This window comes from Pseudomonas fluorescens (assembly GCF_902497855.1).
Taxonomy (GTDB): Bacteria; Pseudomonadota; Gammaproteobacteria; order Pseudomonadales; family Pseudomonadaceae; genus Aquipseudomonas; species Aquipseudomonas fluorescens_BI.
Genome location: NZ_CABVHU010000008.1, coordinates 115,344 through 173,014, shown reverse-complemented (window position 1 = coordinate 173,014; position 57,671 = coordinate 115,344). Strand labels below are relative to the sequence as shown.

The window sequence follows — 57,671 nt, the reverse complement described above, 5'->3', positions numbered from 1 at the left end:
CTCTTGTCACCGGTTTTGACTTTTTCAATCGGCGCGAAATAACCCTGGGGTGGACGCAGGGGCGCGGCGGCCTGAGTCGCCCCGGCAAACATGGCCAGGGTCAACAGGGACGGTGCGATCAATCTTTTCAAAGTTCGAGTTTGCATGCATGTCATAAGAGGTTGCCTCATTGCCCGGCTTGAGCGGTACGCTGCCCCAAGCCAGGGAACACGTTGCGTTTGCATATCTTCGCTTCGACTTTCTGCGGCGCGGCACCTGCTTCAGGGCCCTGGACTTCGACGGCCAGCAGGTTCTGCGAGCCCCAGTCTTCGTCCGTGCGCAACTCAAAGGCGAAACGCCCGTCGGTGTCGGAGGTTTCCGGTTTTTCGATCTTGATGTCCTCGTGGCGACCGTTCATGTACCAGAGGGTGGCTTGCAGGGTTTTCACCGACGGATCGGCGAAACGGATATCAACCTGGTGACTGCTGTTCTGCAGGTTCAGGTTCTTGCTGTTGACCATCAATTCGTTCTTGCCCGGTTTCAACGTGGTGCTGCCGGTCATCTGTGCATCCTTTCCTTCGCAACCGTTGTCCAGCAGCGCCATCATCTGGCGGTAGGTGGTTTCCTGGTCGAGGCGATAAAGCGGCGAAAATTCCCAGATCAGGATCTTCGGCGGCTTGGTCTGAAACTCTTCGCTGCCCAGGTACTGCAGCATCGAACCTTCCAGGCCACCGCCGGGGAACGCCACGTTGAGGATGTCGGCGCCGATGGCCTCCTGGAGGAAACCGGCGAAGTTATAGTTCTTGCCACTGTGGCTGGTGCCGACCAGGGTGATCTCCGGATTGCCGGAGTCACTGAACAGATCGCCATCGCCGGCTTCGCCTTTTGGCTCGGTGGTGAACTGATCCATGTACTGGATCGCGTAGCTGGTGCCACAGAGTTGACCGGCCATGTTGTGTAATGTTCCGGTCTTACCCATGCGACCCGACTTATGGGTCTCGAATTCCCGCTTGGGAATGTCGGCGAAGCCCGGAATCTGCTTGACCTTCTCGGCCACGATCTTCGCCGTGCGCTGGGCGCCATACGGTGTCCAGTGCTGGTCGCCGCGGAAGTAGAAGTCGTGGGCCGGCAGGGTGTCGGGCAGCGATTCGTTGGTCAGTGGCGACAGGTCCGGAACCACATAACCCATCTGCGCGAAACGGCCGAGCATGGTCTTGTAGTTCTTCAGCGCCTTGTCGAAATCGAATTGCGCTTTCTCTTGCGGGTTCAGCTTGTTGCGGTTCACCAGGCCACGGGTCGGCTGGTAAACCACGACCAGCTCCACGCCTTTGCTCTTGAACGCATCGTGCAGCTCTTTCATGCGCTTGTAGCCGGCGGGGGTGGTATCGAATTCGGTGCGCAAGTCTTCCTGGGTCCGGAACAGCCAGTCACCCTGGGCCTGTACCAGCGTGGTGAAGTTCTGCTGGTAGCGCGTGGTGTAGTTCTTGGCGTCGTGGGCTTCCGGGCACAGGTTGCAGCACGGCTCGGCGCTGAAAGCGGGCGCCTTGGCTTCGTCCGCGCGAACGCCGCCGCTGGCCGCGAGAATGCCGGCGGCCAGGGCCGACAGGCTGAGTAATTTGATCAAGTGTGGGCGCATAAAATTATCCTCAGTCCTGCATTTCGGTCTGGCGTTCGACAGGGTCGATCAGCACGGCTTTCTGCTGGCGCACCAGCAGGTCGAGAATTTCATCCTGGCGCTCGCCAAGAATCCCGTTGAAGCTGATGCCGCTGGATTTGGTCGGCGCGAGCATGGACACGCGATACAACTCGACGCTCAGCGGCGAGTCGATGGACAGCGGTCCGCTGCCGTTGCCGGCCAGTTCGCCACCGACGATGATCAGGGACACCTGGGCGTCGAACGGATCGAGGTCGATGTCCCGGTCGGTGTCGGTCAGGTCCTTGATGTGGCCGTAGACACCGGTCAGGCCGTTGGCCATGGCCAGGTTTTCGTACAGGCGGATGTTCACGCTGTTACGAATCCGGATGCCGTGGCGGCGGTTGCTGATCACCTTGTTGCCCCACAGCAGGTTGTTGCCACTCTCGTAGAGGGTGATGCCGTCGGTGTGGTTCTTGTAGATCTCGTTGTAGGCGACCAGGTTGTTCACGCTGTTACGGTCGATCACCAGGCCCGAGAGCTTGTTGTCGTAGCTGCGGTTGTTGAAGATGAAGCTGTCGTTGACCTCACGGGAAATGATGATCCCGTGCTTCTTCTTGGTCCCGAACACCGTGTTGTCGGCAATGATCAGACCGTGGGAACGGTCATGGGGGTCGATGCCGTAGACGATGTTGTCTTTGTAGGTGTTGCCCTTGACGACGAAGTTTTCGGCTTCGTAGCAGTAGAAGCCGTACCACATGTCCGAGAACTCGGAGCCGACGATCCAGCCAGTCGGTTCCGGGCGCTTGAGCACCTTGGCCATGTTCGGCGTGTACTGCGAGATACTCACGCCGTAGGACTTACTGTTGGCGTAGCCGAAACTGGCCATCTTGCTGTTGGCGATGTAGGTCTGGGTGCCGCCCCAGGCCAGCAGGAACGGACGGAATTCCTTCGGCGACTTGAACGTCGCCGGGCCGTTTTCCTTCTCGCGCCAGCCGGTGATCTTGGTATCGCGCACAAACAGCTGGCCGTCGTTGACCAGGAACGAACCGGCCTCCTGGGACAGGCGCAACTCCTGGGTCTGCTTGTCGATTTCCAGGATGCCCTTGTTCCCGACCACGATCGGCAACTTCGCCAGGAACACACCCGGCGAGGTTTCGCTGAAGTACTGCTTGGGTACCTTTTTGACCAGGTCCTTGAGGTTCATGTAGCCGTCGTCGATGAAGATCGCCTGCGGGATGCCGTGCTGACGCACCACCCATTCGGCCATCTTGTTGTCGCCGCCGATGAAGTCCTTCAGGGCGTCTTCCTGCATCATCCGACGCACACTGATTTTGCCGGGCTTGGTGCGCACGATTTTCGCGGCGATGGCTTCGGCGGTGTAGCCGGAGGTGTCCGGCAGTTTCGGCTTTTCCATCTCCAGCGGCGCGGTCGGTGCGCTGCTGACGGTATAGGTCTTGGCCTGTTGCAGCTCCTTGGCCACGGTGGCCGGCTTCCCTGGTTGAGGGGTTGCCGGCTCCACGCTGGCGAAGGCCGCCGAGCTTGCCAGCAGCATCGCGCCGGCCAGCAAGGTGATCGAGCCTCTCTTCGGACTGTTCATGTGAGGAACTCCCTTCGCTGTTCGCATCAGAAGCGCCAGATCACGTCGACAAACGCACGGTGCATGTACGAGTCGACGCCTTTGCCGTAGGCATCGCCCGGCTTGAATACACCGCCACGCAAACGCACCAGGGCCGAAGGCTCATCGATCGATTGACTCAAGGCGGCGGGCAGCAGGCCCTGCTTGAAGTACTTGGTGACGACCACGTCCATTTCCTGGCCGAGGTCCTTGTTGCCATCTTCCAGCGGCAGCGAGGTGCTGGAGAGTACGGCGCCGGTCACGTCATCGGTGTCGTTCTGCACGGCGTTGATGCCGTTGCTGCCGACCGGCTTGTTGCCGTCGACGCGCCAGAACTTGTGGTAGATCACGCTGGCGTCGTATTCGTCGTTGAGCATCCACGAACCGAACAGGGTAGCGCTCTGCATGTTGTTCATCTCTCCACGGAAAGCCTCGCCGTAACGATGAACCCGCGAGCGGGTACCGGTGTAGTTCGAGCGGTTGCTTTGCAGGCCGTTCTGTTCGTAATCGGCGCTGGCGCGGGCATAGGCTGCACCGACTTGCCATTGCGGATCGAGGCGCAGACGCACGCCCAGGTCGGTGGCCCAGCCATCGACATCGCCACTGTTCTTGGCTTGTGCCGGCGCGGTGCCGTCGGCGTTCAGCGGGTTGACCCTGTCGCGGTCGCCGCTCATGCCGGTGATGCTGCCCCAGTAATTGACGGTGTTGGTGTTGCGCCAGTTATAGGCATCGCTGTCGGCGGTGAGGCCGATCCAGCTGATGTCGCCGTTCTCTTTCTTGTCCAGGGAATCGGCGGCCACACCCGGCTGCGCGTAGTCCAGCTTGCCGTCATCGTGGGTGTGATGACCGCGAATGCCGACCCAGTTGCCCGGGTTCCACTGGTACGCCGCATCGGCGTAAGCGTGCAGGCGATCCTTGTCCTTGGGCGCGAGTTCGGTGAGGTCGGTGCGGTATTCGCTGAAGCGTTCGGCCACACCGGCGTTGGCGCGCAACAGGGTGGTGTCGAAGGTCCAGTTCAGGGCTTCGATGTTGGTGTCGCGCCATTGGCCATCGTCATTGCGCAGGCGTTGACGACCGAGCTTGAGGATCTCGCCGGGGTAGGGCGTCAGGCCGCTGTAGCCGACCCAGAACTCACGCATCGCCAGGTAGTTTTTCTTGCTCTTGCGATCACCGCTGTCGGTGGCCTGGGTGCCGTCGCTGTCGGACTGTTGCAGGGTGTCCGTCTCGATGATGTCGGTCGACGTCACGGCTTGACCCATGGCGTAACCGCTCCACGCGCCGCTCTCGCCATAGATCCATGGACGCAGGTCGAGGCCGACGCCATTAACGTCGCCGCCGCTCGCCGTACCCAGGTCGGTATCGTCTTCGGACTGGGCGGTGACTTTCACGTCAAGGCCGTAGTTCTTGCTTTCGGTCAAGGCTGCCAGGGTCGGGCACGACCACAACAGGGCGAATGACAGGCCGATGCCGGCCTTAACGAATGGATTCAACTTCATAGGGATTCCTCGCCGTCTTCTTCTTCCAGGGCATGCAGTTCCAGGGTGTTCTGGCTCGAGGCACCACGAACGGCCTGTTCTTGTTTCAACAGGCGTTGGGCCTCGGCAAGCTGGGCAGGCGGCAGCTGGGCTTCGAGTGTTTGCGCAAGCTCGGTGGCTTGCGGGGTGTTCTGGGCCTTGGCCAATTGGCTGAAGACGTAAGCGTTAAGCGGGTCGGGCTTGGTGCCCTTGCCTTGGGAGAACAATTGGGCGATGGCGAAGTCGGCACTGTTCTGGCCGTTGCGCGCAGCGGTCAGCAAGTGATCCAGGGCCTTTTGCGAGTAGACCTGGCCCAGGTAGCCACGGCGGTAGATCTGGCCGAGGTAGTAGTCGGCGGCCACTTCCCGGCCGACGGCTTTCTTGAAGTGCTCTTCGGCGACCTTGGCGTCGGCCGGGACCATTTTGCCTTCGTAGTAAAGCTTGCCCAGCAACAGTTCGGCGCGGGGCTGGTCGGCGGCGCGGCCGTTGTCCAGGTACTTCATCATGGTGTCGACGTCGCCGAGTTCCGGGAAGTCGTAGAGCAGTTGCGCCAGGCTGACCCAGGAAGCGGGGTAGCCCGGTGCGATGCCTTCGAGCAGCGACTGCGCGGTTTTCTCGTCGGTCGTGCCCAGGGTTGCATCACCCAGTACGCGAGCGACGCTGTCCACGCGCTGAGCGGAGACCGCACCGCGCGCCTGGGCGGCTTGCATCTGCTTGATCAGCTCGGCCTGTTTCTCCGGCGCAGCTTTCTTCTGATAGACCGTGGCCAGCTCGACGTAGCAGATGTCGGTGGTGTTCAACGCGGCCTTGCAGATGGTTTCCACTTCGTCCAGATGCTGGTCGTAAGAGCCTTGGGTGCGATACAGCAACACCTGGGCCAGGCCCGCTTCCGGCTTGCCTTCGGCGCGCCATTGGCTGATCTGCTGCTGTGGGTTGACGTTGGGGAAACTGTGGGGGTATTGCAGGTACAGCATTGCCAACGGGATCAGGGTATTGCCTTCACCGGCGGCGGACGCTTTCTTCAACAGGCCTTCGGCTTCTTGCTGTTCGGCTTCGGTGGAACCGGGTTTGGCCACCAGCAGACGACCCAGGCGCGCCTGGGCCCGCGGCGAGACGCTGGCCGCGGCGCGGTAAGTCGCCTCGGCCTGTTTCATCTGCGCCGGGTCACGGCTGTCGACCTGGATATCGGCCATACCGACCTGAGCTTCGCTGTAACCCAGGTCTGCCAGTTGCTTGTAGTTCTGCGCCGCCAGCGCGGTATCGCCGCGCTTGAGGGCTTCGTTGGCCAGGCGCTGGTCGGGCAGGCCGGCGCAACCGGCCAGGCTTACCGCGAGTGCAACTGCACACAGTGAGCCCATGTGGGAGCGAGCCTGCTCGCGAAGGCTACGGCTCGGTGCATCAGACAAACCGAGGCGACCCCTTCGCGAGCAGGCTCGCTCCCACAGGGTTTGCGGTGTTGTGAGGATAGTTGGAGTCGTCACGGGCATGTCCTCTGTTTAAAGACCGGCGGCCATGGCTTTGTCGATCAGCCAGTTCAGGTTCGGACCACGGGTGCTGTTCACTTCAACCGGGCGACCGGCGAACTTGCTGTCCAGCGGCTCGTCAGGCTTGATCTGGACGCGGATGTCGGACGACAGGTCGGCGCTGTTCAGGCTGGTGCTGCTGACGATCTTGCCGCTGCGAACCTTGTCTTCGCCGGCGATCTGGAAGCTGACCGTGCTGCCTGGCAACACGTCGCCGAACTGGCGATAGGAGAAGCGCGCTTCAACGTTGGCTTCGCTGTTATGCGGCACCAGTTGGAAGATCACGTCACCCTTGCTGGCGTACTGACCGTCGGCAACCAGTTGCTGCGCCACGGTGCAATCGCATGGCGAGGTCAGGGTGCCGGTCATCTGCTTGCCGAACAGCTCTTCAACCTTGGCCGGCTGCAGCTGATTGTCGTCCAGGTGGCCCTTGAGCACGTCGAGCATGCTGGTGCTGAAGGTCGCCAGCGGGGCGCCTTTTGCAGCAACGCCGTCGTCTTTGATCAGGCTCTGCACGGTGCCGTCGCGCGGCATGGTGATGTTCATCGCCGGTACGCTGACCAGGCCGGCCTGGGCGTGGCTGACGAAGTACATGCCGTACACCGACTTGAAGATGAAACCGAAGGCCACCAGGCCGACGAGGAAAATCGCCAGGCTGAAGGTCACTGCGCGCAGACGGCCGAACGGGGTCATGCCGTGGCCGCCATCCTTGACCTTGCGCGCCTTGGTGAAGTTGTCGCGCTGCAGGGTCGCCAGCATCTCGCCGACGCTGACGATGTCGCCGGCCAGGTGCGAAGTGATCAGGTGGCGCAGGGTGGAAATGTCCCGCGGCTCCAGGTTCTGGAACTGGCAACCGGCGCGGCCGGTCTCGCGATCGAAGGAGCGTACTTGCAGCTCCACGTCCATGGCCAGGCCGAGGTTGTCGATGACGAACTGCAGGCGAGCCTTGTAAACCTCGCCGACCTTGAGTGGCAACTGACCGGCGTTGAAGGCCAGGCCGCCAGCGGAGAGGTCGATGACCCGGGCTTCAACCGGAGTCCGGTCAGGACCGAAGAAGCGCAGCTTGGCCGGGATTTTCACTCGGGCGTGTTGGCGCTGGGCTTCTGATTCATGCACTACGTTGGCGTTGACGGCGGTATTCATATAGACGTTTTCCTAGTTAATTCAGGCGAGTTCGGTCAGACCATCATCAGCAGCACGGCAACAAAAATGCTGCCGGCGGAGAAGGTCATGGTCCGAGACGACCAAGTGTTGAACCAACCTTGAAAGCTGGCGAGATCACGGGTCAGGGATGTGGGCTGGCGACTCCAGGACTGTCGGTCGAGGCGGAAGAACACGTAGATCTTCACCAGCGCGCCGACGATCTGGTTGTAATAGAGAATCGCCGGGTAGGCCGGGCCGATCGTGTGACCGGACAACGACAGCAGCACGGTCAGGATCAGGCGGGTAATGCCGATCCACAGCAGGTAAACCAGGATGAACGCGGCGCCGTACTTGAAGGTCGCGATGAGCGCGACGGTCAGGCCGAGCAGCGACGTCCACATCGACACACGCTGGTCGAACAGCACCACCGAGGTGAACAGGCCAAGACGTTTCATCCCCAGGCCCAGGGCGCGGGAGTTCTGGCGCAGGTTGTTGCCGTACCAGCGGAACATCAGTTTGCGGCTGGCCTTGATGAAGCTTTTTTCCGGCGGGTGTTCCACGGTGTGGATCGCGGCATCCGGCACGTAGAACGTGTCGTAGCCCAGGCGCATCAGGCTGAACCAGCTCGACTTGTCATCACCGGTGAGGAACTTGAAGCGACCCAGGCGCCAGTGTTGCAGCGAGTCGCTTTCGACGTCGGCGATGAAGTCCGGGTTGGTGACCACGGAGGCGCGGAATACCGACATCCGGCCGGTCATGGTCAGTACGCGCTTGGACAAGGCCATCGAGCACATGTTGATGTGGCGCTGGGCGAAGCGCAGTTTGTGCCATTCGCTCATGATGTAGCCGCCGCGCACTTCGCAGAACTCGTTTGTGGTCAGGCCGCCGACATTGCCGAACAGCTGGAACCACGGCACGGTCTTGAGCACGACGCCTTCGGCCAGCACGGTGTCGCCATCGATCACTGCAACCACGGCGCGGTCGTCCGGCAAGTGGCGGGAGATGGCGCGGAAACCGTAGGCCAGGCCGTCGCGCTTGCCGGTGCCGGGAATACGCACGAAGTCGAGCTTGACGCGATCCGGTGGGTTCATCCGCGACCACAGGCTTTTCACCAGCTTCTCATCGGACATTTCCACGATGGAGCAGACCATGGTGGTCGGCAGGCCGCAGTCGATCGCTTCGCGAATCACCGAGGCGTAGACCTGGGCGGTGGTCAGCGCGTCAATACGGAAACTGGTGACCATCAGGAACACATGGGACGGGTCTGCCGCTTTACCCAGCTTGCGCACTTTGCGCCGCAGGTGCGGATAGACCACGTACAGAAACAGCATGCCGCGCAGAAAGTGCGTGGCGCCCATCGAGTAGCGCCAGATACCGACGATACCGATCAGGAAGATAAAGTCCTTCGACTCGGAGTCGAACGTGGACGCAGGCAACGCCATGGCGATGCCCATCAATAAACTTAGGTAAAACAGCCAACCGGCGGCCTGAAGTAGGCCGTGCTTTAGCCTGTGCATAATCTGCATCCGTCTCGATCTCGGGCGAGCCTGTGGGGTGGCCCGATGGGGTTAAGGCAGGCATAAAAACCGTAGGAGCGAGGCTTGCCCGCGAAGGCTGCGTGCCTGACAGACCGCGTTGCCTGGTTCGCCGGCAAGCCTGGCTCCTACAGGAGCGAAGGCTGCGTGCCTGACAGACCGCGTTGCCTGGTTCGCCGGCAAGCCTGGCTCCTACAGGAGCGAAGGCGGCGTACCTGACACATCACCTCGTCTGGTTCGCCGGCAAGCCTGGCTCCTACGGGAAGGTGTTACCAGCAGATGCCTTCGGTGCGGCCAGCTACGCTGGTGGCCTGGGACATGAAGCCGACCAGGTCGATCACTTGTTTGCCGTGTGGAGCGTTCTGCGCCAGGGCGCGGAATTTCTCGTCACGGTTGCCAAGGATGATCACGTCGGAGTTGTTGATCACGTCGTCGAAATCGGCGTTGAGCAAGGACGAGACGTGAGGGATCTTCGACTCGATGTAATCCTTGTTCGCACCGTGGACACGGGCGTATTCGACGTTGGTGTCGTAGATGCTCAGGTCGTAGCCCTTGCCGATCAGCATTTCCGCCAGGTCAACCAGCGGGCTTTCGCGCAGGTCGTCGGTGCCGGCCTTGAAGCTCAGGCCCAGCAGGGCGACTTTGCGTTTGCCGTGGCTGGAGACGATGTCGAAGGCGTTTTGCACCTGGGACACGTTGCTGCGCATCAGCGAGTTGAGCAGCGGCGCTTCCACGTCCAGGGAACCGGCGCGGTAGGTCAGGGCTCGCACGTCTTTGGGCAGGCAAGAGCCGCCGAACGCGAAACCAGGGCGCATGTAGTACTGGGACAGGTTCAGCGTCTTGTCCTGGCAGACCACTTCCATCACTTCACGACCATCGACGCCGACAGCCTTGGCGATGTTGCCGATTTCGTTGGCGAAGGTCACCTTGGTGGCGTGCCACACGTTGCAGGTGTACTTGATCATCTCGGCAACGGCGATGTCCTTGCGGATGATCGGTGCGTCGAGTTCTTCGTACAGCGATTGCAGAACGTCGCCGGAAGCCTTGTCGAACTCGCCGATGACGGTCATCGGCGGCAGGTCGTAGTCGGCGATCGCGGTGCTTTCACGCAGGAACTCAGGGTTCACCGCGACACCGAAATCAACGCCGGCTTTCTTGCCGGAGCAATCTTCGAGGATCGGGATCACGACGTTGGCCACGGTACCCGGCAGCACGGTGCTGCGAACCACGATGGTGTGGCGGGTGGTCTTGTCACGCAGGACAAAACCGATCTCGCGGCACACGGCTTCGATGTAGTTCAGTTCCAGGTCGCCGTTCTTCTTGCTCGGCGTGCCGACGCAGATCATCGACAGGTCGGTGTCGCGAATCGCTTCGGCGAAGTTGGTCGTACCGCGCAGGCGGCCAGTCTCGATGCCCTTCTGCAGAAGTTCGCCCAGACCCGGTTCAACGATCGGCGATTTGCCGGCATTGATCATATCGATCTTGTCTTTGGCGACATCGACGCCAACGACGTCATGGCCCCGTGCAGACAGGCAACCGGCACATACTGCACCGACGTAACCCAAACCAAATATGCTGATGCGCATCGCATTTACCTCTCAGTTAATCAAGTCTGTTTCATCAAGCCATTACATGGCCGGAATTAATGGTGTTATGCGGTCGTAATGCACTCGCAAGTGCGGCCTTGCAGACGCCATAATGCAGCGCGCAGGCATAATAAGTTCCGAGTGTCTATATAAGTGCACTCAGGATGTGCGCAACTAGGCCTTGTTATTATGATTTGCCCTGTCTTGCAGCCGAGCTTCTCTGTGGAAGTCACGGGTGCAAGGGTCTTGCGCGCTCAATGCCAGGCAAAAAGCCCGTAAATCAAGCGGTTGGGTGCTCAGGCGAGCACGTTTATAGGGGCGCGGCCTTGGCCTGGCAGGGGATAGTGTTGATGCGTTATCTCCTGTCCTTCAGGTGTTGCCCAAATCAGGGATTAGTAGCGCAAGTTCATGTGACAACTTCGCTACGTGAACCACCTTCTCTGCGTAAGTTATCTCGTACATGCACCGTGAGAATCGTTACCGGTGGTATGAACTACGCATTTGGACATAGTTCCGGTCCGCTCATCGCGATTTCTGAAATTTCTTGAAATATTGGCAGAGATGGCACTGCTTTCATATTGATAGCAACGTCTGTTTCACCCTTGATACATAGGGTTATGAGCGCAATAGATAGGAATGTGCCACTACCGCCGAAAATTTTCGGTGCCACTACGGAAAAAAAACAGCGAAGTCGAGTGAAACTAAAGTTAGAGAATTGGGTGCTTGATTTTTGGCGCCAATAAAGCGGCGAATCAGGTGGGGATTGTTCGACGATCAGACGTCGGCGCATGACGGATCATAAGTGTCGTGCGCCGACCGGGTGACTACTCTGGCGCGTGATCGCGCAGAAAGACCAGATTGTCCGCCGAGGACTGCTCGGCGCTGTAACGATAGCCCTGCACGTCGAACTGTTTGAGGGCAGCCGGGTCGTTGACCCGCTCTTCAATAACGAACCGACTCATCATGCCCCGGGCTTTTTTGGCGTAGAAGCTGATGATCTTGTACTGGCCGTTCTTCAGGTCCTTGAACTCGGTATTGATGATGCGCGCGTTCAGGGCGTTGCGCTTGACCGCCGAGAAGTACTCGTTGGAGGCCAGGTTCAGCAGCACGTCGTCGCCTTGATCGGCCAGGGCTTCGTTCAACCATTCGCTGATCCGCGTCCCCCAGAAGGCATACAGGTCCTTGCCGCGGGCGTTGGCCAGTTTGGTACCCATCTCCAGACGATACGGCTGCATCAGGTCCAGTGGACGCAACAGGCCATAGAGCCCGGACAACATGCGCAAGTGCTGCTGGGCGTAATCGAAGTCGGCTTCGCTGAAGGTTTGCGCATTCAGCCCGGTGTACACGTCGCCCTTGAACGCCAGCAGCGCCTGTTTGGCGTTGGCGGGGGTAAAGGCCGGGGTCCAGCTACCGAAACGCGCGGCGTTGAGCCCGCCTATCTTGTCGGAGACATGCATCAACTCGCTGATCTGCACCGGGCTCAGGTCGCGCAATTGCAGGATCAGCTCCTGGGAATGGTCGAGGTATTGCGGCTGGGTGAAGCGCTGGGTGGCCGGCGGTGTTTCGTAGTCGAGGGTCTTGGCGGGGGAAATCACCATCAGCATGAAGTCGTCTCCTTTAATCGTGGGGGCGATTCTAGGGGGTTGTCTGCGTTGACTCCAGCTATGGGTGTGATAGGTGATCGGTGGCTATCCGCAAAACTCGTAGGAGCGAGGCTTGCCCGCGAAGGCGGCACATCCTGCATCAATCTGCCTGATACAGCGCTTTCGCGGGCAAGCCTCGCTCCTACAGGAATCATGGCAGCATCAGCTATAGTGCCGCGCGGGTTTTGTTATGGAGACATCCCATTGCGCATCGCTTTTCTATTCGCGGCCTGGCTCTTGAGCTTCGGTGCCCTGGCGGCACCGAGCGAGGTGGCGACGCTCGAGCGCAGTACCTGGCCCGAACCGCTCAATAACCCGACCCTGTTCGACGTTGCCTCACGCGCTGAAATTCTGATGTTCGCCCATGTCCTGCTGGCCAGCGAATCCCTGGACGAACCGGGCCTGGCCCAGCGCCTGGGCTTGCGCACGATCAATCTGGAGTCGGTCAACCACCTGCGCCAGCGCCTGTGGCAGCGTTTGCTGAGCAACTACACCTTCGCCCAGCGAAGCTGCGATCAGGATGCCTCCTTCTGTTTCCTGGTCGAGGACATGGACACCTTGCGCCAGCAGGCGGCCAAGTTCCAGGTCAGTGACGACAGCTACTACATCCAGTGGGCAGAGCCGAGTCGGCTGTTCCATGCCCGGTACCTGGACGAGCAATTGCGCAAGGCCGCACTGTTTCCACACACCAGCAGCGAAGTCGAACGTTTTGGCGAGCATGAGCGCAACGGCGCCACGATGAATGACCGGCTGTTCCTGCTGACCTTCGACAGCGCCGCCAATGCCGCACCGGACAACACCGCCTGGGTGGCCGACTACCTGCGCAAGTCGAACATGACCGGCACCTTCTTCGTCCTCGGCAAGGACATCCAGGCGCGCCTGGCCGAACGCTCGGTCGCCAGCCTGCAAGCAATTTATTCAACGCAATGCATCGGCGTGCAAGGCTGGGAGTTCCGTTCCCACAGCCACTGGCAGGACTGGCAGGACTCGGTTCGACGTAGCGTCGAACTGGTCAAAGGCAAGCTGCCGGAGAATTACGTGCCGCTGTTTCGCCCGCCTGACGGTCAGCGTCGTGCGGACGCCGAAAGTTTCTTCAAGGCGCAGGGCCTGCAAGTGGCGCTGTGGGACATCGATGCCCAGGATGGCGCCGGCAAGCTCAAGCCCGACCAGAGCGCGCAACGGGTGTTGACCCTGATGCTGTTGTGGCGCCACGGCGTGATCAACTTCAATGTGAAGCAGGATAGGGTGAAAACGGCGATGCCCTGGCTCGTCACGCAAACGGCGCAAAGCGGGATCGGTTGGGAGGACTGTCAGGACGGGTTTCGCTGAAAATGGCCAAAGGCCGTAAACATTGGGCGAGGGGCGATTTCGGGGGAGAATTCGGTGCAGGCGGACTTCCGACTTTAACGGCACATTGCCTGCACGCCAAGGGCTATTCGTCACTCTGAAAAATAAACTTCAAAAAAGCGTCAAAGTACTTTTTCCTGTCACAGGTTTTGGAGTATTACGAAGACAGACCGCCGAAACCTGCAACACAGGTGGCGTCTTCCAAGACCCCTATGTGTGCAGTTCACTTGCATCCGCTCGTTGTCAGGTCGGGCGGGGTGAATTCGGTGGCCACTTCGAGGCGCAGCACTGTCACGGTATTGCGTCGACTGGCTCTCACAAAGGTGACCGAGTATGGATGATCACGGACGTAGTTTTTCCTCCAACCAGCCAATCCTTTATGTACTCGATACCAACGTATTGATCCACGATCCAAACGCCCTGCTTAACTTCGAAGAACACCACGTCGCCATCCCCATGACCGTGCTTGAGGAGCTGGACAAGCTCAAGAGCGGGCATCACAGCGTGGCCGCGGAATGCCGCCAGGCCATTCGGCTGATCGACAAGACCCTGGGCGACGCCAGCCCTGAAGACGTCGAGCTTGGCGTGCCGATCCAGCGTGGCAAAAGCGGGCCCAAGGGTTTGCTGTCGATCCTGATGAGCAAGCGTGCGGAACCGAACATCATTCTGCCCGAACACCTGAACGACAACATCATCATCAACCAGTTGATCGACCTGCACGCGCGCGAGCCCAAGCTGCCGGTGGTGCTGGTCACCAAAGACATCAACATGCGGCTCAAGGCCCGGGCGTGCGGGATCGCGGCCGAGGACTACAGCACCGACCAATTGGTTGACGACGTCTCGCTGCTGCCCAATGGTTATCACAACATGGACGGCTCCTTCTGGGACCGCGTGAAGAATGTCGAAACCCGTCAGGACCACGGTCGCACCTGGCACCAGGTGCAGCTGATCGACAACCTGCCGGCGGTGCACATCAATGAATTCATCATTGACGAACAGGGTTTTGTCGGCTGGATCAAGGAGATCGAGGAAGACCGGCTGCTGATTCTCGACCTGCACCAGGAACCCCTGTTGCACCAGGAAGCCTGGGGCCTGAAACCCCGTGACATCTACCAGAGCCTGGCGCTGTACGCCTTGCTCGATCCGGATATCCACCTGGTCAACCTGTCCGGCGCCGCCGGTTCGGGTAAAACCATCCTGGCCCTGGCGGCGGCGATCGAGCAGACCATGGTCAGCAAGCGCTACCGGCGGATCATCGCGACCCGTAGCGTGCAGGGCCTGGACCAGGAGATCGGCTTCCTGCCCGGCACCGAAGCGGAAAAAATGGAGCCCTGGCTGGGCGCCATCACCGACAACCTCGAAGCCTTGCACATGGATGACGAAAGCACCCATGGCAGCGTCGACTACATCCTCAGCAAAGTGCCGCTGCAGTTCAAATCCCTCAACTACATACGGGGTCGCAGTTTCCAACAGAGCCTGATCCTGATCGATGAATGCCAGAACCTCACGCCGCACCAGATGAAAACCATCATCACCCGTGCCGGCGCCGGTTCCAAAGTGGTGTGCCTGGGCAACCTGGCGCAGATCGATACCCCTTACCTGTCCGCGACCAGCTCCGGGCTGACGTACCTGACCGAGCGCTTCAAAGATTTCCCGAATGGTGTGCACATCACCCTGCAAGGGGTGCCGCGTTCGATTCTGGCCGAATACGCCGAATCGCATCTGTAACAGCCTTACAAGAACCGGGCGGCCCCAAAGCCGCCCGGTTTTTTATATCCGACACATAACCTGTAGGAGCGAGGCTTGCCCGCGAAGAGCGATAACGCGGTGTGCCTGATAGACCGCATTGTTCCGTTCGCGGGCAAGCCTCGCTCCTACAGGGGTTCGACGCTGAATAATCAAGCGTGCGAAAATCTGACCCACAGGTTTACAATCGAGGCTCCTGATCAGGAGTAACCCCGTGCTGACTCATCTCGATTCCCAAGGTCGCGCCAACATGGTCGACGTCACCGAAAAAGCCGTGACGTTCCGCGAAGCGACGGCCCAGGCGCTGGTGCGCATGCTGCCCGAAACCCTGCAAATGATTGTCAGCGGCGGTCATCCCAAGGGGGATGTGTTTGCCGTGGCACGCATCGCCGGCATTCAGGCGGCGAAGAAAACCAGCGATCTGATTCCCCTGTGCCATCCGCTGCTGCTCACCGGCGTCAAGGTCGAGCTCAGTGCCGAAGGCGACGATACCGTGCGCATCGTCGCGCGCTGCAAGCTGTCCGGGCAGACCGGCGTCGAAATGGAAGCCCTGACCGCCGCCAGCGTCGCGGCTCTGACCATCTATGACATGTGCAAGGCCGTGGACCGCGGCATGACCGTCGAAAGCGTGCGGCTGCTGGAGAAACTCGGCGGCAAGAGCGGCCATTTCCAGGCGGACCAGCCATGAACCTCACCGTGAAGTTTTTTGCCCGTTACCGGGAAGCGCTCGGCGTCGACTCGGTGAAGGTTGAGGGGGATTTCGCGACCGTCGATGACGTGCGCGCATTGCTGGCCCAACGCGAAGGCGCCGAGGTACTGAGCGAGCAGAACCTGATGTGTGCCCGCAACGAAGACCTGTGCCAACTTGACGAGCCGGTGAGCGATGGCGACGAAGTGGCGTTTTTCCCGACTGTGACCGGAGGCTGAGCCATGGCGATTCGCGTGCAGTCCACGGCGTTCGATCCGGGTGCCGAAGTCAACGCCATGCATGCCGCCAATGTTGGCGTCGGTGCAGTGGTGAGTTTTGTCGGCTACGTGCGCGACTTCAATGATGGGCTGGATGTCGCCGGGATGTTCCTTGAACACTATCCAGGCATGACCGAAAAAGCCCTCGGCAAGATCGCCACGGAAGCCGAGCAGCGCTGGCCGTTGCTCAAGCTGGAAGTGCTGCATCGAATAGGCGCCCTGGAACCGGGCGAACCGATCGTGTTCGTCGGCGCCGCCAGCGCCCACCGCCAGGCGGCGTTCGACGCCTGCGCCTTTGTCATGGACTACCTGAAAACCCGTGCGCCGTTCTGGAAAAAAGAGAACACCCGTGACGGGGCGCGTTGGGTGGAAGGGCGTGACAGTGATCATGCGGCGGCGGATCGCTGGAAGCAGTAAGTTCTGCTGTGTCCGCAGGTACGCCTTCGCCGGCAAGCCAGCTCCTACAGGTTTTGTGTCAATTGCATGAAAGGTGCACGACACAAAACCTGTAGGAGCTGGCTTGCCAGCGAAGAGGCCATCCGCTACACCCAAAATCTCCCGGACCCACCTCTCGACCACCGGCCGACCCATCTCATTCGCCCCGGATTGACGACCAATACATAAAAGTCCAGTATGGATTTATAAGTACAAAAAAGCCTTCCCTGTTTCAGCTCTTCTTCTGTCTTGCCAAACCAATAACAACCCGCGAGAGAACGAACATGAAGAAATTCCCCCTCATCACCGGTCTGGCCCTGAGCCTGTTGGCGTGCAGCACCCTGTTCGCCGCCGAGAAGACCCTGCGCATCGGCATCGAGGCGGCCTACCCGCCGTTCGCCTCGAAAAGCTCGGACGGCAAGATCGTCGGTTTCGACTACGACATCGGCAATGCCCTGTGCGCGCAGATGCAGGTCAAGTGCCAGTGGGTCGAAGGTGAGTTCGATGGCCTGATCCCTTCCCTGAAGGTGAAGAAAATCGACATGGCGCTGTCGTCCATGACCATCAACGAAGACCGCAAGAAGTCGGTGGATTTCACCCACAAGTACTACTTCACTTCATCGCGCCTGGTGATGAAGGAAGGCGCGGTGGTGGATGACCAGTACGCCAGCCTCAAGGGCAAGACAATCGGAGTGCAACGTGCCACCACTACTGATCGTTATGCCACCGAGGTGTTTGAACCCAAGGGTATTAACGTCAAGCGTTACAGCAACAACGAAGAGATCTACATGGACCTGGCGGCCGGTCGCCTCGATGCGATTTTTGCCGACACCATCCCGCTGAATGACTTTCTGATGATGCCCCGTGGCCAGGGCTATGCGTTTGTCGGGCCGGAGCTCAAGGACCCGAAATACGTGGGGGAGGGCGCCGGGATTGCGGTGCGCAAGGGCAACAGCGAGCTGGTGACCCAACTGAACAGCGCCATCGCCGGCATCCGAGCCAGCGGCGAATACCAGAAAATTTCCGAGAAGTATTTCAAGTCCGATATCTACGGCGACTGATCGGACGCGCCAAGTCGGTGAACGACGCGGATTCCGTGTAGGAGCCGGCTTGCTGGCGAAGACGGCGGCACAGTCAATAGAGTTGGCGACTGACAGACCGCTTTCGCTGGCAAGCCAGCTCCTACAGGGGTTCTGCGGTGCTCACATAGCCCATGGAAAATGCGTGAGCCGGCTCCCGGCGGTGTTCCGACGATGACGCCATCGGCCTGGTCAAAATTCAACCCGATCGCTGAAATTTAATCCCTGCTTAACCGGCCTGTCGTCTATTCCCCGATATCCACCCGTGCGCGCCAGGCTCTCAAAGGTCCGGGTCAGCGTGTAGACTTTGGGCAATCGATATTCAGAAGGGAAACGCAATGAGCGAGGAAACAATGCGGTTGGGTCGTGAACGGCGCTACCTGGTGTTACTGGGCGTCATCTGCCTGGCGTTGATCGGCGGCGCGCTGTACATGCAAATCGTCCTGGGCGAGGCGCCTTGCCCGCTGTGCATCCTGCAGCGCTACGCCTTGCTGCTGATTGCGGTCTTCGCTTTCATCGGCGCGGCCATGCGCAGCCGCCGTAGCATCACGGTGTTCGAAACCCTGGTGGTGATCTGCGCCCTGGCCGGCGTCGGGGTGGCCGGGCATCACGTCTACACCCAGTTCTACCCGACCGTCAGCTGCGGCATCGATGTGCTGCAACCGATTGTCGACGGTTTGCCGCTGGCGAAGATCTTTCCGCTGGGCTTCCAGGTCGACGGCTTCTGCTCGACGCCGTATCCGCCGATTCTCGGTCTGTCCCTCGCCCAATGGGCGCTGGTAGCCTTTGTGCTGGTGGTCATCCTGGTGCCGCTGCTCACTTCGCGTAATCGCAGAGCGCTGCGCTGACCCCATCCCGCGCCTCCCGTGTAAAGCAAAAAACGCCCCGGTCCTCGTTGAGAGCACCGGGGCGTTTTGCATGGCAGGGGGCGGGTAAAAAGACCTTGATGCGCGACAAGTCGGGGGGCGACACATGTGCGACACGTTGTCACAGCGCGAGTGTCGCAGGGCATTTCCAAGCCGTGAATTCGCGCCAGTCTACGCAACAAAAAGCGGCTTTATCAATGGTGGGTGGCCTCGCCCCTGAAACGCCCCAACAGGCAGTTTTAACAGGGCTTGGCGAATGGCCGGAGCCCTTGTCACGTAGGGGCTTGGGCCGGGTCGAACGAGGGCTTGGAGCCTTCGATACTGTCTGAACTGAGCGAGGTAGACCTACTATTTTTGTTGTTTTTGTTGAGAATTAATTTCGATAACATGCCGGACTTTTGCGAAATTCGTGATTGATTGTTGCTGAAATGGATAAAAATTATTTCGGGATGAGACATGGTTTATGAATCGCTACGTCACTACAATCGCCCGCACTGAATTCCCGGCACTGCTCACCCTTACACAGGTGCACGAGCAGGAATAGGGCGTCGAGAGGCCGGATGGCTTCATGCGACTCCCAGGTGTCGGTGCCTTCCACTATCCGCACCAAATGGAATTGGTCTGTAACAAGGCCTTTGACCACGAATTCGAATAAGAACTCACCGCTGTCCCGGGATTTGTCGAACAGCGTCTGACGCGCGACGGGCAGCCCTTATTCAATCAAAGAAAAATGCCAACCCTTGGCAGGGTGAAGTGTTGGCGATCAAAACCCAACTGCATTGCGCAAGCTGCTTTAGAGGTCGTGAGATGAGTAAAAACAGGTACCCAAGACTACTAGGCATAGTGCCGCTGCTCGGCACACTGTTGCTGGGAGGCTGCAACATGACCTTGCTCAATCCCACGGGCCAGGTCGGCCTGGAGCAGCGAAACCTGATCATCACCGCGACGCTGCTGATGCTGTTGGTCGTGATCCCGGTCATCGTCATGACCTTCCTGTTCGCCTGGAAATACCGCGCGTCCAACACCAACGCGACCTACACCCCGAAATGGAACCACTCCACCAAGATTGAAATCGCGGTGTGGACCGTTCCGATCCTGATCATCATCGCCCTGGGTTACGTCACCTACGTGTCGACCCACGAACTTGACCCGTACCGTCCGCTGGAATCCGACGTCAAGCCGATCACCATCGAAGTGGTCTCGCTGGACTGGAAGTGGGTGTTCATCTATCCGGAACAGGGCATCGCCACGGTCAACAAGATCGTGTTCCCGACCAATACACCGGTCAACTTCAAGGTGACGTCGGACTCGGTGATGAACTCGTTCTTCATCCCGGGCCTGGGCGGCCAGATCTACGCGATGGCCGGCATGCAGACCAAGTTGCACCTGATTGCCAACCGTGACGCTGAAATGGAAGGCATCTCCGCCAACTACAGCGGCGCAGGTTTCACCGGCATGAAATTCAAAGCGATCTCAACCTCTCAGGAAAATTTCGACGCCTGGGTAAGCGAAGTCAAAAAGGCACCTAAACAGCTGGAATCAGCTGAATACGAAGCCCTTACCAAACCAAGCCAGAACAACCCAGTCGAGCTCTACTCCTCGGTCACGCCGAACCTGTTCCAGATCATCGTCGACAAGTACGAAGGCATGAAACCGGGCAAGCCGATGCACCACGAGAAGAAAGAGAAGGAAGTGGCGCACAACATGGAAGGGATGGACATGAGTTCGCATTCAGCTGCCGGGGCAGAGGAGTAAACGATGTTTGGTAAATTAAGTTGGGAAGCGGTCCCGTTCCACGAACCGATCGTGATGATAACCATCGCCATGATCGCGCTCGGTGGTCTGGCGCTGTTCGCTGCAATCACCTACTTCAAGAAGTGGACCTACCTGTGGACCGAGTGGCTGACGTCGGTCGACCACAAGAAAATCGGCGTGATGTACATCATCGTCGCCATGGTCATGCTGCTGCGCGGTTTTGCCGACGCCATCATGATGCGTACCCAGTTGGCCATGGCCACCGAGGGTTCGCCTGGCTACCTGCCGCCTGAACACTATGACCAGATCTTCACCGCCCACGGTGTGATCATGATCATCTTCATGGCGATGCCATTCTTCACCGGCCTGATGAACCTGGCAGTGCCGCTGCAGATCGGCGCCCGTGACGTGGCTTACCCGTTCCTGAACTCCCTGAGCTTCTGGCTGCTGGTGTCGGGCGTGGTGCTGATCAACCTGTCCCTGGGCGTTGGCGAATTCGCCAAGACCGGTTGGGTTGCCTATCCGCCGCTGTCGGGCCTGCAATACAGTCCGGGCGTGGGGATGGATTACTACATCTGGGCGCTACAGCTTTCAGGGCTGGGGACAACGCTGACGGGGGTCAACTTCCTGGCCACCGTGCTGAAAATGCGTACCCCGGGCATGAAGCTGATGGACATGCCGATCTTCACCTGGACCTGCACCTGGGCCAACGTCCTGATCGTGGCTTCGTTCCCGATCCTGACCGCTACCCTGGCATTGCTGACGCTTGACCGTTACATGGATTTCCACATTTTCACCAATGAACTTGGTGGCAATCCGATGATGTACGTCAACCTGTTCTGGGCCTGGGGTCACCCCGAGGTGTACATCCTGATCCTGCCGGCGTTCGGCATTTTCTCGGAAGTCATCTCGACCTTCACCGGCAAGAAACTGTTCGGCCACCACTCGATGGTCTACGCATCGGGCGCGATCTCGATCCTGGGCTTCATGGTCTGGCTGCACCACTTCTTCACCATGGGCTCGGGTGCCAGCGTCAACGCCTTCTTCGGCCTGGCGACGATGCTGATTTCGATCCCGACGGGGGTGAAGCTATTCAACTGGCTGTTCACCATCTACCAGGGCCGTCTGCGTTTCACCAGCCAAGTGCTGTGGACCCTGGGCTTCATGGTGACCTTCGCCATCGGCGGCATGACCGGCGTACTGCTGGCCATCCCGGGTGCCGACTTCGTTCTGCACAACAGCCTGTTCGTGATCGCGCACTTCCACAACGTGATCATCGGCGGCGCGGTATTCGGCTACATCGCAGGCTTCGCGTTCTACTTCCCGAAAGCGTTCGGCTTCAAGCTGCACGAAGGTTGGGGCAAGGCCGCATTCTGGTTCTGGATCACCGGCTTCTTCGTCGCGTTCATGCCGCTCTACGTCCTGGGCTTCATGGGCATGACCCGTCGCCTGAACGCTACTACCAACCCTGAGTGGGTGCCGTACCTGTACGTCGCCATGTTCGGTGCGGTGATGATCGCCGTCGGTATCGCCTGCCAGCTGATCCAGCTCTACGTCAGCGTGCGTGACCGCAACAAGCCAGAGAACATGTGCGAACACGGCGACCCGTGGAATGCCCATACCCTGGAATGGTCGACCTCGTCGCCACCTCCGTTCTACAACTTTGCCGTGCTGCCAAAAGCCGACGTCATCGACCCGTTCACCGAAGCCAAGGAAGACGGCACCGCGTACAAGGCTCCGGCCAGGTACGAGCCGATCCACATGCCCAACAACACCGCGACCGGTGTGGTCATGGGCGCGCTGTTGACCGTGTTCGGTTTCGCGATGATCTGGCACATCTGGTGGCTGGCGATCGTGGGTCTGGTCGGCACCGTGGTGTATTTCACTATCCATGCCGCCCGTGACGATCAGGGCTACATGGTGCCGGTGGATGTCATCGAGCGCATCGAAGCCGAGCAGCACAAACGTCTGGTAGCGGCCGGGAAAATCCCAGCCAACGCCACCCGTGTTGAAACCTCGTTGGAACAGGCTTAAACCATGTCGAACTTAGTGACCAATGCTGGACACACCCATGTCGATGGACATGGGCACGATGACCATCACCACGACTCGGGCGAGATGACCGTATTCGGTTTCTGGCTCTACCTGATGACCGACTGCATCCTGTTTGCATCGATCTTCGCGGTGTACGCGGTACTGGTTAACAACGTAGCGGGCGGCCCATCGGGCGCCGACATCTTCGAGCTGCCATACGTGCTGGGCGAAACCGCTCTGCTGTTGTTCAGTTCGATCACCTACGGCTTCGCCATGCTGGCGCTGTTCAAGGGTAACAAGAAGGGCGTGCTGACCTGGTTGGGCATGACCTTCCTGCTGGGCGCCGGCTTTATCGCCATGGAGATCAACGAGTTCCACCTGCTGATCTCCGAGGGCTTCGGCCCTAGCCGCTCAGGCTTCCTGTCCGGGTTCTTCACCCTGGTCGGCACCCACGGTCTGCACGTGACCAGCGGTCTGATCTGGATGGCGATCATGATGTACCAGGTGCAGAAAAACGGCCTGACGGCGACCAACAAGACCCGTCTGAGCTGCCTGAGCCTGTTCTGGCACTTCCTGGACGTGGTGTGGATCTGCGTATTCACCGTTGTTTATCTGATGGGGACTATGTAAATGGCTAACGCTCATGCCCACGATACCCACGATGCGAACCATGGCAGCGTCAAGTCCTACGCCATCGGTTTCATCCTGTCGGTGATCCTGACCGTCATTCCTTTTGGCCTGGTGATGTACCCGTCGCTGCCGAAAGCCATGACCCTGTGGATCGTCCTGATCTTTGCAGTGATCCAGGTGCTGGTGCACCTGGTGTACTTCCTCCACCTGGACCGCTCCGCCGCCCAGCGTAACAACGTGATCGCGTTTGTTTTCGCCGCACTGGTAATCGTCCTGTTGGTAGGCCTGTCGCTGTGGATCATGTTCAGCATCCACACCAACATGATGGCGCACTGAGGTAAGTCCGGATGTCCTTGAAGCACTTTATCCAAATCACCAAACCGGGGATCATTTTCGGTAACGTGCTTTCAGTGGCAGGCGGATTTTTCCTGGCCTCCAAAGGGCATGTCGATCTGGCCATCTTCCTGGCCGCCATGATCGGCACGTCCCTGGTAGTGGCTTCTGGTTGCGTGTTCAACAACTGCATCGACCGCGACATCGACCTGAAGATGGAACGCACCAAGAACCGGGTGCTGGTCCAGGGCTTGATCTCCCTGAAACTGGCCCTGGCCTTTGCGACCATCCTGGGTGTTTTCGGCGTTGCACTGTTGTACAAGGTGGCCAACCCGTTGGCCGCCTTGTTCGCGGTGATCGGCTTCGTCATCTACGTCGGCTTCTACAGCCTGTACCTCAAGCGCAAGTCGGTTCACGGCACGCTGGTGGGCAGTCTGTCGGGCGCCATGCCGCCGGTGATCGGCTACGTCGCTGTGACTAACAGCTTCGACATGGCTGCACTGACGCTGCTGGTGATGTTCAGCCTGTGGCAGATGCCGCATTCCTACGCCATCGCGATTTTCCGCTTCAACGATTACCTGGCCGCATCGATTCCGGTGCTGCCGGTGAAGCGCGGGATTGAAGTGGCGAAGAAGCACATCCTGCTCTACATCCTGGCGTTCCTCGTGGCGACCTTGATGCTGACCTTCAGCGGCTACGCCGGCATGAGCTACCTCGCCGTCGCCGCGGCCATGGGCATGTACTGGCTGTACATGGCCTGGACCGGCTACAAGGCAGTGGATGACACGGTCTGGGCACGCAAGCTGTTCGTGTTCTCGATCTTCACCATTACCGCGTTGAGCGTGATGATGTCGCTGGATTTCAAGGTGCCGAGTGAGTTGTTGCTGACTTACGCGCCTTAAGCGTCGGATGCTGTAAGGAAAAACCCCGCCCTTTGAGAGAAGGGCGGGGTTTTTTATTGGCGGTGTTCTGGTGGATCGAGTTGCCACCATCGTCGGAACGCCGCCCGGAGCAAGCTTGCTCCTACAGTTGATCGGGGTAGCCCCACATCCCGAGCACGACACGAACCTCTGTAGGAGCAAGCTTGCTCGCGAAAGCGGTCTGACAGAAAACAATAATTGGTCAGGCAAACACCAGAAATTTCCCACGAAGCTTTCAGGTTGTCGGTCAGAAATCACCTCTCTAACCTCGGGACGTTAGCAACTCTGGAGAGCTCAGATGACTAAGCCCCTTAGCGGCCAGGTCCTCTCAACCGCCATGGACACACTGGTCAAAAACCCTTTAAATCAGGCAGATGAAGCTGCGCTTGTGAGCGCCGCCAAAGCTGTTTGGTACTCGAACTCGAACCTTGAAATCGAAGTAACAGCATTCCTGAGCTGCCACTCCAATGAAGTGGAGGTTAGACGCGCAGGTTATCTGCTCGAACGATTTACTCGCTTTGCCTGCGTTTCTGATCTGCGCGTATCGGAAACACTCAATGTTCTCGAGCTTTTCGCGTATTCGACTTTCAGGCAAGGGACGACGCCACAAGCCGTCGCACCGCTTCGCCGACGCCGTGATGAGCTCGCCGTTTCCTGGGGGTTGAGTGAAGGCCTTGGTCTGAGGGTTCAAACACTCATGCCTTTCCAGACTCGGCATTACGAGGCTGAGCAGCGCGCAGCCGCGAGGCAGTTCATGACAAAACGCGACTTGTTTGCAGAGTTGATGGAGGGCGTCGAAGAGATGACAGCCCATCGCGAAGGCGGTGTGTCAGGCACATTGATGCTTGATGTGACGGCCTCTTCGCCGGCAAGCCGGTCTCGCTCCCACAGGGAATGAGTCGGGCAGCTATTTGCTTTTTGTGTCCAGCAACCTGAAGAACCGTTCCCGCACCTGGACGTTATCGCTGTGGGCAACGTTGAAACGCAGGAAGTGGCTCGCATCCGGCGCTTTGCTGAGCAACGTGCCGGGCGCCAGCACCAGGTCGATGTCCAGGCCTTTCCTCGCCAGGGTTTCGGCATGATGTCCTTCGGGCAATCGCGTCCAGATGAACAACCCTTCATGGGGCAGCGATGACACCGAGCAACCTGCCTCCACCAGCCAGTTCGTCACCCGACTGCTCGACTCGTAAAGCCGATCCACCGTGCGCCGGGTATGTTTGGCGTAGCTGCCATCACTGAGCATCGTGCAGATAATCTGCTCCGCCAGTTCCGAGGTCATGCCACCGCAGGTCATTTTCAGGGTGATCATCCGTGCGGCCAGTTGTGGCGAAAGCACCGCGTAACTGACCCGACTGTTGGCCGTCAGGGTCTTGGAGAAACCGGACACGTAACTGACATTGTCCAGCCCGCCCGCTGCCAGGCGTGGCGTCATGCGCTGCTGCATGTCGCAATACAAATCGTCTTCGAGGATGTGAAAACCATAACGGTGGCTCAATTCCAGCAAGCGATACACCTGCGCAGGGGAGAACGAGTGCCCGGTCGGGTTATGCAGTGCGTTGTTGGTCATGTAGAGCACGGGACGATGGGCGATCAGCAATTGCTCGAAGGCCTCCAGGTCCATGCCGTCACAATCCCGGGGGATGGTGATGACCCTGGCGCCGTGCAAGGCCAGGTTGGCGTGCATGGTGAAGTAACAGGGATCGTCGAGCAGCACCGTGTCGCCGGGTTTGATCAGCAGGCGCATCAGCATGTCGATGGCTTGCACGGTGTTGGCCGTGGTGATGATCTGGTCCACCGGCACTTCGATGCCGTGGGTCGACAGCTTCACCCGCAACGCCTCGCGCAGCGGCAGGTAGCCGCCGGCAACGCCGTATTCGCCCATACGCAAGGAGGCTGCGCGCAGGGTGCCGCGCACGGCTTTAAGCAATTCGTCAGCCGGCAGCCACGAGGAGGGCAGGAAACCGGCGCCAGGGCGCAGCGCGCCATTGTCCAGCAACACCGCGCGGCGGACCACGCTGAGTGTGTCTTGAGGTTGCAGGTCGGGGCCGGCATCGGTATGGGGCGGGATGCTGGAGCGGTGCACGTAATGCCCCGAGCCCTGGCGTGACACCACCAACCCCTTGGCCCGGAGGCGGTCCAGGGCGTCAACCACCGTGGACTTGCCGACGTTCATCATATCGGAGAGTTCGCGAATCGGCGGCAGCCTGGAGCCGTGGGGCAGGCCGCCCTGGCTGATAGCAACGGTCAACTGATCGACGATCTGCTGCACCAGCGGCGCGCCGGGCTGGAATTCGATGGCGGCGATGACTGCGCGTTGAACCTGCATTTTACTGGTCTCCCCGACAGTAAACTTCGTTCGATTCTATACGAACTTGCTCTGATCAGAACAAGCCTTCGTCTCTACCATCACCTTACAGACTTTCCTGGTTGTCGGCGCCTGCGGTCCCGCAATCGCTTGGCTCAGAGGTGTTGCATGAGTGTTCAAACAACGGTCGCCGTCGCCAAACCGGTGATCAACATCCGCTTGTTCACGATCAGGATCATCACCGCCGTGTCGCTGTTTGCCGTGCTGGGCAAGGCCAACGTCTGGCTCGACACCGCCACCAACAGCATCCTCGCCCTCGGTTACCGGGCCTTGTTGTTGCTCCTGCCCCTGACATTGCTGGTGCTCGGCCGTCGCTCCCTGAGCGTCACGCTGTTGTGCGCCGCCCTCGGGCTGGTGTTGCTGGCGGTCACCAGCAACCAGGGCATGGTGATGTTCGCCGCGGCGTTGTTTGCCTATGGCATTGCGATTGCCGGTTACCTGATCAAGAGCGAAGCGGCCCAGACCAAGGAAGGTGCCGCCTACAACCGGGTCGCCATGAACATGGGCAGCCTGGTGGCGGGGCTGATCCTGCTTTCGCCGCTGCTGACCCCGACCATGTTTTTCCTTGGCGCTGCGAGTTTCGTCCTGCTGTGCCTGCCGATCGCCATGGGCGCCACCTTCACCACCCAGACGGTTGCGGCCAGCCCGGCCACCCACGATGGCAGCGGCTGGCGCAACAAACTGCCATGGGTGATCGCCGGGATCATCATGGGGATCAAGCTGTTCGGCGTGTTCTCGATCCTGCCCCAGGCGATCCTGCTCGAGACCGGTGAGTTGCCGGCCTGGTATGGCCTGATGCTGATCCTCAACAGTGCAGTGGTGGTGTTCGCCCAGGTGCCGGTGATGAAGCTGATCGAGCGAACCGGGCGTTTCAAGGTGATCGCGGTGATCGGCATCATCATCGGCGGCTTTGCGGTGCTCTCGTCTCCGGCCGCGTTCCATGTCGAAACCCTGGTCGGTGCGCTGATCTGGGTGGCGCTGCTGTCCATCGCCGAATGTGCGTTCAGCTACCTCGATTACTTCTCGGTCAAGCAGAACAACATGTTCGTCAAGGAAGTGTCTTTGGGCGTCGGCGCCGGGCTGACGGTGCTGATCATGCGGGTCGTGCCGGCACCGTACAACGCCCTGGTGCTGGCCGCCATCGGCGCGGGCGGGATGCTGGCCTGGTACTGGCTCAACCGTAAATCCAACGCGTCGCTGCACGACTGAGTCATCGGCGTTTGCATTTGTTTCTTCACAGGTCGGGTGCTTCATGAATACGACGTCTTGCGTGGTAGTGGTCGGGTACAACGGCAATCGGGTTCACGATATCCAGAAGCTGCGCGACCTCTGCAGAAAGCTCTACAACGCCCGGTTGATCCTGTTGGTCGAGCAGATTCAACCCGATGATGATCAGGTGGCGGATCACGTGTGCTGCACGTCCCTGGCGCCGGAAGATGTGGCGGACTCTCTGGAGCTGGTGGCGGGGTGCCTGGGTGCCGACCGCTGGAAGCTGATCGGGGTCTTGCCCTTTTCCGACCGTGGCGTGCTGCTCGGCGCGGCGCTGGCGACCCACTACGGCTTGCCCGGCATCACCCCGGGCGAGGCGCGGGCGGGGCTGGATAAACAGATTTTTCGCAAGCTGGAAGCGGCGGCGAGCACTGCGCCGGATCATTACCGCCCGTTGTTTTCCGCCCGAATCGAGAGCCTCGGCGAGCTGCGCCAGCGGGTGGTCGAGCTGGGCGGCAGAGCCTTCATCAAGCCTGCCTGCGAAGGCGCGAGCAGGGGCTGTCGGGTCATCCGTCATCCGTCCGAATGCGACGAAGCGTGGCAGGCACTCAAGCCGTATCGCGAAGGCGGCATCGTGCTCGAAGAATTGATCCAGAACGCTCGGGAATACAGTTGGGACTACGTGGCCGGCAGCACCTGGGTCACCGAGAAAACCACCACCGAAGGCGCCTATCGCGCGGAAATCCAGCAAGTGGTGCCGGCACCGTTGACGACCGAGGTGCAGGCGCGCCTGGCGGCAGCCGGCCAGCACATGGCCGGCCTGGTTGCGCTGGATAACGGTGCTTATCACAACGAGGTTTTCCTGCGCAGCGACGGCCTGACCTCGGCGGTGGAAACCAACATGCGCCCCGGCGGCATGCACATCTGGGACCTGGCGCGCCTGGCGTTCGTCGACTTCGATCCCTGGGAGCGCTGGGTCAGGTGGGCGGTGGAGGGCAAGACCGAACCTCACGACCCCGTCGCCCGGGGCTATTGCGGTATTCGTCTGCTGCGGGCACCGGCCGGCGGCCTGTTGCGCTACGTGCCGGACATCGAGGCCCTGGCCCGGGAACTCGACATCGAGCTGGTCGAAGCGGTGTACGCCAAGCGCCTCAGTGACTCGGTCACGGCACTGGTGAAAGACAACACCTCGTTCATCGGCCACATCGTGTTGTTCAACGAGGACTATGGGCAGCTCGACGCCAACCTGTTGCGTCTGGCAGAAGCAATCGAGTCGCGCGTCGAGATCACCCGTCTGGCTGCACGGTCGAGAGCGGTGGGCTAAGCCGTCGACATCAATGTTTTTTGCATTATTGGTTATGAGGGTGGGGTCAATGATTGAGCACATGAGCTGTGATGAACGTTTCATCGCCCTGGCAAAAGAACTCGGCTACGACATCTACGGCGAGAACACCGCCGGCGGGCATTATGCTCCGCTGGTTCGGCATCATGACGAACTGTACGTCAGTGGCCTGGTGCCGCGCATGAACGGACACATGCAGTATCCCGGCAGAGTCGGGCTGGAACTCAGCCTGACGGACGCACAGTCGGCCGCCAGTATCAGCGCGATGCGCGGACTGGCGTTGATCGTCGATGCCATCGGTTCGCTGGATAAGATCAAGTCGCTGATACGGATAACGGTCTATGTGAAATCCACCGCGGATTTCGTAGACCTGAGCGAAGTGGCCAACGGGGCGTCGGATGTATTCAGCCATGTGCTGGGGGATGCCGGTAAACATACTCGAACGACCGTGGGTGTTTATCAACTGCCAAAAAATGCCGCAGTAGAAGTTGACATGATCGCAGCGCTGAGACCCTCGGTATTATAAGTGTGGGTCGTGCGGCTTTACAGCGTTGAATGGTTGGCCTAAGGTTCAGTCATTCAAGTCGACTAAACAAGTTGGAACTCACGGATGAATAACGTTCAAGGTGCGTTTTTTTCATATAAGGACTTTCGCCAGAGTTTGCAGCCGCCGCCGGTCAGTGCTCGGGTATGGACGGCGGGTGAACTTGCAGATGTTCGCCAGCGTCTCGAAACCAGCGAAGTCGATATTGTCGCGCTGGCCCATGAAAAAACTATCGAAGGTTGCAAGTTGACGCCAGGCATGGCGGTGTCCATGCAATGGTTGAAACCGGGCACGGTGTTGAACGGCCACGTCCATGCCTGGTGGCACCTGTTCATCATTCAGTCCGGCAGCGGCACGTTGACCTTGGGCGAGGCCGATGAAGTCAGCGTCAGCCCCGGCGACGTGTTGCTGGTGCCGGCCTGGACCCGGCACGGCTTCGTCAACACCAGCGCCACTGAGCCGCTGGCCATGCTGAACATGAGCAACATGCCGCAAATGGAGTTGCTCTGCGGTTCAGCCATGGCCTGATCACCCGCCCGCCGTCATTTTCCCTCTGCTTCACAAAAAGGGAGTCCGCATTCGCTGACTCCCTTTTTCTTTTCTGCTACCCACCTCCCAAACTGCGTTTTCGCACTTTCTGTATCGATGCAAACAGATGATTTCTGTATCTGTTCAGCCCCTGATCAACTAACTAGGATCACTTCCAAGGCAACGGATTAATGTGCTTGATGCAAGGGAGCGTTCTATGGAAAGTACCAGGTTTAAACTGTATGTTGGCGCGGACTTTGTCAGTGCTTTTGCGATGTCGGCATGTGTGGCGTTAAAAGAAAAACAACTTTCATTTGAACTTGTCACGCTAGATCTAAAGGCGCGAGAAAACTATCAGGCAAGTTATCGTGATGTATCGCTGACCTGCAAGATACCCACTCTGGTCCACAACGGTTTTGCACTGTCGGAATCTTCGGCCATTGCCGAATACCTGGACGAAGTGGTGCCGGGGCATCATCCACTCTTCCCACTGGGCATCAAACAGCGCGCCCGCGCCCGTCAACTCCAGGCCTGGCTGCGCAGCGATCTGCTGGTGATTCGCAAGGAGCGTCCGGCGGACCTCATCTACTTCGGCAAAAAAGATAACCCGCTGTCCGACGAGGCCCTGGCCGCTGTCGGCAGATTGTTCTTCGTGGCCGATCGGTTGCTGGAAGAGGGCGCCGATCACCTGTTCGGCGACTGGAGCATTGCCGACACCGACCTGGCAATCATGCTCAACCGCCTGCTCGCCAATGGCGATCAGGTGCCTGCGCGGCTCGCGGCGTATGTACGCCGCCAGTGGGATCGCGACAGCGTTCAAGCGTGGATGGACATGGAGCGCGCGGCGCCGGCCATCGCACTCTGAAATTTCCAGGGACACCGCCAGGCAATCACCAGGAGCGCTGCCATGCAGGGACTGTCGGAGCAGGAAAGATACAAACCCTATAACTCACGCACCATCCGCGACACGCCTTACTGGCACAAACTGACGCCAGCGTTGCAGGAAGCAATGACGGTGGTCGCCAGGGTCATGCCGTTTCGCACCAATGAATACGTGCTGGGGACGCTGATCGACTGGAACAACATTCCCGACGATCCGATTTTTCGCATGACCTTCCCCCACAAGGACATGTTGTTGCCGGACGAGTACGTCTCGCTCAAGCAACTGATCGAGCAGGATGACGCCGTCGCCATCAAGCGCAGGATCGAAGCGATCTGGCTGCGCATGAACCCCCATCCGGCCGGGCAACTGACACACAACGGCGTGACCCTCGACGGAAAAGTCCTGTCGGGCATTCAGCACAAGTACCGCGAGACCGTGCTGTTTTTCCCCGGTGCCGGTCAGACCTGTCATGCGTACTGCACCTTCTGTTTCCGCTGGGCGCAGTTCATCGGTGAGGAAGAACTCAAATTCAATGCGCGCGAATCCCAGGAGTTGGTGAGCTACCTGCGGGTGCACCCCGAGGTCACCGATGTGCTGATCACCGGTGGCGATCCGATGATCATGAACACCCGTTCGCTGGCCGGTTACATCGAGCCGTTGCTGGCATTGCCCGACCTGAAAAGCATCCGCATCGGCACCAAGTCCGTGGCCTATTGGCCGCAGCGCTTTGTCAGCGACAAGGATGCGCCGGAGCTGCTCGAACTGTTCAGACGGATTGTCGCGGCGGGGAAAAACCTGTCGATCATGGGGCATTACAACCACCCGGTGGAAATCCGCCAGGACATCGCCCGCCAGGCCATCGAACGCATTCGCTCCACCGGGGCCACCCTGCGCATGCAGGCGCCGGTGATCCGGCACATCAATGAGAACCCTGCGGATTGGGCGGCACTCTGGACCGAAGGCGTGCGGCTCGGGGCCGTGCCTTATTACATGTTTGTCGAGCGCGATACCGGGCCCAGCCATTACTTCGCGATGCCGCTGGCCCGGGCGTTCGAGATTTTCCAGGCCGCCTATCGCACGGTGTCCGGGCTGGCACGCACGGTGCGCGGGCCGTCCATGAGCACCTTCTACGGCAAGGTGTTGATCAACGGCATCGAGACCGTGGCCGGGGAAAAGGTCTTCGTGCTGCAGTTCCTCCAGGCCCGCAATCCGCAATGGGTGTTGCGCACCTTCTATGCGCGCTTCGATCCGCAGGCGACCTGGTTCGACGAATTGAGGCCGGCGTTTGGCGAGCGCTTGTTCTTCTTTCAGCCCGAGCCTGTGGCAATGCCCGAATTGATACCGGTCCTGCTCGAGACAGCGTAGGACGATTCTTCAGGAGATAGGGATATGAGCGGTATTGCGTTTGATCAACGAGAAGGGTTTATCTGGCTCGACGGCGAGTTCGTCGAATGGTCCCAGGCGCGGCTGCATGTGCTGACCCACGGTCTGCATTACGCCAGCACCGTTTATGAAGGAGAGCGCGTCTACAACGGCAAGATTTTCAAACTGCGTGAACACAGCGAGCGCCTGTATCGCTCGGCCCGCTTGATGGATTTTGCCATTCCCTATGAGCTGGCCGAACTGGAAGCGGCCAGTGTCGAACTGCTGCAACGCAACAGCGTGGTCGAGGGTTATCTGCGCCCGGTGGCGTGGCGCGGCAGCGAAATGATTTCCACCTCGGCGCGCTTCAATCGCGTGCATGTGGCGATTGCCTGCTGGCAGTGGCCGAGCTATTTCGACCCGGCCGGGCACATGGCGGGCATTCGCTTGAAGACCGCCGAGTGGCGTCGTCCACCCCCGAGCTGCAGCCCCTTCGAAGCGAAGGCGTCCGGGCATTACCAGATCGCCACACTGAGCAAGCACGACGCGGAAAACAACGGTTATCACGATGCCCTGATGCTCGACTGGCGGGGCCACGTCGCCGAAGCCAGCAGCGCCAATGTGTTCTTCGTCAAAGACCGGATACTGCACACACCGCTGCCGGACTGCTTCCTCAACGGCATCACCCGCCAGACCGTCATCGAGCTGGCCCGGACCCTGGATTACCAGGTGGTCGAGCGAACCATTGTTCCTACGGAGCTTGGCGACTTCGACGAATGTTTTCTCACCGGTACTGCTGCCGAAATCACCCCGGTGCAGAGCATCGATCAGCACCGCTATCGACCGGGCCGCGCCTGCCGCGACTTCATTGCCGCTTACACCTCAACCGTCAACGCCCGATAAACAGCCAGGAACTTCACCATGTCAGATCAAGGGATTGTTGCGTCTGCACCCTACGTTTCACTGGGCCACCGCCATGAGGAGTTGTCGGCGCGCGGCTGGACGGTGCTTACACCGGGCGAATTCGCCTACGATGTGCTCGGCACGCTGCATGAGTTCGGCCCGGTCATTCCGCAATTCAACGGCCAGACCGCCTTCGCCATCACCCGCAAGCCGGGGTACGAAGACTTGCCGTATTCCCAGAGCATGAACGGCATCGGCCCGCACACCGAAGCGCCGGTCTATGGTCCGCCGCCGCGCTACCTGGCATTGCATTGTCATCGACAGGCCACGTGCGGTGGCGGGCATACGGGGCTGGTGGACGGTTATGAATTCCTGGCGTTTCTCGGGCGCACCGAACCCGAGCTGCGCGAATGGATCGACGACACTGCGGTGGAGTTTGTTGCCACCGCCAAACCCGGCGAAGCGGCGCAATGCCGGGTCAGGGAATACATCCTGACGCCGACCGAAGAAGGGGACATTTTCCGCTTCAGCTACAACCAGTTTCACTACGGCGATGTGAATCCTTCCAGGGAAGACCTACTCCATTCCCAGGTCGCCAACAGCGACTCGCCGCTGGCCAGGTTTGCAGTGCTGGGCGAAGCGTATTTCGTGCAGCACAACACCCCGGTGCTGATTCCCGACGGGTGCATGCTGATTTGGGACAACTGGCGAATGATCCATGCCCGCAGTCGATACACTGACCCGGCGCGCCACCTGACCCGCTATTGGCTGGCCTGATTCTTCCGTCGCCCATTATTCCTTTGGCGTACCCCTTGGCGGGTACGCGTCCTACAGGTATCGCGTCATGCAAACAGCAATCGAGATCGCCAAGGTCGATCACCAACTGGTCGTGCGGCTCAATCAGGCCTGGACCAAAAGAGCCACGGTGTGTGCACCGGACAAGGCCGAGCCCCGGGAAGCGTTCGATCCGGCGCGCCCGGATTATCCGGAGTCCATGGTGCCGTTTTTCCATCACCCGAAATTCCAGGCCCTGAGCGACGAGCTCAAGAGCACCGTGGTGACCTGGGGCTGGATCGGCTACAACCTGCGCACGGTGACCGCCGAAGAACATGTGGTGAACCCGGCGCTGAGCGTCATCGCCAATCAATACCTGGGCAAGAACGACTGGCATTTTCGCGAGGCCATGCAGCAGACCCTGATCGATGAGCACTACCACACGCTCATGCACCTGCGGGCCATTGAGCGCACCAGGGAGGAACGTGCACTCGATCAGGATCTGGACTTGCCGCCATCGGTGACCTACCTGCGCCTGCTTGCCCTGCGTGAAGAGCTGCCCGAGCAATGGCAACGGGATCTGGCGGCCATCACCTTTGCGGTGGTGGCCGAGATCAGCGTCAACGCCTACCTGGATCTGCTGGCCGATGATCAGAGCATTCAGCCGCAAAACCGTCGGGTGGCCGAACTGCATAATCGCGACGAGTATGCCCACAGCAAGATTCTCGCCGAAGTGGCCAAAGTCATGTACGCCAACATGCAGCCGACTCAGCGTACGTTTTTCGCACGCACCTTGTCGGTAGCGCTGAGTGCCTTTGTCGCTCAGGACTACTCGATGTGGGAGGCGATTCTGACGCAGCTCGGGGTCGAGGACGCCGCGCTGATCATTGCCGACACCCGGGAGAGCAACAAGAGCGCCACGATCATGCGTGACTACAGCGGCCTGCATCGGCTGGCCCAGGATCTGGGCATCAGCGACGAGATCGATTTCGACTTTCGTCCGACCCTCAACGCCACCGCAGCGGCTTGAATCAGGAGGTGAATATGTCCGTTCCCGTGTACGAAGTGTTCGCCATCCGTGTCGGCGCCAATGCCCAGCGCACCGCCCGGGAGAACTTTCTCTATGATGCCTGTTGCGGTGATCCCGATGCCCCCATGCCGCTGGATTACTACTTCTGGGTCATCCGTAACGCGCAGCAAGTGATCGTGGTCGACACCTGTTTTCAACCGGCCACGGCGGAGCGGCGCAACCGTCAGATGCATCGCCTGCCGGAAGAATCCCTGCGCCAGCTGGACATCGATCCGGCGCATGTGGCCAACCTGATCCTCACCCATTTGCACTGGGACCACGCCGGTAATCTCGGGCTGTTTCCGAAGGCCACCGTGCATTTGCAGGAGGCAGAGTTGCGCTTCTGTACCGGGCCGAAAATGGCCCATCGCACGGTGAATAAAACCTACGAGGTCGATGATGTGATGTCGGCGCTGCCGCCGCTGTTCGAAGGGCGGATGCGTTTGCATAAGGGTGTTGTCGAGGTGATTCCCGGAGTGACCTTGCACCCGGTGGGCGGGCATACGCCGGGTAGCCAGGTGGTGCGGGTGAACACCGGGCGGGGGTGGATTGTGCTGGCTTCGGACGCTGCGCATTTGTGGGCCAATATCCGCCAGCGCAGTCCGTTTCCGATTCTGGATGATCTGTCGCAGACGCTGGAAGCGTTCATCGAAATCGACCGTCTGGCCGACAGCGAAGACCACGTCATTCCCGGCCACGACCCGCTGATCGCCGAACGTTTCCCGCACTGGAATGACGATCCGCACATCATCTGCCTGCACCAACGCCCAGCTTGACGATTCACCCCGGTGGGATGGGTTGCACACCGATTTTGTGTTCACTGACAATCTCCTGTGGGAGCGAGCCTGCTCGCGAAGAGGCCGTATCAGCCGGCATCATATTGCCTGACACAACGCCTTCGCGAGCAGGCTCGCTCCCACAGGCAATGGGTCTAGCCCTGGTTTTTCAGTAACTGACCGAGGATCGCCAGTGCTTCGTCGATCCTGGGCGAATACGGCGCGCCGCAACCAATGCGCACAAAGTGATCGAAGCGTCTGGTATTGGAAAAGATATCCCCAGGTGAAATCTGGATGCCTGCCTTCAGCCCTTCATGGAAAAGCGCCAGGGACGAGTGGTGGCGGGGCAGTTCCACCCACAGCAACGTCCCGCCCTGTGGGGAAGTCACGCAGGTGCCTGGAGGAAAGTAGCGGGTGATCGCCGCACTCATCTGCTGGCGTTGTTGCGTAAGAACTTTCCTCAAGCGGCGCAGGTAACGTTCGTAAGACGGGGTTTTCATGAACGCACTGACCGCCAGTTGCGACAAGGCTTCACAACTGCGGGACTGGGTGTGCTTGAGCATTTCCACGCGATCGTGCCATTTCCCCGCACTGATCCAGCCCAGGCGCATGCCCGGTGCCAGGGTTTTGTTCAGCGACGCGCAATAGATCACGTTATCGGTGCGATCCCAGTATTTGAGCGTGGACAACGGCTGCTCGGTATCCACCAGGTCGCCATAGGTGTCGTCTTCGATCAGCACCGTATTGTGCTGCGCACACAGCTGCACCAACCGCGCCTTGTTGGCGTCGGGCATGATGCTGCCCAACGGGTTTTGCAGGTTGGGAATGACGATCAGCGCCTGGATTCGCTCGGCACCTTGCAATAGTTGTTCGAGGGCCAAGAGATTGATCCCCGCATGCGCCGTCGCCGGAACTTCCAGCACCCGCAGGTTCAAGCATTCGAGAATTTGCAGCAGGCCGTAAAAGGTCGGCGATTCCACGGCCACGGTGTCGCCGGGTCGGGTCACTGCGCGCAAGGCCAGGTTGATCGCTTCGGTCGCACCGTTGGTGATGACAATCCGCTCCGCGGGCAGGTTGGCCTTGGCGGTCAGCGCCCGACGGGCAAGGATGTTACGCAATGCGCCGTGACCGCAGGTTGGCCCGGTTGCGCCGAGCAAATGCTGATCCTGGCGCAGCGCCTTGATCATATGGTCCTGCAACGTCTTTAGCGGATAGAGTTCCGGGGCGCAGTAGGCACTGGCGAAATTGACTTTGATCGTCGCGCGCTGGCTGGCCTTGAGTACCCACGACACCTGTTCGTGAATGCCGACATAGACACCGGTGTCGACAGACGGGGGAGGGGTGATGGCGCCTGGTTTGGGCACGTCTTCAGGCTGGCGAATGTAGTTGCCGGAGCGCGGACGGGCTTCCAGCACGCCGTAGTCCTCCAGTTCCCGGCAGACCTGAACCGCGGTCGACAGGCTGACGGCGTGTTTTTCCATCATCAACCGAATGGAGGGGAACCGTTCCCCCGTTTTCAAGGTGCCGCTGCGAATCGCATCGAGGTAGTGGTTGGCTAACTGACGGTACAAGGGGAGCGTGTGCATGATGACCTCAGCAATCGCACCACTGAAGTCTTGGGCTGGAAAGTGAGTTGACGCTCCCCGCAGGCGGACCCGTGGTGCTCAAGGGTTAAGGGAAGTGTTCTTTCTGGTGTCGATACTGAGAGAGTAATCGTGCTTTTGCTGGAGTCGCGGGCAATAAAAAGCCCCGCTCTAGGGCGGGGCTCCTGGGCGGGGCTCTTGGCTCAGTGGCGTCGGAAGCGCCGCCGGCAGGGGGTGTTACTGGGCGGCGATGCTGTAGCCATCGAACGCGGTTTGCTGCTGAAGCGCGGTGATGATGTTTTTACGGTTGACCGCTTGCTCGGCCCCGGCATTGTCCAGGAACGTCGCGCTTTCCAGCTCTGCCTCATCGCCTTCGCCGACGAAGGTCAGGCCCAGGAACTCCAGGGCTTTACGGTCTACGTTCAGACGCGAACGCGGGGTGCGCAACGGCAGCGTGACACTTACGCCATCCTTGCTGATGGTGAACACTTCGCCTTCTTTCTTGGCCCGGGCAGCCTTGCTCTTGCCACTGGCCGGGTTGCTGATGGCCTGGTGTGTCTGGTTCAGCACCTTCAGCGCCAGGCCGTAGACGATTTCCTGGAAGGCCGGATCGTCCTTGAAGCTGGAGAGAATCCGGCTGATCGGGAATTTGCTGCTCAAATCTTCCAGGGCCGCGATGTCAGCCGCTTCGGCATCCTTGAGTTGCTTGAGTTCGCCCATCAGTTCGTAGGCGGTGTCGTCGTCGAAGCGGTCGTGAGCCTGGCGAATCGCGGCGCGCAGCTCGCGGATCTGGTCGCTTTCCCGGGTGGACTGGAACGCGTCCAGGACCATCTCGCTGATGGTCTTGGCCTGGGGTACATGCTGTGAAAGATTGATGGAGTTTTCGTATTCCGCTTTGGACGACAAGGTGACTACGGATTCAGCGGTGTTGGAATCGGACATTGAAATTTCACTACTTCTTTTAACTGGGGTTGAGGCGAGAAAGCACGGGGCCTTTTCAGGCCGCCTAATCTATTGGACATGCGCTGCGTTGTCACGGCTGTCGGACAAAACACCTGACGGCGCCCCCCCTGTAGGAGCTGGCTTGCCAGCGAAGGCTGCCTGGAGAGCGCCGCAAGACTTGAGGGCCCCTTCGCTGCGGTGCGGCGATCCGACAAGCCAGCTCCTACAAGGGGGCCGTCTTCAGGGACAGGAAAATCTGATAGAACCTGACTGAACGTCCGCAAAACAAACCACAGGCAAGGCCCGATGCACAGGCCTTGAGCAACACCATCGGAAGCGTCGCCGCATAGTCCGGGTCAACCTCGGCCGCGTAGCCAAAGTAGTAGCTGACGACAAAAAACATCAGATAGAGCACCAGGGTATTGAGCGTGCCCGGCAGGATCAACCCGGTTCCGGTGTTATCCAGCTCAACACCCTCGCGGGAAAAAATCACCAGCGCGACGATGCTGCCGAACATCACCGCGGCCATCCAGCAACTGATCGATAGCAGCGGATTGATGGTCAGGCCCAGCGAATACAGCGACCAGCCGAGCAAAATCGGCGGAGTGATCAACAACGAAGTTTTACTTTCGCGGGTTGGGTAGAGGGCTCTGATGCCGAAGTAACACAGCAGCAGAAATATTGCGTAGACCCACAGCGGGGTGTTTTGCAGGGTGTTGAGCATTTTGCCGCTTCCTTGTGGAAGAGATGCAGAGAACGAAGCGGATGGGGGCAGTTCGAAGCGTTGTGCTTACTGCCCTCATCGGGCCACAGCTGTCACTTGCCATTGAACGTGGGTTTTCAAGGGCGTGATACTGTCAAAGTTGACAGTTTGAGGGATTATTTTTTAATTGAAGAGGGGCACGTTATTTCAAATTACAACGATGCAGGCGCGACGATCCCTCACGCTTGTCCCGGTGTGTTCAGGTTCATTGAGTGCACCGCCATGGCGGACGCGGTTTGCTCATCCACCGCCAGCGAAAAGCGAAAGCTCGCGCCGCGTCCGGGATTATCGATCAGCTGGATCTCGCGACCGTGCAATTGCAGGATCCGATGGACGATGCGCAACCCAAGCCCGCCATCGCGTCGCGCACCACCCATGTTGAACGGGCGCAGGAACAGGCCCTCGCGCAGTTCAGGTGCAATGCCGGGGCCGGTATCGCTGACGGTGACTTCGACAAAGGACCCTTGAGGCCGCAGGCTGAGTTCGATTTCTCCACCGGGTGGGGTATGGCGCAGTGCGTTGTCGAACAGGTTGGTGAGCACTCTTTCGATCAACCCCAGGTCGGCGCAGGCGCTGGGAACATTGAGGGGAAAGCTGGCTTTGAGCTCGACCTGGCGCGCCTCGGCCGTCAGTTCGAATTTCTGGAAAATGTCCTGCACCAGATCGGTCAGGGAGAAACGCTCCAGCACCGGTTGCACGAAGCCGTGTTCCAGGCGCACCAGTTCCAGCAGCGACTGCGCCAGGCCGCCGACCTTGCGGCTTTGATCCAGGGCGATGCCCAGGTAGCGGCGACGGTCGGCGGGGGACAGGGAGGCATCCTTGAGCGACAGGGTTTCCAGGTAGCCGTGGAGCGAGGCCAAGGGCGTGCGCAGGTCGTGGGAGATGTTGGCCACCAGTTCGCGGCGTTCCTGATCCTGGCGGGTCAGTGAGCGCCATTGTTCGCCGAGGCGTGTTTGCATCTGCCGGAAGGCGGCGTCGAGGACCGCGATTTCATCGTGGCTGGCAGTTTTTTCTACCGGGGCGGGCGCGGTTGGTGAGACCGGGACTCCGTCGATGTCGAACTGGCTGACTGTCTCGGTCAAACGTCGCAAGGGGCGGGTGATCAGGGCGAAAGCCGTGAGGCCGGCGATCAGACACAGCAGCGCAACCAGCGCGATGGACAACAGGGCGGTATTGAGCGCTGCGCTGGTGGCACCGCGTTCGGCGAGACGGTCGCGCTCTTCGCCGAGCAACACCACATACAGGTAGCCTGCCGGTTTGCCGTTGACCTGCAACGGCGCGGCGCTGAACACCTTGCGGCCATCGGCGCTGCGCGGGTCGTCACCGACAATCGGCAGGGCATCACCGTTGAGCAGGCGCTGGATCGGCGCCAGGTCAACCCGCTGCCGGCGTATCCGCCCCTCGGGTGCCGCGCTGCCGACAATCGTGCCTTCGGTGTCCAGCAGATAGACCTCGACGCTAGGGTTGACTTGCATCAGCTTGCCGAACAGCTCGCGCACGGCATCGGGCATCAGGCCGTTGGCATCCATCAGTACCGTGTCTTGGGCAATATGCTGCGCCAGATTGCGCGACAGCCCTTGCACCACCTCCAGTTCGTGCATCTGGCTGGCGCGCACCTGCATCCACGCCGAGGTGCCGCAACACACCAGCAACAGCACGGCGAACACCAGGGACAGGCGTTGCGTCAGGGTCAGCCTCATGAGCGCCATTACTCCTTCGCCGCGAACTTGTAGCCACGACCCCACACCGTGAGGATTCGTGCCGGTGGTAGATTTTCCTTCTCGATTTTCCCGCGCAGGCGGTTGATGTGCGTGTTGACCGTGTGCTCGTACCCTTCGTGGCTATAACCCCACACGGCGTCGAGCAATTCCATGCGCGAGAACACTTTGCCTGGCTGGCGGGCGAAGAAATACAACAGGTCGAACTCCCGTGGCGTGAGGTCCAGGCGGGAGCCGTCAAGGGACGCCTCGCGAGTGATCGGGTCGATGGCCAAGCCGTCGATAAGCAGGCTGCCGGCGTCCATCTTCAGGTTGCGGGCCATGGCGTCGACCCGTCGCAGCAGGGCTTTGACCCGGGCGACCAGCTCAAGGATGGAAAAGGGTTTGGCCAGATAGTCGTCGGCACCGAGTTCGAGGCCGAGAATCCGATGGACTTCGCTCGAACGCGCACTGGTGATGATGATCGGTGTATAGCGGGCCATGGCGCGGGCGCGCCGGCAGATTTCCAGACCGTCGACTCCCGGCAGCATCAGGTCGAGGATCAGCGCATCCCAGCTTCCTTGCTGCAACAGCCGCATGCCCTCGTCGCCATCGGCGCAGTGCACCACCTCGAACTGCTCATCGCGTAGATGCAGGCAGATAAGGTCGGCGATGTGCAGGTCATCCTCGACCACGAGGACGCGTTTGGTTTGTTCCATCAAGCTCAATCCTTCGGCGCAATAGGTGCATTGTGCGGTTTTTCCTCGTCTGGAGTTATCACGAATTGTTTAACTCTGCGTGAGGATTCGGCGATCAAACCAAGCCTACGCTGTGTTCCATGTCAGGCACCTGAATTAATCGGAGAAGACCATGTTGTCACGGCGGCAGTTTCTTGGAACGTGCGGCGGGCTGGGGGCTGCAGCCCTGGTGATCGGTGTATTGCCAAAATTTTCCGCAAGCACTGCAGTCATCAGTGATGCCAGCGCGGCGCAGGTCTTCGAGGTGGTCCACAGCGACAGCGAATGGCGCGCCATGCTCAGCGCCGAGCAGTACGAAATCCTGCGCGAAGAAGGCACCGAACGCGCCTACAGCAGCCCGCTGAACAACGAGCACCGTGACGGCATCTTTGCCTGTGCCGGCTGCGATCTGCCGTTGTTTTCCTCCGCGACCAAGTTCGATAGCCGCACCGGCTGGCCGAGCTTCTGGGCGCCGCTGGACAAAGCTGTTGCCACTCGTCAGGACCGCTCCTTCGGCGTGCTGCGCGAAGAGGTTCACTGTCGACGCTGCGGCGGCCACCTGGGCCATGTCTTCGACGACGGTCCCAAACCCACCGGCCTGCGTTACTGCATGAACGGTCTGGCGCTGACCTTCAAGCCACAGGTCGCCTGATTCTTTTTCTCAACCACCTGTGCAGCCGTCCATCCATTCACCCAGGAGTCAGCCTCATGAAAACCCTGTTCACCTGGCGTCGCGCCCTGTTGGGGCTGGCCGCCGCTGGCGTCATCGGTCAATGCGCGGCGTTCTCTTTCGGTGCCGCCGAAGAGGCGGTGCTCATTCCTCCTCCGGCCCTCGACGAAACCACCCAGGCCCATAGCGAAACCGCAGTCCTTGCCGGCGGTTGCTTCTGGGGCGTCCAGGGTGTGTTCCAGCATGTCAAAGGCGTGAAGAAAGCCGTCTCCGGCTACGCTGGCGGTACAGCCGACGCGGCTCGATATGAGCGGGTCAGCGAAGGTGATACCGGCCATGCGGAGTCCGTCGAAGTGACCTTCGATCCGACTCAGGTCAGCTATGGCACCTTGCTGCAGATTTACTTCTCGGTGGCCCATGACCCGACCGAACTCAATCGTCAGGGGCCTGATACCGGACCCCAGTATCGATCGGCGATTTTCCCGCAAAGCAGCGAACAGCAGCGCGTGGCTCAGGCCTACATCGCCCAGCTCGACGCCGCCCGTTCGTTCGACAAGCCCATTGTGACCCGGCTGGAAAGCTACAACGGTTTCTACCCGGCGGAGGACGAACATCAGGACTTTCTGACCGAGCACCCGACCTATCCCTACATCGTGATCAACGACCTGCCGAAGGTGGCGCAGTTGAAACGGCTGTATCCGGATCGGTATCAGGAAAAACCGGTGCTGGTGAAGGCGGGGCTATGAGCCGACAGAGGCATGGCACTCATGGTTCAAGGCCTGTCGGGCCGGCTAGTGCTTGCCCCATCGCTGCATGGCGAAGTCGACGAAACTGCGCAGTTTCGGCAAACGGTAGCGATCCTGGGCATACATCAGGCTCATCGGCCGGCTCGGTGGCAAGTAATCCGGCATCACGGCCGTCAACTTTCCATCCTTGAGGTCCTGTTCCACCAACGCATCGGGCAGCAGCACGATACCCATGCCGGTTCGTGCCGCTTGATGCAACCCTGCGGAGCTGTTGATCAGCATGGGGCCACTGACCGCCACAGCGACTTCGCCTTCGGGGCCGATGAGCCACCACACCTTTTCCACCGAATGCCAGTCATCTCCGGCCGGGTAGGCGAACGACAGGCAGTCGTGGTGTTGCAGGTCTTCAGGTCTTTGCGGGTTGCCTCGTCGCGCCAGGTAGTGCGGTGAGGCGCACATGGTCAGGGGGTAGGCGACCAGCGGACGGGAGATCAGGTTGGTCTGTTCCATGTTGCCCAGGCGAAAGGCCACGTCGAATCCGTTCTCGAGCAAGTCCGGACGCCGGTTGGTGAGGACCACGTCCAGTTTGACCCGCGGACACAGCAAGGTGAATTCGCTCAGGGCCGGCGCCAGTTTCTCGCTGCCGAACGTCAGCGGCGCAGTAATGCGCAGGGTGCCGCTCGGCTCGTCGAGCGCCTGCTCGGCCAGGCGCTCGGAGTCGGCCACCAACCCCAGTACTTCGAGACAGCGCTGATAGTACGCCGTGCCGAATTCCGTCAGACGCTGGCGCCGCGTCGTACGGTTGAGCAAACGCACGCCCAGGCGTTGCTCCAGTGCCCGCAAATGATTACCGACCATGGTGGTGGACATTTCACACTGCGCAGCGGCGCCGGTCATGCTGCCGGCTTCCACCACCTTGACGTAGACGGTCATTGCCTGGAACAAATCCATTATCAAGCCCAGCTTTAAAATGATTGAAGTTTGGCAGTGTTTATCCAATTCGGGTGGCTAACCATACTGGAAAAACACCGACTAGTGATGGAGCCTGATGTCATGACCGCCGCCTGCCTGATGAGCACTTACCAACCCCTGGCCTTGAGTTTCAGCAAGGGCCTGGGTACGCGCCTATGGGATCAGGCCGGTCGTGAATACCTGGATGCGGTAGCCGGAGTGGCGGTGACCAATGTCGGTCACTCCCACCCGAAAATCGTCTGCGCCATCTGCGAGCAGGCGGGCCTGCTGTTGCACACCTCCAACCTGTACAGCATCGACTGGCAACAGCGCCTGGCGCAGCAACTGACGCAGTTGGCGAGTATGGATCGGGCGTTCTTCAACAACTCCGGGGCCGAAGCCAACGAGACGGCATTGAAACTGGCGCGGTTATACGGCTGGCACAAAGGCATTGAGCAACCGCTGGTAGTGGTGATGGAGAACGCTTTCCACGGCCGCACGCTGGGCACCTTGTCCGCCAGCGACGGCCCCGCCGTGCGCCTGGGTTTCAATGAGCTGCCGGGAGATTTCGTCAAAGTGCCGTTTGGCGACCTGAAGGCGCTGGACAAGGTGCAGCAAGCCCATGGCTCGCGCATCGTGGCGATCCTGATGGAACCGATCCAGGGCGAAAGCGGGGTGCAACTGGCCCCGCCCGGTTACCTCAAAGCCCTGCGCGAACTGTGCGACCGGCGCGCCTGGCTACTGATGCTCGACGAGATCCAGACCGGCATTGGCCGCACTGGCCAATGGTTTGCCTTCCAGCACGAAGGCATCGTCCCGGATGTCATGACCCTGGCCAAAGGCCTCGGCAATGGCATCCCCATCGGTGCCTGCCTGGCCCGGGGCAAAGCTGCCGACCTGTTTACTCCCGGTAGTCACGGCAGCACGTTTGGCGGCAATCCACTGGCGTGCCGCGTGGGTTGCACCGTGCTGGAGATCATCGAAGAACAGGGCTTGTTGGCAAACGCCAGGCTGCAGGGCGAACGCCTGCTGGACAGATTGCGCAGCGAATTGGCGGAGGCGCCGAACGTGTTGGCGATTCGCGGCCAGGGCTTGATGATCGGCATCGAACTCAAGCAGCCGATCCGCGACCTGACGCTGATCGCCGCCCGGGATCACGGTTTGCTGATCAATGTGACGCGGGGCAAGACCATCCGCCTGCTGCCGCCGCTGACCATTGATGAGCGGGAGGTGGAGATGATCGTCAAAGGGGTTTGTCGGGCACTCAGCGCAACCTGATATACCTCCGGGACATATACACACACACAATCCCCTGTATGAGCTGCCGCAGGCTGCGATCTTTTGATCTTGATTTAGCTGGAGTTGAAATCGCTGAAGATCTAAAGATCGCAGCCTGCGGCAGCTCCTACAGGATCGGTGTCTCCGTAATGCCGGTGATATCAGTTGGTTCGTCGCATCGTACTCGCGAAAGCCATCACCTCAGTGTGGTCCATCAGTTGAAGTTTCGAGCCGATAAACCCCTCGAACAGTCGCTGATGCGCGGCAAATCCAGTGGTGTCATCCCGCATCCGATAACTGCCGGCCCAGTCCAGCAGGGCGATCAACAACTCATCATGATCATCGCGCCCGGCTTCTCGCTGGCAGATATTGGCGATGCATTTTTCATCTTCAACACACAGCCAGATCATCGCCGTGGCCCGGTGGACAAGTTCGCTAACCATCCAGCCGTAAACCCCCTCTATTACCCAGCGCTCTTCACTGGCCGCAATCCGCGCCATCGCCAATGCCTCGCCCCGGGGCCGCGCGATACTGTGTTCGTCGGATAGCCAGTGAATCGAATCCAGATCAACCCACGGCACTTGCAGATGGCTGGCCAATCGCCCGGCCAGCCAGCTTTTGCCGGAACCGGAGTTGCCAATGATCAGGGTTCTGGTGAAATCCATAAGCGGCACCGATCAAATGATCCGCAGGGCCATTCTCAACGGTGGGAGCGAGCCGGCTTCGGGCGGCGTTCCGACGAAGCAGGCGACTCGGTCTCACCCCGTCAGTCACTCGCCTCAGGCGCCACCATCCGCGTCTTCGGCGCCCCATCCGCATTCAACTGATAAATCGCCTGCGGTTGTCCTTTTTCATTAAAGAACACCTGCCCGATCCCCGCCGAGTTCCACAGCCGTTCACCGGCTTCGGCATCCTCGGGTACGTGCGGAACAATGCGCATCCGCCGGCGTTTGGTCAGCCAGTTCAGCGGCGAGCGCGGCGAATAGAGCCAACGGTTGAGCCGGTCGAACCACTCGAGCAGGCTCGGCGGAAATTCGTTTTTGATGCCGCTGCTGGTGACCTGCCAGATCCGCGGCCCCGCCTTGCGATGTCGGATCAGCACTTCATAGACGAAGGAATAATGCACATCGCCCGACAGCACCACGTAGTTACCGGGTGTACGCGAGTGTCGGAAAATGTTCAGGATCACCTGCGCCGCGCCGCGGTGGGCCATCCAGTTTTCCGCGTCCACCAGCAAGGGGTAGCCGAACCAGCTGAAGACGCGCTGCACGGTTTCGATCAGTTTGACGCCGAAGATCGGTGCCGGCGACACGATGATCGCCGAGGGATGATCCAGCAATTCCTGTTGCAGCTCGCAGAGGCCTTCCCAATCCAGCAGGCCTGATGGCTGTTTGAGCGTCATCTCACTGCGCCAGCGTCGGGTACGGGTGTCGAGCACCACGATTGCCGGGGTGGTGGGCAGCACGAAATGCCAGTTCTGGAATCTCAACAGCTCGTCGATCAACGCGTCCTGGACATCGCTGTCGAGGTAGTGATCCTGCCCCGTGGCACTCAACGCTCGGGTCTTTTCCAGCACCTCGCCGAATGCATCCGGATTATTGCCCCAGCCCTGGCACAGCATGTACGCAATCAGCGCATTGCCGATGATGCGCTTGGAGAACGGATGGCCGTAGGCCGTTTCCTCCCACTGCGCGGAAAGGTTCCAGTCATCGGTAATATCGTGGTCGTCGAAGATCATCAGGCTCGGCAGATGAGCGAGCGCTCGGGCCACGTTGCCGAGGCCGGCCTTGAAACCATCGACCCGCGTCTGCTCCAGCGCATACCGCTCGCGCCGTTCGGGAATCAATTTCGGTGGTTTCGGCGCGATCAAGGTCCAGGGCGTCGGCGACCACACCAACAGGTACATGGCCATGACCTCGGCGAAGGTCACCAGATGGTTGTCGGCGCTGCTGCTGGTGAAAATCGGCTTGCGCGCGCCGCCGAAAAACCGGTCACGCAGGGTGTCGTTGCTTTGCAGAGCCGGTAACAGATCCGCACGATGATAGTAACTGGCCGGGTGGTTATAGAGCTTGGCGCTGTCGCTCACCACCGCGCCTTCGAGGTGTTCCTCGAACAGTCCCAGCCGCTCGATCAAGGCATGAATGGCCCGCAACGTCGGCCCCGCGACATCGTCGGCATACACCTGATCGCCGCTCATCATCAACAGCGCCGGGCGTTTTTCTGCCTCCGGCTCGGCCTCCAGCAAACGATCGACACAGAGCAGACCGTCCGGCGCCGGGAAGTGCGGCTTGCGGCAGGAACCGTGCAACAGCTGATCGACCCGTGAGCGCAGGACGAAATTCGGGCAACCGGCCTCGCCGTACAGCAGATGCGGGGCCCAATCGGCGATGCCCGACTCGGTGCCGTCGTCGTCGAGCAACAGGTCGTAGTCGATCAGCGTGTCGCAGGGCAGGGGGCTGTCCAGTGGCACATCGATCAAATGCACAAAGGCGTGAGTACCGACCGGTACCACCGTGCACTGCGTGTCGTCCAGGCGGATATCGCCGACATGCTGCAACCGCAACGTCAGCGACAACGCCCTCGACCCCACTAGCCACAACACCAGCCGCGTGGGCTCCAGACGCCGCAACAGTGGGCCGACGAGGACTGGGGGCAGGGGGTGATGAGCGTCAGACAAGGGTGAAGACATGGGCATCCGTTTCAAGACTCGAGGTGCAGAAACGCCGGATGATAACGCAGCTGGTGTAAATGAATCGTTGCCGACTTACTTCAAGTTCTTGCACGTGTCTGCCGTTGCAAAAAGTAACGAGTGGTTAGATTTCGAACAACGTCCCTGGAAACCCTGTGTCATCGGGCAAGCCAAGCGCTGTCAAAGGACAGCCAGGCACCACAGGCTTGGAATCGATAATGTTTGCAACCCTTTTTGTCAGGTTAATCACGTTAAAAACTTGACTGTGTGCGTTCTGAACGCCTAGGCTGCTGAAAAGCTGAATCACCGGGCGAGGAGGAAATTTTGTGACGATCAGCGCCAGCGTCGAAGACTTTATCGCTCAGATTGAGCCTGGAAGAATTTTCGAGTGCAGTGATTTAAGTGTTTATAGCCAGCACCCAGATGCGGTCTTGAAGACCCTGAGTCGAATGGTGGCGGTTAATCGGCTTGGCAGAGTCAGTAAGGGAAAATACTATATTCCCAAGAAAGGAATCTTGGGTGAGATGAAACCAAATGATTCTGAGTTGTTGAAATCCTGTTTGTATCGTCGGGGACAACGCACTGGATATATTACTGGCGCAGCGTTGTATAATAAACTTGGAATTTCCACTCAGCAGCCCAGGACTATAGAAGTTGCTACCACTGGTAGCAGACAGGAAAAAAACTTTGGCACGATTAAAGTTAGATTGGTTGCTGCTTCGGCGCCCGTGTCGGACCAGAACGTGCCATTGCTAGAGCTGTTGGACGTACTGAAAAATGTGAAATCCATTTCTGACTCCTCACCTGCTGAAGTTGTCAGGTGGTTGTCAGGAACTATTTCAAGGTTGGAGGAGGCGGTCGTCAAGGATCTTCAAAATCTGGCGCTGAAGTACTACTCGCCTTCGACAAAGGCACTGCTGGGTTTGATTGTTTCCTGTGTCGGGTTTCTTCCCATACCTGAGTTGAAGAAAAGTCTAAGTCCAGCTACAAAATATAATATCGGGATTAGTGAGGCTGAGTGGCCTAATGCAAAGGAATGGTCGATCCGATGAATTTGCATTCTGATGGAGCGTTATTTGTAGAGCTGGTGCAGGTCACGGCTCAGCGCTTACAGGTTCCTGAGGCGTACATCGAGAAGGACTATTGGGTTACAAGGGCGCTAAAACATTTAAGCGAATCACCGGATGTGGGTGTGGTAGTCTTCAAAGGTGGCACAGCCCTTTCAAAAACCTATAAGTTGATTAACAGGTTTTCTGAAGATATAGACTTGGCGATCTGTTTCAATGGCCATACTGGTAACCAGATAAAGGCCATGATAAAAAGCGCGGAGCAAGTAACCGCTTCAGGGCTGACTCGGGTCGAAGGCGACCCAAGGGAAAGCAGGCATGGTCAGTTTAGAAAGGCCATCTATCAGTATCCTGGTATGTATCCCGATGCAGAGCTAGGACAGGTAGCACCACATATATTGATTGAAACCAATGCGTTCACGACACCTGAACCTACAGAACTACGTCCTATCAGCTCACTTATTTCTGAAGTCCTGAATTTACTTGGCAAGGAAGAGCTTGTCGTAGAGCATGAGCTTGAAGCATTTGATATTAAAGTGCTTTGTGTTCAGCGCACTCTGGTTGAGAAGTTTTTTAGCCTTATCAGGGCTTGCCGTGAGCCAGAGCCAGCCGCGGCATTGCGCTCAAGAATTCGGCATATTTACGATATTTGCATGATTATTAGAAAAGAAGAGTATCGAAAATATTTGCTGTCAGGCGACTTTTTGGTGATGGTTGGAGTCGTTGCGGCTACTGATAGGCAGCAGTTTCAAAAGGGATGTACATGGTTGGAGTTGCCTTTGAGCCAAGCGTGCCTATTCGCTCAGCGTGAAGAAACATGGGCGCTTATCTCTGTTGAGTTCTCCGGGAATTTCAAAGATATGTTGTATGACGATGATCTCCCATCAGATGTGGAAGTGTTGGATGTGTTGGGAATGATTTTTGAACAGCTTGAGTCTTTTGGTGCCATTCAGATTTGAGTTCAGCGGCAGGATGTCGATGGTGGAGTTTTCAACGCTGATTTCTCAACATTTGTTGTGAACTGAGTGGCTGAAAGCCCCGAAATACTCGGGGCTAATCCAAATGCCAGTCACTACACATATCCATATGGGAGCAAGCTCGCTCCCACAGGTTTTTCAACAATTATCAAGCTCGTGCGAGCCTAAGCCTCCCACCCCGCCCCACTGACCGCCGCCTGCACCAGCGGGTGCAAGTCGGCCCCCTGATGCTCGGTCTGCCAGGCCAGCAACTCCTTGCGCATGGTCGGCGCCCAGTACATCTGCAGATGATTACGTACGCCGAGCACCGCCAGATGCTGGTCCGGTTCGCTGGCGAAGTACTGGGCGATCTGGTTGGCCATTTTGATCAGGTTGGCAGTGCTCATCGGCGTACCTCCACTTGAGCGCCACGGGCCTGACGGCGCTCCTTGAGCAGACGGTCCTGTTCCTCGCTGAAGCTCTGGTAGCGTTTTTGCCACTCGGAAGGGTGGTACACGCGGCTGACTTCCACGGCGGTGACCTTGTACTCCGGACAGTTGGTGGCCCAGTCGGAGTTGTCGGTGGTGATGACGTTGGCCCCCGATTCCGGGAAGTGAAAGGTGGTGTACACCACGCCCGGGGCAACCCGTTCGGTGATCCGCGCCCGCAGTACGGTCTGGCCGGAGCGGCTGCCGATGCCGACCCAGTCACCTTCGTTGATGCCACGGCTCTCGGCGTCGCTCGGGTGGATTTCCAGGCGGTCTTCGGCGTGCCAGGCGACGTTGTCGGTACGCCGGGTCTGAGCGCCGACGTTGTACTGGCTGAGGATGCGCCCGGTGGTCAGCAGCAGGGGATAACGGTTGTTGACCTTTTCCTCGGTGGGCACGTAACCGGTGAGCATGAAGCGCCCCTTGCCGCGCACGAATTCCTCGATGTGCATGGTCGGCGTACCGTCCGGTGCTTCGGCGTTGCACGGCCATTGCAGGCTGCCGTGGCTGTCCAGTGCGGCGTAGCTGACGTTAGTGAAGGTTGGTGTCAGGCGGGCGATTTCATCCATGATTTCCGACGGGTGCCGGTAGTTCATCGGGTAGCCCAGGGCGTTGGCCAGGGCAATGGTGCCTTCCCAGTCGGCCTTGCCACCCAGCGGCTCCATGACCTTGCGCACCCGGGAAATGCGTCGCTCGGCGTTGGTGAAGGTGCCGTCTTTTTCCAGGAACGAGCAGCCCGGCAGGAACACGTGGGCGAACTTGGCGGTTTCGTTGAGGAAAATGTCCTGCACCACCACGCATTCCATGGCCGACATCGCGGCGGTGACGTGCTGGGTATTAGGGTCGCTCTGGACGATGTCTTCGCCCTGGCAATACAGGCCCTTGAAGCTGCCGCCCAGGGCCGCTTCGAACATGTTGGGAATGCGCAGGCCCGGATCGGGTTGCAGGGTGACGTTCCAGGCCTGTTCGAACTGCGTCCGTACCACCTCGTTGGAGATATGCCGGTAGCCGGGCAGCTCGTGGGGGAAGGAGCCCATGTCGCAGGAGCCCTGAACGTTGTTCTGCCCCCGCAGCGGGTTCACGCCCACGCCTTCGCGACCGATGTTGCCGGTGGCCATGGCCAGGTTGGCGATGCCCATCACCGCGGTGCTGCCCTGGCTGTGCTCGGTGACACCGAGGCCGTAGTAGATTGCCGCGTTGCCGCCGGTGGCATACAGACGGGCGGCGGCGCGGATGTCGGCCGGGTCTACGCCGCAGATGGCGCCGAGGGCTTCCGGCGAGTTTTCCGCGCGGCTGACGAACTCACTCCAGCGGGCGAAATCGTTGCCCTCACAACGAGCGTCGATAAAGGCCTGGTTGAGCAGGCCCTCGGTGACAATGACATGGGCCAGGGCGTTGAGCATGGCGACGTTGGTGCCCGGGCGCAGGGCCAGGTGCACTTCGGCGCGGGCGTGGACCGAGTCCACCAGATCGATGCGGCGTGGGTCGATGACGATCAGCCGCGCGCCTTCGCGCAGGCGGCGTTTGAGCTGCGAGGCGAACACCGGGTGGGCGTCGCTGGGGTTGGCGCCCATCACCAGGATCACGTCGGCCTGCATCACCGAGTCGAAACTCTGGGTGCCGGCGGATTCGCCCAGGGTTTGTTTCAGGCCATAGCCGGTCGGCGAGTGGCAGACCCGCGCGCAGGTGTCGACGTTGTTATTGCCAAAGGCGGCGCGCACCAGTTTCTGCACCAGGTAGGTTTCTTCGTTGGTGCAGCGGCTGGAAGTGATGCCACCAATCGAGTCGCGGCCATATTTTTGCTGCAGCCGACGGAATTCGCTGGCGGCGTAGGTCACCGCTTCATCCCAGCTGACTTCCTGCCAGGGATCGTTGATGTTTTTGCGGATCATCGGCTTGGTGATGCGATCCGGGTGGGTGGCGTAGCCCCAGGCAAAGCGCCCCTTGACGCAGGAGTGGCCGTGGTTGGCCTGGCCATTCTTGTCCGGAACCATGCGCACCAGCTTGTCGCCTTTCATCTCGGCGCGGAACGAGCAGCCTACGCCGCAATAGGCACAGGTGGTGATCACGCTGCGTTCGGGCTGGCCCAGTTCGACCACGCTTTTTTCCATCAGGGTCGCGGTGGGGCAGGCTTGCACACAGGCGCCGCAGGACACGCATTCCGACTCGAGGAAGTTATCGCCACCGGCGGCGGCCACCCGGGATTCAAAACCGCGCCCGGTAATGGTCAGGGCAAAGGTGCCCTGGGTTTCTTCGCAGGCGCGCACGCAACGGTTGCAGACGATGCACTTGCTCGGGTCGAAGTGGAAGTAGGGGTTGGAGGTGTCCTTGACGTCGGCCAGATGGTTGTCGCCTTCATAGCCGTAACGCACCTCCCGCAGGCCGACCTGGCCGGCGACGGTTTGCAGCTCGCAGTTGCCGTTGGCCGAGCAGGTCAGGCAGTCCAGCGGGTGATCGGAGATGTACAGCTCCATGACATTGCGACGCAGGGTCGCAAGCTTGGGCGTTTGGGTGTGCACGCTCATGCCTTCAGCGACCGGCGTAGTACAGGACGCCGGGTAGCCGCGCATGCCGTCGATCTCCACCAGGCACATGCGGCAGGAGCCGAAGGCTTCCAGGCTGTCGGTGGCGCAGAGTTTGGGAATGGTGGTGCCCAGCAGCGCGGCGGCGCGCATCACCGAGGTGCCTTCGGGCACGCTGATGCTGCGGCCGTCGATGTTCAGGGTGACCTGTACCTGGCTTTCGCGGGCCGGTGTTCCAAGGTCAATGTCGGTTTTCGGGTCGAAGAGGGTGATCATTGCTCGGCCTCCGAGGGCTGCAAGCCGAAGTCGGCGGGGAAGTGCTTGAGGGCGCTGGCGACCGGAAACGAGACCATGCCGCCCAACGCGCACAGCGAACCGTATTGCAGGGTGTCGCACAGGTCCTTGAGGATGATCACCTGCTCATCGCGACCGCTCTGGTCCGGCGCGGCCAGCAGGCGGTCGATCACCTCCACGCCACGGGTGGAACCGATGCGGCACGGGGTGCATTTACCACAGGATTCCTCGGCGCAGAACTGCATGGCGAAGCGCGCCATATGCGCCATGTCCAGGCTGTCGTCAGCCACCACCACGCCACCGTGACCGAGCATCGCGCCGATGCCGGCGAAAGCTTCGTAATCCAGCGGCGTGTCGAATTGACTTGGCGGCACCCAGGCGCCGAGTGGGCCGCCGACCTGCGCAGCCTTCAGCGGCCGGCCACTGGCGGTGCCACCGCCGTAGTCTTCCACCAGTTCCCGCAGGGTCAGGCCAAAAGCCCGTTCCACCAGACCGCCGTGACGGATATTGCCCGCCAATTGGAAGGGCATGGTGCCCAGGGAGCGGCCCATGCCGTAATCTCGATAGAACTGCGCACCTTTTGCCAGAATCAGCGGCACCGAGGCCAGGGTCAGCACGTTGTGCACCAGGGTCGGCAGGCCGAACAGGCCCTTCAAGGCAGGGATCGGCGGCTTGGCGCGAACGACGCCGCGCTTGCCTTCGAGGGAGTCCAGCAGCGCGGTTTCCTCGCCGCAGATGTACGCGCCGGCACCGACCCGCACTTCCATATCGAAAGCCTGGCCGCTGCCGCCGACGTTGGCGCCCAGATAACCGGCGGTCCGGGCAATGGTCAGCGCCTGGCGCAGGATGGCCACGGCATCTGGATATTCCGAACGCACATAGATGTAGCCGTAGCTGGCGCCGACGGTGATGCCGGCAATGGCCATGCCTTCGATCAACAGGAAGGGGTCGCCTTCCATCAACATGCGATCGGCAAAGGTGCCGGAGTCGCCTTCGTCAGCGTTGCACACAATGTATTTCTGCGCCGCCTGGGTGGCACGCACCGTGCGCCATTTGATCCCGGCCGGGAAAGCCGCGCCGCCACGGCCACGCAAGCCCGAATCGAACACTTCCGTCGCGGTCTGCTCGCCGCCGACGGTGACGGCCCTTGTTAAACCCTCGAAACCGCCGTGCTCCCGGTAATCGTCCAGCGACAGCGGCCGGGTAATCCCGGCGCGGGCGAACAGCAGGCGTTGTTGAGTCTTCAGATACGGCAATTCTTCCACCAGGCCCAAGGCCAGTGGATGCGCGGACGGCTCGCCTTGCAGGGCTTCGAGCACGGACGGCACATCGGCCGCGGTCAGCGGGCCGAATCCGATACGGCCTTGTGGAGTGTCCACTTCCAGCAGCGGTTCCAGCCAATACAGGCCGCGCGAGCTGGTGCGCTGCAACTCCAGAGGCAGATTGCGTTCCCGGGCCTGAGTGATCAGGGCCACCGCCACCTCATCGGCACCCACGGCACGGGCCAGCGAATCACAGGGCAGATAGAGAGCCGACATCATGCGTCCTCCCGGCAAGCGTCAAGCAAGGCATCCAGGCGCTCGGCACTGAGCCGCGCATGCACCCGACCATCCAGCTCCAGCGCGGGCGAACAGGCGCAGGCACCCAGGCAATACACCGGACGCAAACTGATGCTGCCATCGGCGCTGCTGCCGTGATCATCCAGTTGCAGACGCTCGCGCAATTGGGCGGCCAACTGCTCGGCACCGCGACTCTTGCAGGACTCGGCCCGGCACAGCCGCAGGATATGCCGGGCGGGCGGGGCGGTACGAAAATCATGGTAAAAACTGATCACCCCGCGAACCTCTGCCTGACTCTGGTTCAGCGCGTGGGCAATCTCGGGGATGGCCGCATTGGGGATGTAACCGATGCGTTCCTGAATATCATGAAGGATGGGCAACAGTGCGCCGGGAGTGCCCTTGTGGCGCTCCAACAGGCTGTTGACCATCGGCAGGTGCAACGTCTCATCAGGCATTCAGCAATCCTCACGGTCACGGACAAACCAGGCGGTTGTCGGTCGTCCGAAAGTGTCGGCTGCGGTATTCACACCACGTCACGGTATCGTGGCATTCTCGGACCGTTGGCCAGGGCACCCTGAGCGGGCATCTTGTTGTGCCCGGCGCGGTCTTTGCCGCACCTCTAAAGGGCATAAATCAGCTTGCCACGGGGCTTTCAATTCATCTGCACCAAAGCGACGTGCTCGGTTCTTTCCACGACCACCCATTAAGTCTAGAAGAACGCAGCCCGAGGCGTTCACTCACTGTAATATTTCGGGGTAGCGAAGCGCACCGGCCACCCGGCCAACCCGGGCCTGGATCCTGGTCGAGTTATCCACAGCCGCTGCTGTCCTGGCGCGGGCATTGAAGGAGGTGATCAGCCAGCTACAGTGAACGTGCGATGCCGTTTGATATAGATCGCAAAGGAGCCCACATGAATAGACTCATCCTGCCGGCGCTGGCCATTTTGATCGCGACTCAATCCCCGGCGTACGCCATCAACGACAAATACCGCCAGCAACTCGAACAATCCGGCTGCACCGAGGTCAGCGAAACCCAAGGCTGCGATATCCACAAGACCAAGGCGGAAAACGCCAAGGCCGGCTTCACCAACCCCGCCGCGGACAGCACAATCACCCAGACCCCCTATGCCGGCCAGTGGGTGGCCAAGAGCGATTCAGGCGACACCGTGGCCACCATCCGCATTGATGCCAAGGAACAAGTCTGGGTTAACGGCCAACGGGTCGACGCCAAACGCACCGACGGCACGCTGCAGTTTCGCCAGGGCAAGGTCCTCTTCATCATTCAGGGCGATCGGCGACTGCAAAATGAGGACTACTGGATGGACAGCGATGCCGGGACCAAGGGGCCGATTCAGATTGAGTAGCCTTTGATGCGATTACGGGAAGCGTTAAAGTGCATTAAAACCAGGAGCGGCAAATGATTGATTTCAACAACAAGGGATTTTTCAAGCTCAAGCAAAACGAAGAATACGCAGAACGCGTTTCCTCTCTTTTGCTCGATGGCGAACAGGTCATCGATTCCTACAAATCCATGCGCGACGGCGTGGTGTTTACCAACAAACGCATCATCGCCGTCAACGTGCAGGGCCTCACCGGCAGCAAGAAAGACTTCACCTCGTTGCCCTACAAAAATATCGTGGCGTACTCGGTGGAAACCTCGGGAACGTTCGACCTGGATTCCGAGCTGGAGATCTATTTTTCGTCGTTGGGCAAGGTGAAATTCGAATTCACCGGCAGGACATCGATGGTGGAAATATCAAAACTGATTTCCCAGCACGTGCTCTGAACCAAATGATCAAAAGCCCCGAAAAATCGGGGCAAACACTACCAGTCAGCCAACCGCAACCCCTGTAGGAGCTGGCTTGCCAGCGAAAGCGCCAGCCCAGCCAACATCAATGCTGAAAGCCCTGCGATCATCGCAAGCAACCCGCTCCTCATTTTAAAACTACCCTTCATGCGCCGCCGCCTCCCGCTCAGGTGGAACTGTGGAAGGCCGATCCCGCGTAAACAACTTCCCACTATAAGAAGGGTAATGAAGGCGCTCCGAATGCTTGTAGCGTGGGAAGCGTCCTACATCCGTCAGCCAATACACAATGGGAAAGATCTGATTCTTGAATTTAACGATATCTGAATGACCGATTGACCTTTCCCAAAGTTGTACATTTCCTCGTGCAAAATTTTATGAAACAAACTACTGCCGAGGAGTGGTCGCATGGCGTTTGATGCTTTTATCAAAATCGAAGGTATTCTAGGCGAAGCGCTTGATGAGCAACACAAGGACTGGATTGAAATTACCGGATACAGCTTCGGCACTCACCAAGGCACTTCCGCTACAGCCAGCTCGGCAGGTGGAGCCTCATCGGGGCGCACGACCGTTAGCGACTTCACATTCACCAAAAACCTGGACAAATCCAGCTGTAAGCTCATAGAGACCAGCTGCGCAGGTGATCATCTGAAGGAAGTCGTATTGACACTGCATCGAGCGGGAGGCGAGAAACAGAAGTATTTTGAGATCACGCTGGAAGAAGTCATCATTTCTAGCTATTCACAAAATGCAAATGATGGCGTGCCTACTGAAAGCCTTAGCTTGAACTATGGGCGTATTAAAACCGTCTATACCCAGCAAAAACGAGCGGATGGTGCAGGTGGGGGTAACGTAGCGGGTGGTTGGGATCGCATCAACAATAAAA

Annotated in this window: 53 protein-coding genes (2 of these 53 cut by a window edge); 31 read left to right on the top strand and 22 right to left on the bottom strand. The window is 59.6% G+C overall.

The window, feature by feature from the left end:
• The 9 genes from F8N96_RS17625 to yaaA all read right to left on the bottom strand — a co-directional run.
• Positions 1–155 carry the 5' portion of a mannuronate-specific alginate lyase gene (locus F8N96_RS17625; protein ID WP_150798866.1) on the bottom strand. It extends 976 nt beyond the left edge of the window, so 155 of the gene's 1,131 nt are visible here — the first part of the coding sequence; its start codon is at positions 153–155; the stop codon falls past the left edge of the window.
• An 11-nt stretch (positions 156–166) separates the two neighbouring features.
• A complete protein-coding gene (locus F8N96_RS17620; RefSeq protein WP_150798865.1) occupies positions 167–1,615 on the bottom strand; it encodes an alginate O-acetyltransferase in 1,449 nt (482 codons plus the stop codon).
• A 10-nt stretch (positions 1,616–1,625) separates the two neighbouring features.
• Positions 1,626–3,212, bottom strand: a complete 1,587-nt coding sequence (gene algG, locus F8N96_RS17615; RefSeq protein WP_150798864.1) for a mannuronan 5-epimerase AlgG — start codon at positions 3,210–3,212, stop codon at positions 1,626–1,628.
• A gap of 26 nt (positions 3,213–3,238) precedes the next feature.
• A complete protein-coding gene (locus F8N96_RS17610) occupies positions 3,239–4,726 on the bottom strand; it encodes an alginate export family protein (RefSeq protein WP_150763881.1) in 1,488 nt (495 codons plus the stop codon).
• Positions 4,723–6,225 carry an alginate biosynthesis TPR repeat lipoprotein AlgK gene (gene algK / locus F8N96_RS17605; protein ID WP_318187376.1) on the bottom strand — a complete coding sequence of 501 codons (1,503 nt, stop codon included), beginning with the start codon at positions 6,223–6,225 and terminating at the stop codon, positions 4,723–4,725. Before algK ends, F8N96_RS17610 begins: the two co-directional genes overlap by 4 nt.
• A 15-nt stretch (positions 6,226–6,240) precedes the next feature.
• Complete coding sequence (locus F8N96_RS17600; RefSeq protein ID WP_150798863.1) at positions 6,241–7,410, bottom strand: alginate biosynthesis protein Alg44; 1,170 nt, start codon at positions 7,408–7,410, stop codon at positions 6,241–6,243.
• A gap of 35 nt (positions 7,411–7,445) precedes the next feature.
• On the bottom strand, positions 7,446–8,927 hold the full coding sequence (alg8, locus tag F8N96_RS17595) for a mannuronan synthase (protein ID WP_412071813.1): 1,482 nt from the start codon (positions 8,925–8,927) through the stop codon (positions 7,446–7,448).
• A 287-nt stretch (positions 8,928–9,214) separates the two neighbouring features.
• Entirely contained in the window at positions 9,215–10,531 is a 1,317-nt protein-coding gene (locus F8N96_RS17590; RefSeq protein ID WP_150798861.1) for a nucleotide sugar dehydrogenase, read from the bottom strand.
• Between the two features lie 824 nt (positions 10,532–11,355).
• Positions 11,356–12,135, bottom strand: coding sequence for a peroxide stress protein YaaA (gene yaaA, locus F8N96_RS17585; protein WP_150798860.1), 780 nt, complete (start codon positions 12,133–12,135; stop codon positions 11,356–11,358).
• Positions 12,136–12,378: 243 nt separating this feature from the next.
• Here yaaA and F8N96_RS17580 point away from each other — a divergent pair, with 243 nt between their 5' ends.
• The 13 genes from F8N96_RS17580 (at position 12,379) to F8N96_RS17510 (ending at position 25,183) form a co-directional block, all read left to right on the top strand.
• On the top strand, positions 12,379–13,503 hold the full coding sequence (locus F8N96_RS17580) for a polysaccharide deacetylase family protein (RefSeq protein ID WP_150798859.1): 1,125 nt from the start codon (positions 12,379–12,381) through the stop codon (positions 13,501–13,503).
• Positions 13,504–13,854: 351 nt separating this feature from the next.
• Positions 13,855–15,249, top strand: coding sequence for a PhoH family protein (locus tag F8N96_RS17575; protein WP_150763875.1), 1,395 nt, complete (start codon positions 13,855–13,857; stop codon positions 15,247–15,249).
• A 232-nt stretch (positions 15,250–15,481) separates the two neighbouring features.
• Positions 15,482–15,955 (top strand): cyclic pyranopterin monophosphate synthase MoaC, encoded by a 474-nt coding sequence (gene moaC, locus F8N96_RS17570; RefSeq protein WP_150798858.1) that lies wholly within the window; start codon positions 15,482–15,484, stop codon positions 15,953–15,955.
• Positions 15,952–16,194 carry a molybdopterin converting factor subunit 1 gene (moaD, locus tag F8N96_RS17565; RefSeq protein ID WP_150798857.1) on the top strand — a complete coding sequence of 81 codons (243 nt, stop codon included), beginning with the start codon at positions 15,952–15,954 and terminating at the stop codon, positions 16,192–16,194. The genes moaC and moaD overlap by 4 nt, the downstream gene beginning before the upstream one ends.
• A gap of 3 nt (positions 16,195–16,197) precedes the next feature.
• The gene (moaE, locus tag F8N96_RS17560) at positions 16,198–16,650 is read left to right on the top strand and encodes a molybdopterin synthase catalytic subunit MoaE (RefSeq protein WP_150798856.1); all 453 of its coding nucleotides are present in this window, start codon (positions 16,198–16,200) and stop codon (positions 16,648–16,650) included.
• A gap of 302 nt (positions 16,651–16,952) precedes the next feature.
• Positions 16,953–17,729 (top strand): ABC transporter substrate-binding protein, encoded by a 777-nt coding sequence (locus tag F8N96_RS17555; RefSeq protein WP_150798855.1) that lies wholly within the window; start codon positions 16,953–16,955, stop codon positions 17,727–17,729.
• Between the two features lie 356 nt (positions 17,730–18,085).
• The gene (locus F8N96_RS17545) at positions 18,086–18,595 is read left to right on the top strand and encodes a disulfide bond formation protein B (protein WP_150798854.1); all 510 of its coding nucleotides are present in this window, start codon (positions 18,086–18,088) and stop codon (positions 18,593–18,595) included.
• An 825-nt stretch (positions 18,596–19,420) separates the two neighbouring features.
• Positions 19,421–20,368 (top strand): ubiquinol oxidase subunit II, encoded by a 948-nt coding sequence (gene cyoA, locus F8N96_RS17535; protein WP_150763869.1) that lies wholly within the window; start codon positions 19,421–19,423, stop codon positions 20,366–20,368.
• A 3-nt stretch (positions 20,369–20,371) separates the two neighbouring features.
• Positions 20,372–22,402 (top strand): cytochrome o ubiquinol oxidase subunit I, encoded by a 2,031-nt coding sequence (gene cyoB, locus F8N96_RS17530; RefSeq protein WP_150798853.1) that lies wholly within the window; start codon positions 20,372–20,374, stop codon positions 22,400–22,402.
• Positions 22,403–22,405: 3 nt separating this feature from the next.
• Positions 22,406–23,032 carry a cytochrome o ubiquinol oxidase subunit III gene (locus F8N96_RS17525; protein WP_064679616.1) on the top strand — a complete coding sequence of 209 codons (627 nt, stop codon included), beginning with the start codon at positions 22,406–22,408 and terminating at the stop codon, positions 23,030–23,032.
• Positions 23,033–23,368: a cytochrome o ubiquinol oxidase subunit IV gene (gene cyoD / locus F8N96_RS17520; protein WP_064679615.1), complete on the top strand. Its 336-nt coding sequence runs from the start codon at positions 23,033–23,035 to the stop codon at positions 23,366–23,368.
• Between the two features lie 11 nt (positions 23,369–23,379).
• The gene (gene cyoE, locus F8N96_RS17515; RefSeq protein WP_150747484.1) at positions 23,380–24,267 is read left to right on the top strand and encodes a heme o synthase; all 888 of its coding nucleotides are present in this window, start codon (positions 23,380–23,382) and stop codon (positions 24,265–24,267) included.
• 316 nt (positions 24,268–24,583) lie between these two features.
• The gene (locus tag F8N96_RS17510) at positions 24,584–25,183 is read left to right on the top strand and encodes a hypothetical protein (protein WP_224794105.1); all 600 of its coding nucleotides are present in this window, start codon (positions 24,584–24,586) and stop codon (positions 25,181–25,183) included.
• Between the two features lie 9 nt (positions 25,184–25,192).
• On the opposite strand, the gene F8N96_RS17505 is transcribed toward F8N96_RS17510, so the two are convergent.
• Positions 25,193–26,611: a PLP-dependent aminotransferase family protein gene (locus tag F8N96_RS17505; protein ID WP_150798852.1), complete on the bottom strand. Its 1,419-nt coding sequence runs from the start codon at positions 26,609–26,611 to the stop codon at positions 25,193–25,195.
• 147 nt (positions 26,612–26,758) lie between these two features.
• On the opposite strand from F8N96_RS17505, the gene F8N96_RS17500 reads away from it, so the two are divergent.
• From F8N96_RS17500 to F8N96_RS17455, 10 genes are all read left to right on the top strand, one after another.
• Positions 26,759–27,859, top strand: coding sequence for a hypothetical protein (locus F8N96_RS17500; protein WP_150798851.1), 1,101 nt, complete (start codon positions 26,759–26,761; stop codon positions 27,857–27,859).
• A 43-nt stretch (positions 27,860–27,902) separates the two neighbouring features.
• The gene (locus F8N96_RS17495; protein ID WP_150798850.1) at positions 27,903–29,183 is read left to right on the top strand and encodes an ATP-grasp domain-containing protein; all 1,281 of its coding nucleotides are present in this window, start codon (positions 27,903–27,905) and stop codon (positions 29,181–29,183) included.
• A 49-nt stretch (positions 29,184–29,232) separates the two neighbouring features.
• Positions 29,233–29,727 carry a RidA family protein gene (locus tag F8N96_RS17490; protein WP_150798849.1) on the top strand — a complete coding sequence of 165 codons (495 nt, stop codon included), beginning with the start codon at positions 29,233–29,235 and terminating at the stop codon, positions 29,725–29,727.
• An 84-nt stretch (positions 29,728–29,811) separates the two neighbouring features.
• Complete coding sequence (locus tag F8N96_RS17485; RefSeq protein ID WP_150798848.1) at positions 29,812–30,273, top strand: cupin domain-containing protein; 462 nt, start codon at positions 29,812–29,814, stop codon at positions 30,271–30,273.
• 217 nt (positions 30,274–30,490) lie between these two features.
• Positions 30,491–31,138: a glutathione transferase gene (gene yfcF / locus F8N96_RS17480; protein ID WP_150798847.1), complete on the top strand. Its 648-nt coding sequence runs from the start codon at positions 30,491–30,493 to the stop codon at positions 31,136–31,138.
• A gap of 42 nt (positions 31,139–31,180) precedes the next feature.
• Entirely contained in the window at positions 31,181–32,521 is a 1,341-nt protein-coding gene (locus F8N96_RS17475; protein WP_150798846.1) for a KamA family radical SAM protein, read from the top strand.
• Between the two features lie 24 nt (positions 32,522–32,545).
• Positions 32,546–33,421: a branched-chain amino acid aminotransferase gene (locus tag F8N96_RS17470; RefSeq protein WP_150798845.1), complete on the top strand. Its 876-nt coding sequence runs from the start codon at positions 32,546–32,548 to the stop codon at positions 33,419–33,421.
• Positions 33,422–33,439: 18 nt separating this feature from the next.
• A complete protein-coding gene (locus tag F8N96_RS17465) occupies positions 33,440–34,198 on the top strand; it encodes a TauD/TfdA family dioxygenase (protein ID WP_150798844.1) in 759 nt (252 codons plus the stop codon).
• A gap of 67 nt (positions 34,199–34,265) precedes the next feature.
• Positions 34,266–35,225: a diiron oxygenase gene (locus F8N96_RS17460; protein ID WP_150798843.1), complete on the top strand. Its 960-nt coding sequence runs from the start codon at positions 34,266–34,268 to the stop codon at positions 35,223–35,225.
• Positions 35,226–35,239: 14 nt separating this feature from the next.
• Positions 35,240–36,040, top strand: a complete 801-nt coding sequence (locus F8N96_RS17455) for an N-acyl homoserine lactonase family protein (protein WP_150798842.1) — start codon at positions 35,240–35,242, stop codon at positions 36,038–36,040.
• 155 nt (positions 36,041–36,195) lie between these two features.
• Here the strand turns inward: F8N96_RS17455 and F8N96_RS17445 are convergent, their stop codons facing one another.
• The 5 genes from F8N96_RS17445 to F8N96_RS17425 form a co-directional block, all read right to left on the bottom strand.
• The gene (locus tag F8N96_RS17445; RefSeq protein WP_150798840.1) at positions 36,196–37,626 is read right to left on the bottom strand and encodes a PLP-dependent aminotransferase family protein; all 1,431 of its coding nucleotides are present in this window, start codon (positions 37,624–37,626) and stop codon (positions 36,196–36,198) included.
• A gap of 234 nt (positions 37,627–37,860) precedes the next feature.
• Complete coding sequence (locus F8N96_RS17440) at positions 37,861–38,565, bottom strand: hypothetical protein (RefSeq protein WP_150798839.1); 705 nt, start codon at positions 38,563–38,565, stop codon at positions 37,861–37,863.
• A 223-nt stretch (positions 38,566–38,788) separates the two neighbouring features.
• Entirely contained in the window at positions 38,789–39,289 is a 501-nt protein-coding gene (locus F8N96_RS17435) for a hypothetical protein (protein ID WP_150798838.1), read from the bottom strand.
• 218 nt (positions 39,290–39,507) lie between these two features.
• Positions 39,508–41,028, bottom strand: coding sequence for an ATP-binding protein (locus tag F8N96_RS17430; protein ID WP_150798837.1), 1,521 nt, complete (start codon positions 41,026–41,028; stop codon positions 39,508–39,510).
• A gap of 8 nt (positions 41,029–41,036) precedes the next feature.
• Positions 41,037–41,744, bottom strand: coding sequence for a response regulator transcription factor (locus tag F8N96_RS17425; RefSeq protein ID WP_150798836.1), 708 nt, complete (start codon positions 41,742–41,744; stop codon positions 41,037–41,039).
• A gap of 151 nt (positions 41,745–41,895) precedes the next feature.
• Between F8N96_RS17425 and msrB the strand changes: the two genes are divergently transcribed.
• Entirely contained in the window at positions 41,896–42,414 is a 519-nt protein-coding gene (gene msrB / locus F8N96_RS17420) for a peptide-methionine (R)-S-oxide reductase MsrB (RefSeq protein ID WP_150798835.1), read from the top strand.
• A 56-nt stretch (positions 42,415–42,470) separates the two neighbouring features.
• Positions 42,471–43,178, top strand: coding sequence for a peptide-methionine (S)-S-oxide reductase MsrA (gene msrA, locus F8N96_RS17415; RefSeq protein ID WP_150798834.1), 708 nt, complete (start codon positions 42,471–42,473; stop codon positions 43,176–43,178).
• 45 nt (positions 43,179–43,223) lie between these two features.
• On the opposite strand, the gene F8N96_RS17410 is transcribed toward msrA, so the two are convergent.
• Entirely contained in the window at positions 43,224–44,129 is a 906-nt protein-coding gene (locus tag F8N96_RS17410) for a LysR family transcriptional regulator (protein ID WP_150798833.1), read from the bottom strand.
• 102 nt (positions 44,130–44,231) lie between these two features.
• Between F8N96_RS17410 and F8N96_RS17405 the strand changes: the two genes are divergently transcribed.
• Complete coding sequence (locus F8N96_RS17405; protein ID WP_150798832.1) at positions 44,232–45,407, top strand: aspartate aminotransferase family protein; 1,176 nt, start codon at positions 44,232–44,234, stop codon at positions 45,405–45,407.
• A gap of 161 nt (positions 45,408–45,568) precedes the next feature.
• Here F8N96_RS17405 and F8N96_RS17400 read toward each other — a convergent pair whose 3' ends face one another.
• Both F8N96_RS17400 and F8N96_RS17395 read right to left on the bottom strand, forming a co-directional pair.
• Entirely contained in the window at positions 45,569–46,072 is a 504-nt protein-coding gene (locus F8N96_RS17400; RefSeq protein ID WP_150798831.1) for an adenylate kinase, read from the bottom strand.
• A 101-nt stretch (positions 46,073–46,173) separates the two neighbouring features.
• Positions 46,174–48,102 carry an alkaline phosphatase D family protein gene (locus tag F8N96_RS17395; RefSeq protein WP_150798830.1) on the bottom strand — a complete coding sequence of 643 codons (1,929 nt, stop codon included), beginning with the start codon at positions 48,100–48,102 and terminating at the stop codon, positions 46,174–46,176.
• 320 nt (positions 48,103–48,422) lie between these two features.
• Between F8N96_RS17395 and F8N96_RS17390 the strand changes: the two genes are divergently transcribed.
• Positions 48,423–49,148, top strand: coding sequence for a DUF6088 family protein (locus F8N96_RS17390; RefSeq protein WP_150798829.1), 726 nt, complete (start codon positions 48,423–48,425; stop codon positions 49,146–49,148).
• On the top strand, positions 49,145–50,122 hold the full coding sequence (locus F8N96_RS17385) for a nucleotidyl transferase AbiEii/AbiGii toxin family protein (protein WP_191635365.1): 978 nt from the start codon (positions 49,145–49,147) through the stop codon (positions 50,120–50,122). The genes F8N96_RS17390 and F8N96_RS17385 overlap by 4 nt, the downstream gene beginning before the upstream one ends.
• Before the next feature lie 182 nt (positions 50,123–50,304).
• On the opposite strand, the gene F8N96_RS17380 is transcribed toward F8N96_RS17385, so the two are convergent.
• Genes F8N96_RS17380 through F8N96_RS17365 form a run of 4 tightly spaced genes read right to left on the bottom strand, consistent with a single transcriptional unit; the run spans position 50,305 to position 55,437 of the window.
• Positions 50,305–50,526, bottom strand: coding sequence for a formate dehydrogenase subunit delta (locus tag F8N96_RS17380; RefSeq protein ID WP_150798827.1), 222 nt, complete (start codon positions 50,524–50,526; stop codon positions 50,305–50,307).
• A complete protein-coding gene (gene fdhF / locus F8N96_RS17375; RefSeq protein WP_150798826.1) occupies positions 50,523–53,405 on the bottom strand; it encodes a formate dehydrogenase subunit alpha in 2,883 nt (960 codons plus the stop codon). The genes F8N96_RS17380 and fdhF overlap by 4 nt, the downstream gene beginning before the upstream one ends.
• Positions 53,402–54,964 carry a formate dehydrogenase beta subunit gene (locus F8N96_RS17370; protein WP_191635364.1) on the bottom strand — a complete coding sequence of 521 codons (1,563 nt, stop codon included), beginning with the start codon at positions 54,962–54,964 and terminating at the stop codon, positions 53,402–53,404. Before F8N96_RS17370 ends, fdhF begins: the two co-directional genes overlap by 4 nt.
• Positions 54,961–55,437 (bottom strand): formate dehydrogenase subunit gamma, encoded by a 477-nt coding sequence (locus F8N96_RS17365; RefSeq protein ID WP_150798824.1) that lies wholly within the window; start codon positions 55,435–55,437, stop codon positions 54,961–54,963. The genes F8N96_RS17370 and F8N96_RS17365 overlap by 4 nt, the downstream gene beginning before the upstream one ends.
• 455 nt (positions 55,438–55,892) lie before the next feature.
• On the opposite strand from F8N96_RS17365, the gene F8N96_RS17360 reads away from it, so the two are divergent.
• The 3 genes from F8N96_RS17360 to F8N96_RS17350 form a co-directional block, all read left to right on the top strand.
• Positions 55,893–56,345, top strand: a complete 453-nt coding sequence (locus tag F8N96_RS17360; protein WP_150798823.1) for a hypothetical protein — start codon at positions 55,893–55,895, stop codon at positions 56,343–56,345.
• A 53-nt stretch (positions 56,346–56,398) separates the two neighbouring features.
• Positions 56,399–56,767: a PH domain-containing protein gene (locus tag F8N96_RS17355; protein WP_150798822.1), complete on the top strand. Its 369-nt coding sequence runs from the start codon at positions 56,399–56,401 to the stop codon at positions 56,765–56,767.
• Between the two features lie 426 nt (positions 56,768–57,193).
• Positions 57,194–57,671: the 5' portion of an Hcp family type VI secretion system effector gene (locus tag F8N96_RS17350; protein WP_150798821.1), read on the top strand. The gene runs 11 nt beyond the window's last position; only the first 478 of its 489 coding nucleotides appear in the window; it begins with the start codon at positions 57,194–57,196; its stop codon lies beyond the right edge, outside the window.

Bases quoted from the DNA above. Each gene is read 5' to 3' on its own strand.
- F8N96_RS17620 (WP_150798865.1), bottom strand. From the start codon at position 1,615: ATGCGCCCACACTTGATCAAATTACTCAGCCTGTCGGCCCTGGCCGCC.
- algG (WP_150798864.1), bottom strand. From the start codon at position 3,212: ATGAACAGTCCGAAGAGAGGCTCGATCACCTTGCTGGCCGGCGCGATG.
- F8N96_RS17610 (WP_150763881.1), bottom strand. From the start codon at position 4,726: ATGAAGTTGAATCCATTCGTTAAGGCCGGCATCGGCCTGTCATTCGCC.
- F8N96_RS17600 (WP_150798863.1), bottom strand. From the start codon at position 7,410: ATGAATACCGCCGTCAACGCCAACGTAGTGCATGAATCAGAAGCCCAG.
- alg8 (WP_412071813.1), bottom strand. From the start codon at position 8,927: ATGCACAGGCTAAAGCACGGCCTACTTCAGGCCGCCGGTTGGCTGTTT.
- F8N96_RS17590 (WP_150798861.1), bottom strand. From the start codon at position 10,531: ATGCGCATCAGCATATTTGGTTTGGGTTACGTCGGTGCAGTATGTGCC.
- yaaA (WP_150798860.1), bottom strand. From the start codon at position 12,135: ATGCTGATGGTGATTTCCCCCGCCAAGACCCTCGACTACGAAACACCG.
- F8N96_RS17575 (WP_150763875.1), top strand. From the start codon at position 13,855: ATGGATGATCACGGACGTAGTTTTTCCTCCAACCAGCCAATCCTTTAT.
- moaD (WP_150798857.1), top strand. From the start codon at position 15,952: ATGAACCTCACCGTGAAGTTTTTTGCCCGTTACCGGGAAGCGCTCGGC.
- moaE (WP_150798856.1), top strand. From the start codon at position 16,198: ATGGCGATTCGCGTGCAGTCCACGGCGTTCGATCCGGGTGCCGAAGTC.
- F8N96_RS17555 (WP_150798855.1), top strand. From the start codon at position 16,953: ATGAAGAAATTCCCCCTCATCACCGGTCTGGCCCTGAGCCTGTTGGCG.
- F8N96_RS17545 (WP_150798854.1), top strand. From the start codon at position 18,086: ATGAGCGAGGAAACAATGCGGTTGGGTCGTGAACGGCGCTACCTGGTG.
- cyoA (WP_150763869.1), top strand. From the start codon at position 19,421: ATGAGTAAAAACAGGTACCCAAGACTACTAGGCATAGTGCCGCTGCTC.
- cyoB (WP_150798853.1), top strand. From the start codon at position 20,372: ATGTTTGGTAAATTAAGTTGGGAAGCGGTCCCGTTCCACGAACCGATC.
- F8N96_RS17525 (WP_064679616.1), top strand. From the start codon at position 22,406: ATGTCGAACTTAGTGACCAATGCTGGACACACCCATGTCGATGGACAT.
- cyoD (WP_064679615.1), top strand. From the start codon at position 23,033: ATGGCTAACGCTCATGCCCACGATACCCACGATGCGAACCATGGCAGC.
- cyoE (WP_150747484.1), top strand. From the start codon at position 23,380: ATGTCCTTGAAGCACTTTATCCAAATCACCAAACCGGGGATCATTTTC.
- F8N96_RS17510 (WP_224794105.1), top strand. From the start codon at position 24,584: ATGACTAAGCCCCTTAGCGGCCAGGTCCTCTCAACCGCCATGGACACA.
- F8N96_RS17505 (WP_150798852.1), bottom strand. From the start codon at position 26,611: ATGCAGGTTCAACGCGCAGTCATCGCCGCCATCGAATTCCAGCCCGGC.
- F8N96_RS17500 (WP_150798851.1), top strand. From the start codon at position 26,759: ATGAGTGTTCAAACAACGGTCGCCGTCGCCAAACCGGTGATCAACATC.
- F8N96_RS17495 (WP_150798850.1), top strand. From the start codon at position 27,903: ATGAATACGACGTCTTGCGTGGTAGTGGTCGGGTACAACGGCAATCGG.
- F8N96_RS17490 (WP_150798849.1), top strand. From the start codon at position 29,233: ATGATTGAGCACATGAGCTGTGATGAACGTTTCATCGCCCTGGCAAAA.
- F8N96_RS17485 (WP_150798848.1), top strand. From the start codon at position 29,812: ATGAATAACGTTCAAGGTGCGTTTTTTTCATATAAGGACTTTCGCCAG.
- yfcF (WP_150798847.1), top strand. From the start codon at position 30,491: ATGGAAAGTACCAGGTTTAAACTGTATGTTGGCGCGGACTTTGTCAGT.
- F8N96_RS17475 (WP_150798846.1), top strand. From the start codon at position 31,181: ATGCAGGGACTGTCGGAGCAGGAAAGATACAAACCCTATAACTCACGC.
- F8N96_RS17470 (WP_150798845.1), top strand. From the start codon at position 32,546: ATGAGCGGTATTGCGTTTGATCAACGAGAAGGGTTTATCTGGCTCGAC.
- F8N96_RS17465 (WP_150798844.1), top strand. From the start codon at position 33,440: ATGTCAGATCAAGGGATTGTTGCGTCTGCACCCTACGTTTCACTGGGC.
- F8N96_RS17460 (WP_150798843.1), top strand. From the start codon at position 34,266: ATGCAAACAGCAATCGAGATCGCCAAGGTCGATCACCAACTGGTCGTG.
- F8N96_RS17455 (WP_150798842.1), top strand. From the start codon at position 35,240: ATGTCCGTTCCCGTGTACGAAGTGTTCGCCATCCGTGTCGGCGCCAAT.
- F8N96_RS17445 (WP_150798840.1), bottom strand. From the start codon at position 37,626: ATGCACACGCTCCCCTTGTACCGTCAGTTAGCCAACCACTACCTCGAT.
- F8N96_RS17440 (WP_150798839.1), bottom strand. From the start codon at position 38,565: ATGTCCGATTCCAACACCGCTGAATCCGTAGTCACCTTGTCGTCCAAA.
- F8N96_RS17435 (WP_150798838.1), bottom strand. From the start codon at position 39,289: ATGCTCAACACCCTGCAAAACACCCCGCTGTGGGTCTACGCAATATTT.
- F8N96_RS17430 (WP_150798837.1), bottom strand. From the start codon at position 41,028: ATGAGGCTGACCCTGACGCAACGCCTGTCCCTGGTGTTCGCCGTGCTG.
- F8N96_RS17425 (WP_150798836.1), bottom strand. From the start codon at position 41,744: ATGGAACAAACCAAACGCGTCCTCGTGGTCGAGGATGACCTGCACATC.
- msrB (WP_150798835.1), top strand. From the start codon at position 41,896: ATGTTGTCACGGCGGCAGTTTCTTGGAACGTGCGGCGGGCTGGGGGCT.
- msrA (WP_150798834.1), top strand. From the start codon at position 42,471: ATGAAAACCCTGTTCACCTGGCGTCGCGCCCTGTTGGGGCTGGCCGCC.
- F8N96_RS17410 (WP_150798833.1), bottom strand. From the start codon at position 44,129: ATGGATTTGTTCCAGGCAATGACCGTCTACGTCAAGGTGGTGGAAGCC.
- F8N96_RS17405 (WP_150798832.1), top strand. From the start codon at position 44,232: ATGACCGCCGCCTGCCTGATGAGCACTTACCAACCCCTGGCCTTGAGT.
- F8N96_RS17400 (WP_150798831.1), bottom strand. From the start codon at position 46,072: ATGGATTTCACCAGAACCCTGATCATTGGCAACTCCGGTTCCGGCAAA.
- F8N96_RS17395 (WP_150798830.1), bottom strand. From the start codon at position 48,102: ATGCCCATGTCTTCACCCTTGTCTGACGCTCATCACCCCCTGCCCCCA.
- F8N96_RS17385 (WP_191635365.1), top strand. From the start codon at position 49,145: ATGAATTTGCATTCTGATGGAGCGTTATTTGTAGAGCTGGTGCAGGTC.
- F8N96_RS17380 (WP_150798827.1), bottom strand. From the start codon at position 50,526: ATGAGCACTGCCAACCTGATCAAAATGGCCAACCAGATCGCCCAGTAC.
- fdhF (WP_150798826.1), bottom strand. From the start codon at position 53,405: ATGATCACCCTCTTCGACCCGAAAACCGACATTGACCTTGGAACACCG.
- F8N96_RS17370 (WP_191635364.1), bottom strand. From the start codon at position 54,964: ATGATGTCGGCTCTCTATCTGCCCTGTGATTCGCTGGCCCGTGCCGTG.
- F8N96_RS17365 (WP_150798824.1), bottom strand. From the start codon at position 55,437: ATGCCTGATGAGACGTTGCACCTGCCGATGGTCAACAGCCTGTTGGAG.
- F8N96_RS17360 (WP_150798823.1), top strand. From the start codon at position 55,893: ATGAATAGACTCATCCTGCCGGCGCTGGCCATTTTGATCGCGACTCAA.
- F8N96_RS17355 (WP_150798822.1), top strand. From the start codon at position 56,399: ATGATTGATTTCAACAACAAGGGATTTTTCAAGCTCAAGCAAAACGAA.